This is a genomic window from Streptomyces sp. NPDC088910 (assembly GCF_044749865.1).
In the GTDB taxonomy this organism is placed as follows: Bacteria; Actinomycetota; Actinomycetes; order Streptomycetales; family Streptomycetaceae; genus Actinacidiphila.
Window position 1 is genome coordinate 1 of the sequence record NZ_JBIVIV010000003.1, and the last position, 57,671, is coordinate 57,671.

Annotated in this window: 43 protein-coding genes (1 of these 43 running past the window's edge); 14 read left to right on the plus strand and 29 right to left on the minus strand. The window is 73.4% G+C overall.

Features of this window, described 5'->3' with window-relative positions; translation table 11 throughout:
• Positions 1-245: 245 nt before the first annotated feature.
• The 3 genes from ACIP4Z_RS08415 to thyX form a co-directional block, all read right to left on the minus strand.
• The gene (locus ACIP4Z_RS08415) at positions 246-1,931 is read right to left on the minus strand and encodes a ribonuclease J (RefSeq protein ID WP_355349837.1); all 1,686 of its coding nucleotides are present in this window, start codon (positions 1,929-1,931) and stop codon (positions 246-248) included.
• A 183-nt stretch (positions 1,932-2,114) separates the two neighbouring features.
• Positions 2,115-3,014 carry a 4-hydroxy-tetrahydrodipicolinate synthase gene (gene dapA / locus ACIP4Z_RS08420; protein WP_401306045.1) on the minus strand — a complete coding sequence of 300 codons (900 nt, stop codon included), beginning with the start codon at positions 3,012-3,014 and terminating at the stop codon, positions 2,115-2,117.
• A gap of 188 nt (positions 3,015-3,202) precedes the next feature.
• Positions 3,203-3,949, minus strand: a complete 747-nt coding sequence (gene thyX, locus ACIP4Z_RS08425) for an FAD-dependent thymidylate synthase (protein WP_355349831.1) — start codon at positions 3,947-3,949, stop codon at positions 3,203-3,205.
• Positions 3,950-4,190: 241 nt separating this feature from the next.
• On the opposite strand from thyX, the gene ACIP4Z_RS08430 reads away from it, so the two are divergent.
• Positions 4,191-4,736, plus strand: a complete 546-nt coding sequence (locus tag ACIP4Z_RS08430) for a hypothetical protein (protein WP_355349828.1) — start codon at positions 4,191-4,193, stop codon at positions 4,734-4,736.
• Positions 4,737-4,826: 90 nt separating this feature from the next.
• Here ACIP4Z_RS08430 and ACIP4Z_RS08435 read toward each other — a convergent pair whose 3' ends face one another.
• The 5 genes from ACIP4Z_RS08435 to rpsO all read right to left on the minus strand — a co-directional run bounded on the left by ACIP4Z_RS08435 (position 4,827) and on the right by rpsO (position 10,400).
• On the minus strand, positions 4,827-5,285 hold the full coding sequence (locus ACIP4Z_RS08435) for a hypothetical protein (RefSeq protein ID WP_355349825.1): 459 nt from the start codon (positions 5,283-5,285) through the stop codon (positions 4,827-4,829).
• 33 nt (positions 5,286-5,318) lie between these two features.
• On the minus strand, positions 5,319-6,098 hold the full coding sequence (gene dapB, locus ACIP4Z_RS08440) for a 4-hydroxy-tetrahydrodipicolinate reductase (RefSeq protein ID WP_355349822.1): 780 nt from the start codon (positions 6,096-6,098) through the stop codon (positions 5,319-5,321).
• 75 nt (positions 6,099-6,173) lie between these two features.
• Positions 6,174-7,550, minus strand: a complete 1,377-nt coding sequence (locus ACIP4Z_RS08445) for an insulinase family protein (RefSeq protein ID WP_391161402.1) — start codon at positions 7,548-7,550, stop codon at positions 6,174-6,176.
• Positions 7,547-9,766 carry a polyribonucleotide nucleotidyltransferase gene (locus ACIP4Z_RS08450; protein ID WP_355349816.1) on the minus strand — a complete coding sequence of 740 codons (2,220 nt, stop codon included), beginning with the start codon at positions 9,764-9,766 and terminating at the stop codon, positions 7,547-7,549. The genes ACIP4Z_RS08445 and ACIP4Z_RS08450 overlap by 4 nt, the downstream gene beginning before the upstream one ends.
• 346 nt (positions 9,767-10,112) lie before the next feature.
• Positions 10,113-10,400: a 30S ribosomal protein S15 gene (gene rpsO, locus ACIP4Z_RS08455; RefSeq protein WP_033173003.1), complete on the minus strand. Its 288-nt coding sequence runs from the start codon at positions 10,398-10,400 to the stop codon at positions 10,113-10,115.
• Between the two features lie 411 nt (positions 10,401-10,811).
• Here rpsO and ACIP4Z_RS08460 point away from each other — a divergent pair, with 411 nt between their 5' ends.
• From ACIP4Z_RS08460 to ACIP4Z_RS08480, 5 genes are all read left to right on the plus strand, one after another.
• The gene (locus ACIP4Z_RS08460) at positions 10,812-14,579 is read left to right on the plus strand and encodes an SCO5717 family growth-regulating ATPase (protein WP_401306050.1); all 3,768 of its coding nucleotides are present in this window, start codon (positions 10,812-10,814) and stop codon (positions 14,577-14,579) included.
• 257 nt (positions 14,580-14,836) lie between these two features.
• Entirely contained in the window at positions 14,837-15,772 is a 936-nt protein-coding gene (locus ACIP4Z_RS08465) for an ATP-binding cassette domain-containing protein (protein WP_355349808.1), read from the plus strand.
• Positions 15,769-16,611: an ABC transporter permease subunit gene (locus ACIP4Z_RS08470; protein WP_391161407.1), complete on the plus strand. Its 843-nt coding sequence runs from the start codon at positions 15,769-15,771 to the stop codon at positions 16,609-16,611. Before ACIP4Z_RS08465 ends, ACIP4Z_RS08470 begins: the two co-directional genes overlap by 4 nt.
• A gap of 21 nt (positions 16,612-16,632) precedes the next feature.
• Complete coding sequence (locus ACIP4Z_RS08475) at positions 16,633-18,027, plus strand: sensor histidine kinase (protein WP_401306053.1); 1,395 nt, start codon at positions 16,633-16,635, stop codon at positions 18,025-18,027.
• Between the two features lie 134 nt (positions 18,028-18,161).
• On the plus strand, positions 18,162-18,782 hold the full coding sequence (locus ACIP4Z_RS08480) for a response regulator (RefSeq protein ID WP_401306562.1): 621 nt from the start codon (positions 18,162-18,164) through the stop codon (positions 18,780-18,782).
• Between the two features lie 49 nt (positions 18,783-18,831).
• Here the strand turns inward: ACIP4Z_RS08480 and ACIP4Z_RS08485 are convergent, their stop codons facing one another.
• The 13 genes from ACIP4Z_RS08485 to rimP all read right to left on the minus strand — a co-directional run bounded on the left by ACIP4Z_RS08485 (position 18,832) and on the right by rimP (position 37,234).
• Complete coding sequence (locus ACIP4Z_RS08485) at positions 18,832-19,392, minus strand: DinB family protein (RefSeq protein WP_401306055.1); 561 nt, start codon at positions 19,390-19,392, stop codon at positions 18,832-18,834.
• A 57-nt stretch (positions 19,393-19,449) separates the two neighbouring features.
• Positions 19,450-20,469: a bifunctional riboflavin kinase/FAD synthetase gene (locus ACIP4Z_RS08490; RefSeq protein WP_401306057.1), complete on the minus strand. Its 1,020-nt coding sequence runs from the start codon at positions 20,467-20,469 to the stop codon at positions 19,450-19,452.
• Between the two features lie 294 nt (positions 20,470-20,763).
• On the minus strand, positions 20,764-21,396 hold the full coding sequence (locus ACIP4Z_RS08495; protein WP_401306059.1) for a dual specificity protein phosphatase family protein: 633 nt from the start codon (positions 21,394-21,396) through the stop codon (positions 20,764-20,766).
• A 364-nt stretch (positions 21,397-21,760) separates the two neighbouring features.
• A complete protein-coding gene (locus ACIP4Z_RS08500; RefSeq protein WP_401306061.1) occupies positions 21,761-22,723 on the minus strand; it encodes a hypothetical protein in 963 nt (320 codons plus the stop codon).
• Positions 22,720-25,239 carry a PEP/pyruvate-binding domain-containing protein gene (locus ACIP4Z_RS08505; protein ID WP_401306063.1) on the minus strand — a complete coding sequence of 840 codons (2,520 nt, stop codon included), beginning with the start codon at positions 25,237-25,239 and terminating at the stop codon, positions 22,720-22,722. Before ACIP4Z_RS08505 ends, ACIP4Z_RS08500 begins: the two co-directional genes overlap by 4 nt.
• A 317-nt stretch (positions 25,240-25,556) precedes the next feature.
• Entirely contained in the window at positions 25,557-29,735 is a 4,179-nt protein-coding gene (locus ACIP4Z_RS08510; protein WP_401306065.1) for a serine protease, read from the minus strand.
• Positions 29,736-30,026: 291 nt separating this feature from the next.
• On the minus strand, positions 30,027-30,965 hold the full coding sequence (gene truB, locus ACIP4Z_RS08515; protein WP_355349784.1) for a tRNA pseudouridine(55) synthase TruB: 939 nt from the start codon (positions 30,963-30,965) through the stop codon (positions 30,027-30,029).
• Positions 30,962-31,471, minus strand: a complete 510-nt coding sequence (gene rbfA / locus ACIP4Z_RS08520; RefSeq protein WP_391050311.1) for a 30S ribosome-binding factor RbfA — start codon at positions 31,469-31,471, stop codon at positions 30,962-30,964. Before rbfA ends, truB begins: the two co-directional genes overlap by 4 nt.
• 34 nt (positions 31,472-31,505) lie before the next feature.
• Complete coding sequence (locus ACIP4Z_RS08525; protein WP_355349778.1) at positions 31,506-31,799, minus strand: DUF503 domain-containing protein; 294 nt, start codon at positions 31,797-31,799, stop codon at positions 31,506-31,508.
• 116 nt (positions 31,800-31,915) lie between these two features.
• Positions 31,916-35,062 (minus strand): translation initiation factor IF-2, encoded by a 3,147-nt coding sequence (gene infB / locus ACIP4Z_RS08530; protein ID WP_366823806.1) that lies wholly within the window; start codon positions 35,060-35,062, stop codon positions 31,916-31,918.
• 157 nt (positions 35,063-35,219) lie between these two features.
• Positions 35,220-35,498 (minus strand): YlxR family protein, encoded by a 279-nt coding sequence (locus tag ACIP4Z_RS08535; protein ID WP_355350310.1) that lies wholly within the window; start codon positions 35,496-35,498, stop codon positions 35,220-35,222.
• A 138-nt stretch (positions 35,499-35,636) separates the two neighbouring features.
• Positions 35,637-36,623, minus strand: coding sequence for a transcription termination factor NusA (gene nusA, locus ACIP4Z_RS08540; RefSeq protein ID WP_188279440.1), 987 nt, complete (start codon positions 36,621-36,623; stop codon positions 35,637-35,639).
• 2 nt (positions 36,624-36,625) lie between these two features.
• Positions 36,626-37,234, minus strand: coding sequence for a ribosome maturation factor RimP (rimP, locus tag ACIP4Z_RS08545; protein WP_401306069.1), 609 nt, complete (start codon positions 37,232-37,234; stop codon positions 36,626-36,628).
• Between the two features lie 147 nt (positions 37,235-37,381).
• On the opposite strand from rimP, the gene ACIP4Z_RS08550 reads away from it, so the two are divergent.
• Genes ACIP4Z_RS08550 through ACIP4Z_RS08560 form a run of 3 tightly spaced genes read left to right on the plus strand, consistent with a single transcriptional unit; the run spans position 37,382 to position 39,331 of the window.
• Positions 37,382-37,927, plus strand: coding sequence for a hypothetical protein (locus ACIP4Z_RS08550; protein WP_391050313.1), 546 nt, complete (start codon positions 37,382-37,384; stop codon positions 37,925-37,927).
• On the plus strand, positions 37,924-38,343 hold the full coding sequence (locus ACIP4Z_RS08555) for a ferritin-like domain-containing protein (RefSeq protein ID WP_355350320.1): 420 nt from the start codon (positions 37,924-37,926) through the stop codon (positions 38,341-38,343). Before ACIP4Z_RS08550 ends, ACIP4Z_RS08555 begins: the two co-directional genes overlap by 4 nt.
• Before the next feature lie 43 nt (positions 38,344-38,386).
• On the plus strand, positions 38,387-39,331 hold the full coding sequence (locus tag ACIP4Z_RS08560; RefSeq protein WP_401306072.1) for an aminoglycoside phosphotransferase family protein: 945 nt from the start codon (positions 38,387-38,389) through the stop codon (positions 39,329-39,331).
• Positions 39,332-39,626: 295 nt separating this feature from the next.
• On the opposite strand, the gene ACIP4Z_RS08565 is transcribed toward ACIP4Z_RS08560, so the two are convergent.
• The 8 genes from ACIP4Z_RS08565 to ACIP4Z_RS08600 all read right to left on the minus strand — a co-directional run bounded on the left by ACIP4Z_RS08565 (position 39,627) and on the right by ACIP4Z_RS08600 (position 50,498).
• Positions 39,627-41,324: a proline--tRNA ligase gene (locus tag ACIP4Z_RS08565; RefSeq protein ID WP_401306074.1), complete on the minus strand. Its 1,698-nt coding sequence runs from the start codon at positions 41,322-41,324 to the stop codon at positions 39,627-39,629.
• Between the two features lie 99 nt (positions 41,325-41,423).
• Positions 41,424-41,957: a GNAT family N-acetyltransferase gene (locus ACIP4Z_RS08570; protein ID WP_355350329.1), complete on the minus strand. Its 534-nt coding sequence runs from the start codon at positions 41,955-41,957 to the stop codon at positions 41,424-41,426.
• Between the two features lie 43 nt (positions 41,958-42,000).
• On the minus strand, positions 42,001-42,846 hold the full coding sequence (locus tag ACIP4Z_RS08575; RefSeq protein ID WP_401306076.1) for a GNAT family N-acetyltransferase: 846 nt from the start codon (positions 42,844-42,846) through the stop codon (positions 42,001-42,003).
• A gap of 172 nt (positions 42,847-43,018) precedes the next feature.
• A complete protein-coding gene (ispG, locus tag ACIP4Z_RS08580; protein ID WP_391161421.1) occupies positions 43,019-44,173 on the minus strand; it encodes a flavodoxin-dependent (E)-4-hydroxy-3-methylbut-2-enyl-diphosphate synthase in 1,155 nt (384 codons plus the stop codon).
• A 100-nt stretch (positions 44,174-44,273) separates the two neighbouring features.
• Positions 44,274-45,590 (minus strand): site-2 protease family protein, encoded by a 1,317-nt coding sequence (locus ACIP4Z_RS08585; RefSeq protein ID WP_391050317.1) that lies wholly within the window; start codon positions 45,588-45,590, stop codon positions 44,274-44,276.
• Positions 45,587-46,897, minus strand: a complete 1,311-nt coding sequence (gene dxr / locus ACIP4Z_RS08590; RefSeq protein ID WP_355346589.1) for a 1-deoxy-D-xylulose-5-phosphate reductoisomerase — start codon at positions 46,895-46,897, stop codon at positions 45,587-45,589. The genes ACIP4Z_RS08585 and dxr overlap by 4 nt, the downstream gene beginning before the upstream one ends.
• Positions 46,898-46,926: 29 nt before the next feature.
• Positions 46,927-48,867 carry an acyl-CoA dehydrogenase family protein gene (locus tag ACIP4Z_RS08595; RefSeq protein WP_401306079.1) on the minus strand — a complete coding sequence of 647 codons (1,941 nt, stop codon included), beginning with the start codon at positions 48,865-48,867 and terminating at the stop codon, positions 46,927-46,929.
• A gap of 170 nt (positions 48,868-49,037) precedes the next feature.
• Entirely contained in the window at positions 49,038-50,498 is a 1,461-nt protein-coding gene (locus ACIP4Z_RS08600; RefSeq protein WP_391050319.1) for an aldehyde dehydrogenase family protein, read from the minus strand.
• A gap of 592 nt (positions 50,499-51,090) precedes the next feature.
• On the opposite strand from ACIP4Z_RS08600, the gene ACIP4Z_RS08605 reads away from it, so the two are divergent.
• The 5 genes in view from ACIP4Z_RS08605 to ACIP4Z_RS08625 are tightly spaced (at most 45 nt apart) and all read left to right on the plus strand, a layout consistent with a single transcriptional unit that may run on beyond the window.
• Positions 51,091-51,615 carry a CU044_2847 family protein gene (locus ACIP4Z_RS08605; protein ID WP_401306081.1) on the plus strand — a complete coding sequence of 175 codons (525 nt, stop codon included), beginning with the start codon at positions 51,091-51,093 and terminating at the stop codon, positions 51,613-51,615.
• Positions 51,612-52,574 (plus strand): trypsin-like peptidase domain-containing protein, encoded by a 963-nt coding sequence (locus ACIP4Z_RS08610; protein WP_401306083.1) that lies wholly within the window; start codon positions 51,612-51,614, stop codon positions 52,572-52,574. The genes ACIP4Z_RS08605 and ACIP4Z_RS08610 overlap by 4 nt, the downstream gene beginning before the upstream one ends.
• 4 nt (positions 52,575-52,578) lie before the next feature.
• Positions 52,579-54,306, plus strand: a complete 1,728-nt coding sequence (locus tag ACIP4Z_RS08615; protein WP_401306085.1) for a hypothetical protein — start codon at positions 52,579-52,581, stop codon at positions 54,304-54,306.
• Between the two features lie 45 nt (positions 54,307-54,351).
• On the plus strand, positions 54,352-55,452 hold the full coding sequence (locus tag ACIP4Z_RS08620) for an AAA family ATPase (RefSeq protein ID WP_401306087.1): 1,101 nt from the start codon (positions 54,352-54,354) through the stop codon (positions 55,450-55,452).
• Between the two features lie 12 nt (positions 55,453-55,464).
• On the plus strand, positions 55,465-57,671 hold the 5' end (the start) of the coding sequence (locus tag ACIP4Z_RS08625) for an SAV_2336 N-terminal domain-related protein (protein WP_401306089.1). 2,944 nt of this gene lie beyond the right edge of the window; only the first 2,207 of its 5,151 coding nucleotides appear in the window; its start codon is at positions 55,465-55,467; its stop codon lies beyond the right edge, outside the window.

Below are 57,671 nucleotides of genomic sequence, written 5' to 3' on the forward strand. Positions count from 1 at the left end.
GACTTTTGGCACGCTGTTGAGTTCTCAAGGAACGGAAGCTTCCTTCAGACCGTTTCACCGGCCCTCCGGGCTTTCCCTTCGTCGTGTCTCCGACTTTAGCAGAAGCTATTCGGTCGGAATTACCAACCCCGTTCCGAGCACACACGTTTCCGCGGGTCTCGTCGAGGCGGTTGTGCCAACGTACTGGAGCGGGCCCCCGGATGCAAATCCGGGGGCCCGCTCCTGGTCCAGTGGTTGACGAGGCGTCAGACCTCAACCACCACAGGGAGGATCATCGGTCGCCGACGGTAGGTGTCGGAGACCCATTTGCCGACCGAGCGGCGGATGAGCTGCTGGATCTGGCGTGCTTCCATCACCCCGTCGGAGGCCGAACGGGACAGCCCCTCCTCGATCTTGGGGATGACGGCGGCGAATGCGTCGTCCTCGATACCCGAACCGCGGGCATGGATGTTCGGGCCGCCGACGATCTTGCCGGTGGTCGAGTCGACCACCACGAAGACCGAGACGATGCCTTCTTCCCCGAGGATGCGGCGGTCCTTCAGCGACGACTCCGTGATGTCGCCGACGGAGAGACCGTCGACGTACACGTAACCGGCCTGGACCTTGCCCGCGATTTTGGCGACGCCGTCGATGAGGTCGACGACCACGCCGTCCTCCGCGATGACGCAGCGGTTCTTGGGGATGCCGGTGAGCTGGCCGAGATCGGCGTTGGCGCGCAGGTGTCGCCATTCGCCGTGGATCGGCATCAGATTGCGCGGCTTGCAGATGTTGTAGAAGTACAGCAGTTCGCCGGCCGAGGCGTGGCCGGAGACGTGGACCTTGGCGTTGCCCTTGTGGACAACGTTGGCACCCCATCGGGTGAGGCCGTTGATCACGCGGTAGACCGCGTTCTCGTTGCCCGGGATGAGGGAGGACGCGAGGATGACGGTGTCGCCCTCGACGATCCGGATCTGGTGGTCGCGGTTCGCCATCCGGGACAGGGCGGCCATCGGCTCGCCCTGGGAGCCGGTGCAGACGAGGACGACCTTCTCGTCGGGCAGGTCGTCGAGGACCTTGACGTCCACGACGAGACCGCTGGGCACCTTGAGGTAGCCCAGGTCTCGGGCGATGCCCATGTTCCTGACCATCGAGCGGCCGACGAAGGCCACCTTGCGGCCGCGTTCGTGCGCGGCGTCCAGGACCTGCTGGATGCGGTGGACGTGGCTGGCGAAGCTCGCCACGATGATCCGCTTGTCCGCCTTGGCGAAGGTCTGCCTGAGCACCTGCGAGATGTCCCGCTCGGGTGCGACGAAGCCGGGGACCTCGGCGTTGGTGGAGTCCGCGAGGAGCAGGTCGATGCCTTCCTCGCCGAGCCGCGCGAAGGTCGGCAGGTCGGTCAGGCGGCCGTCCAGCGGGAGCTGGTCCATCTTGAAGTCGCCCGTGACGACGACCATGCCCGCCGGAGTGCGGATGGCGACGGCCAGCGCGTCCGGGATGGAGTGGTTGACGGCGACGAATTCGCAGTCGAAGGGGCCGATGCGCTCGCGCTCGCCCTCCTTGACCTCCAGCACGTACGGCCGGATGCGGTGCTCCTGGAGCTTGGCCTCGATCAGGGCGAGGGTCAGCTTGGAGCCGATCAGCGGGATGTCGTCCTTCTCCCGCAGGAGGAAGGGGACGGCGCCGATGTGGTCCTCGTGGCCGTGGGTCAGGATCACGCCGACGACGTCGTCGAGGCGGTCCCTGATGGAGGTGAAGTCCGGCAGGATCAGGTCGACGCCGGGCTGCTCTTCCTCGGGGAAGAGCACTCCGCAGTCGACGATCAGCAGCTTGCCGCCGAATTCGAAGACCGTCATATTGCGGCCGATTTCTCCGAGGCCGCCGAGCGGGGTGATCCGGAGGCCGCCGTCGGGCAGGGTCCGCGGGGGGCCGAGTTCGGGGTGCGGATGGCTCAAAAGTCTCTCCCTACCACGCGCGCCGCCGGACCCTCCTGGGTCGCGGCGCGCGTGACATCGTGTTTTCCGTGCGTATGCGGCAGTGCGCATCGTCGGCTGTGCGGTCTTTCGGCTGTGCGGTTGTGCAGTCGTTCGGTTGTGCGGTTGTGCGTGTTCGGACCTATTAAGTTGTGAAGTCTGTGGTCAGAGGTCTACCCCGCCTGCGGCGAGATCCCTCCTGAGCTGTTCGGTGGCGGCCTGGTCCAGCTCCACGAGGGGGAGCCGGAGAGGACCGGCGGGCAGTCCGCGCAGCGCGAGGGCGGTCTTGGTGGTGATGACGCCCTGGGCGCGGAACATGCCGGTGTAGACCGGCAGCAGTCGCTGGTGGATCTCGGCGGCCTTGGTGACGTCGCCGCTGGTGTACGCGTCGAGGAGCGCACGCAGTTCGGCGGAGACCAGGTGGCCGACGACGGAGACGAAGCCGGCGGCTCCGATGGAGAGCAGCGGCAGATTGAGCATGTCGTCGCCCGAGTACCAGGCCAGGCCGCTGCGGGACATCGCCCAGCTCGCGGCGCCGAGGTCGCCCTTGGCGTCCTTGTTGGCGACGATCCGGGGGTGTTCGGCCAGCCGGACGATGGTCTCGGTGTCGATGGGGACGCCGCTGCGGCCGGGGATGTCGTAGAGCATGACGGGCAGCCCGGTGGCGTCGGCGATGGCGGTGAAGTGCCGGTACAGGCCCTCCTGCGGGGGCTTGTTGTAGTACGGCGTCACCGCGAGCAGGGCGTGGGCGCCGGCGCTTTCCGCCTGGCGGGCCAGTTCCGCGCTGTGCCGGGTGTCGTTGGTGCCGGCTCCGGCGACGACGAAGGCGCGGTCTCCGACGGCTTCCACGACGGCCCGTACGAGCCGGGCTTTCTCCGTGTCGCTCGTGGTGGGCGACTCCCCGGTCGTGCCGTTGACGACGAGACCGTCGTTCCCGGCGTCCACGAGGTGGGCGGCGAGCCGTTGCGCGCCGTCGAGATCGAGGGCGCCGTCCGCGGTGAACGGCGTGACCATTGCGGTCAGGACCCGCCCGAAGGGGGCCGTGGGGGTGGAGGTCGGAGCCATGGGTCCACGCTACTCGGTGTGTGTACGGGCATGCAGCCTCGGGACCTGCGCAAAGGACTCCGGCGGTGCCTGCTCGGGGGTTCAAGCAACGCCGGAGTCCGTTTCAGCAGCCTAGATGAACTTCACGAATGCCTGCAATCTGAACACTTCGGACATTTGACTGCGGTCGCGCCGATCGGTTCCGGCCGTTACGGTGCCACCCGGCCGTTCGCGTTGAACGCCGCGTGTGTCAGCGGCATCAGACCCGCCCACGCGGCTTCCATCCGCTCCCCCACCATCTCGATCTCCCGCTGCGGGAACGACGGCGTGGCCGCCAGTTCGTGCTGCGTCCGCAGCCCCAGGAAGTGCATCAGCGAGCGCGCGTTGCACGTCGCGTACATCGACGAGAACAACCCGACCGGCAGCGTCGCCCGCGCCACTTCCCTGGCCACCCCGGCCGCCAGCATTTCCTGGTACGCCGCGTACGAATGCGCGTACGACTCCTCCATCGCCCCCCGCACCGCCTCGTGCTGCTCCGCGGTGCCGTGCACGAACTCGTACTTCCCCGGCCGCCCCTGCTGCACCAGCTTCCGCTCGGGCCCCGGCACGTAGAACACCGGCTGCAACTCGCGGTAACGCCCGGACTCCTCGTTGTACGACCAGCCGACGCGGTGGCGCATGAACTCGCGGAAGACGAAGATCGGGGCGCTGATGAAGAAGGTCATGGAGTTGTGCTCGAAGGGGCTGCCGTGGCGGTCGCGCATCAGGTAGTTGATCAGGCCCTTGGAGCGCTCGGGGTCCTTGGTCAGCTCTTCGAGGGACTGCTCTCCGGCGGTGGAGACCCGGGCCGCCCACAGGACGTCGCCGTCAGAGGCGCTGTGCTTGACGAGGTCGACGGTCACGTCGTCGCGGAACTGGACGGGGACGGTGGTCCCGGTGGTGGTCTCGGTCGGCACCCGAGGTCCTTCCTGCTTGGCGGCTGTGCGGTTGAGCTGGTGTGCGGTTGAGCCGGTGTGCGGTCGGGCGGCTGTTCTGCCGTGCGGCGCCAGCCTATTCGCTCCGTATGACAGCGTTCGTCGGGCGGGCCAGGGCCGATCGGACGACCCGAGGTAGCCGCGGCGCCGCACGGCGGCTAGCCTCACCCGTCATAGCCCGCTCGTGCCGGAAGCTGCCGGAGACCCGAAGAGGATTCCCCGCGTGTCCCTCCCCCACAATTCCACCACCGCCTTCGTCGATGAGTTCACGCCCGGACGTGCGCTGCCGCACGCCGACCAGGACCGCTGGATGCGGCCCTACCGTCCAGGACCGTGGCGGGTCGCGACCGCGGCGCTGCTGCTGGTCTTCGCCTCGTACCTGCTGTTCGCCGCGCTGATCATGGTCGCCGCGGGAAGCGGGCAGGGCGGCGTCACGTGCCTGCTCTCGGCGTTCGTGATCATCGCGGTCACCCTGCGGCTGCTGCGCGTGGGTGTGTGGGTGAGCGGGAAGGGCCTGCGCCAGGTGGAGTTCTTCTCCACCTCGACGGTGTCGTGGAGCCAGGTGGTCTCGGTGCGCACGGCCCAGCAGCCGGTGCGGGTGCTGGGGCTGCCGCGCAGTGTGCAGGGTCAGGCACTGGTGATCACCCGGCGCGGCGGCCGTCCGCTGCGGCCGATGCTGACCGACCACAACGCGGACTTCCTCGGCCGGGTCGAGGCGTTCGACCTCGCCGCCGACGCCATCGAGGGCTGGGCCGCCGAACTGCGCTGAGCCGCGCTCAGCTTCACCCTCCCGGGTGCACGGCCGGATGAAATCGACCGGGCACACCCGTATGAGGAGTCGCGCCCGGTCGCGGCCCGCCTAGACCCGCTCGCGCACCTCGCGCCCGTCGTGCAGCGCGATGGCCCGCTGCATCGCCTTGCGGGCCCGCGGGGTGTCGCGTGCGTCGAAGTACGCGACGGCGAGCCGGAACCAGTTGCGCCAGTCGTCCGGCGCGGCCTCCGTCTCGGCCTGCCGCTTGGCGAACACCGCGTCGGCCGAGTCGCGGTCGATCCGGCCGCTGGGCGTACGGACCAGTTCGTCCACGGGCAGGCCGCCCTCGGCCTCCAGTTCGCGGCCAAGCCGTCCGGCGTGGCGGGCGAACTGGGTGGTGTGCCAGAGGAACCAGGCGCCGATCAGCGGCAGGACGAGCACGGCGACGCCGAAGACGACGGTGACCGGGCGGCCGTCCGCGATGAGCAGCACCCCGCGGTCGCCAACCAGCACGAAGTAGAAGACCAGCACGACCGCGGACACGGCGTAGCTGAGTTTGGCGCGCATTTCGGTTTCCGTCCTCCGGTTCGGTCCTCCGCGTCAGCCCTCGTCCGGCTGAAGCGCGCGGTGGTCGTCCGAGAGGAAGTGTTCCAGGCCGAAGGTGAGGCCGGGGACACCGGGCACGGTACGGGCCGCGAGCAGGATGCCCGGCATGAAGCTGCTGTGGTGCAGCGAGTCGTGCCGGATGGTGAGGGTCTCGCCGGTGTCGCCGAAGAGCACTTCCTGGTGGGCGAGCAGGCCGCGCAGCCGTACCGAGTGCACCGGGACGCCGTCGACGTCCGCGCCGCGGGCGCCGTCCAGGGCGTGGGTGGTGGGGTCCTCCTGCGGGGCGCGGCCCGCCTCCGCGCGAGCGGCGGCGATGAGCTGCGCGGTACGGGTGGCGGTGCCGCTGGGGGCGTCCGCCTTCCGGTTGTGGTGCAGCTCGATGACCTCGACGCTCTCGAACCAGCGGGCGGCCTGCTGGGCGAAGCGCATGGTGAGGACGGCGCCGATGGAGAAGTTCGGCGCGATGAGCACTCCGGTGGCGGGCGAGGCGGCGAGCCGGCCGCGCAGGGTGTCGAGCCGTTGCGGGGTCCAGCCGGTGGTGCCGACCACGGCGTGGATGCCGTGGCCGACGCAGAACTCCAGATTGCCCATGACGGCGTCGGGGTGCGTCAGGTCCACGGCGACCTGCGTACCGGACTCGGTCAGTGTCTCCAGCCGGTCGTCGCGGTCGATCGCCGCGACGAGGTCGAGGTCGTCGGCCGCCTCGACCGCGCGTGCCGCCTCTGATCCGATCCGGCCCTTGGCGCCGATGACGGCCACACGGAGCTTGCTCATCGTTGTCCTGTCCTCGTCCTTCGCATCTCACATCGGTTGACGGCACGCGCGCCGCGGCTCCCGCGAGCCGGTCCGCTACGCGAGCGCCTCGCGCAGGCGCGCGCTCTGCTTCTCCTTGAGCGGCCCTATGACGGCCAGCGACGGCCGCTGGCCCAGTACATCGCGGGCCACCGCGCGTACGTCGTCCGGGGTCACCGCGGCGATCCGGCCGAGCAGGTCGTCGACGGACAACTGCTCGCCCCAGCACAGCTCGCTCTTGCCGAGCCGGTTCATCAGCGCGCCGGTGTCCTCGAGACCGAGCACCGTGGAGCCGGAGAGCTGGCCGATCGCGCGGCCGATCTCCTCGTCGGTCAGGCCGTGTTCCGCGACCTGGTGCAGCTCGTCCCGGCAGATCTTGAGCACTTCCGGCACCCGGCGCGGCTGGCAGCCCGCGTAGACGCCGAAGAGGCCGCAGTCCGCGAAGGACGAGGTGTAGGAGTACACCGAGTAGGCCAGGCCGCGCTTCTCGCGCACTTCCTGGAAGAGCCGGGAGCTCATGCCGCCGCCGAGCGCGGTGTTGAGCACGCTGAGCGCCCAGCGCCGGTCGTCGTTGCGCGACAGGCCGGGCATGCCGAGGACGACATGGGCCTGCTCGGTGCGCCGGTCGAGCAGTTCGAGGTGGCCCGCGGCGCGGAGCGTACGGCTGCCGGAGCGCGGCGCCATCGGGACGGCGTCCGGGTCGTGCAGGGCGCCCGCGTTCTCGAAGGCGCGGCGGACCTGGCGGACGACGGCCGCGTGGTCGACGTTGCCCGCGGCGGCGACGACGAGCCGCGTGGGGTCGTAGTGCCGCTTGTAGAAGCGGGCGACCTGGTCGCGGGTGAGCGCGTTGATGGTCTCGACGGTGCCGAGGACGGGGCGACCGAGCGGGGTGTCGCCGAGCATCGCGGTGGTGAACAGGTCGTGCACCTGGTCGCCGGGGTCGTCCTCGGTCATCGCGATCTCCTCCAGGATGACGCCGCGTTCGGCGTCGATGTCCTCCTGGCGGATCAGCGACCCGGTGAGCATGTCGCAGACCACGTCGATGGCCAGCGGCAGATCGGTGTCGAGCACCCGCGCGTAGTAGCAGGTGTACTCCTTGGACGTGAAGGCGTTCATCTCGCCGCCGACCGCGTCCACGGCCGCGGAGATGTCCAGTGCGCTGCGGCGCTCCGTGCCCTTGAAGAGCAGGTGCTCCAGGTAGTGGGTGGCGCCGTTGAGCACCGGGGTCTCGTCGCGGGAGCCGACGGCCGCCCAGATGCCGAAGGTGGCGGAACGGACGGTGGGCAGCGTCTCGGTGACGACGCGCAGCCCGCCGGGCAGGACGCTGCGCCGTACGGTGCCGATGCCGTCGGTGCCCGGGAGCAGGGTCCGCGTGCGGACGGCCCGCCCCTTGGTGGAGGGGCGGGCCGTCACTGCGGTGGAGCGGGTCGTCACTTCTCCGACTCGTCCTTCGCGTCCTCGGCGTCGTCTTCGCCCTCGATGACCGGGATCAGCGAGAGCTTGCCGCGCTGGTCGATCTCGGCGATCTCGACCTGCACCTTGGCGCCCACACCGAGAACGTCCTCGACGTTCTCGACGCGCTTGCCGCCGGCGAGCTTACGGATCTGCGAGATGTGCAGCAGGCCGTCCTTGCCGGGCATCAGCGAGACGAACGCGCCGAAGGTGGTCGTCTTCACGACCGTGCCCAGGTAGCGCTCGCCGACCTCGGGCATCGTCGGGTTGGCGATCTGGTTGATCACCGCGCGGGCCGCCTCGGCCTGCGAGCCCTCGGTGGCGCCGATCAGCACGGTGCCGTCGTCCTCGATGGAGATGTCGGCGCCGGTGTCCTCCTGGATCTGGTTGATCATCTTGCCCTTGGGGCCGATGACCTCGCCGATCTTGTCCACGGGGATCTTGATGCTGATGATCCGCGGGGCGTTGGGGGACATCTCGTCCGGGACGTCGATGGCCTCGTTCATCACATCGAGGATGTGGAGGCGGGCGTCACGGGCCTGCTTCAGCGCGGCGGCCAGCACGGAGGCGGGGATGCCGTCGAGCTTGGTGTCGAGCTGGAGCGCGGTCACGAAGTTCTTCGTGCCGGCGACCTTGAAGTCCATGTCGCCGAACGCGTCCTCGGCGCCGAGGATGTCGGTGAGCGCCACGTAGTGCGTCTCGCCGTCGATCTCCTGCGAGATCAGGCCCATGGCGATACCGGCGACGGGGGCCTTGAGCGGCACACCGGCGTTCAGCAGCGACATGGTGGAGGCGCAGACCGAGCCCATCGACGTGGAGCCGTTGGAGCCGAGCGCCTCGGAGACCTGACGGATCGCGTAGGGGAACTCCTCGCGGGTCGGCAGGACCGGGATCAGGGCGCGCTCGGCGAGCGCGCCGTGGCCGATCTCGCGGCGCTTGGGCGAGCCCACGCGGCCGGTCTCGCCGACCGAGTACGGCGGGAAGTTGTAGTTGTGCATGTAGCGCTTGCGGGTCTCGGGCGCCAGGGTGTCGAGCTGCTGCTCCATGCGGAGCATGTTGAGGGTGGTGACGCCCAGGATCTGGGTCTCGCCACGCTCGAACAGCGCGGAGCCGTGCACGCGCGGGATGGCCTCGACCTCGGCGGCCAGCGTACGGATGTCCGTCACGCCGCGGCCGTCGATGCGGACCTTGTCCTTGATGACGCGCTGGCGGACCAGCTTCTTGGTCAGCGAGCGGTACGCGGCGGAGATCTCCTTCTCGCGGCCCTCGAACTGCGGGAGGAGCTTCTCGGCGGCCAGACCCTTGACGCGGTCCAGCTCGGCCTCACGGGCCTGCTTGCCGGGGATGGTGAGCGCCTGGGCCAGCTCGCCGGTGACGGCGGACTCCAGGGCCTCGAACACGTCCTCCTGGTAGTCCAGGAAGATCGGGAACTCGCCGGTGGGCTTGGCGGCCTTGGCGGCCAGCTCGGACTGCGCCTTGCAGAGCGTCCGGATGAACGGCTTGGCGGCTTCGAGGCCCGCGGCCACGATCTCCTCGGTCGGCGCCTCGGCGCCGCCCGCCACGAGCTGGATCGTCTTGGCGGTGGCCTCGGCCTCCACCATCATGATCGCGACGTCGCCGTCCTCGAGGGTGCGGCCCGCGACGACCATGTCGAAGACGGCGTCCTCGAGCTCGCTGTGGGTCGGGAACGCGACCCACTGGCCCTTGATGAGGGCGACGCGGACGCCGCCGATCGGGCCGGAGAAGGGCAGGCCCGCGAGCTGCGTGGAGCAGGAGGCGGCGTTGATCGCGACCACGTCGTACAGGTGGTCGGGGTTGAGCGCCATGACCGTGCAGACGACCTGGATCTCGTTGCGCAGGCCCTTGACGAAGGACGGGCGCAGCGGGCGGTCGATCAGCCGGCAGGTGAGGATCGCGTCCTCGGAGGGGCGGCCCTCGCGGCGGAAGAAGGAACCGGGGATCCGGCCGGCCGCGTACATGCGCTCCTCGACGTCCACCGTGAGGGGGAAGAAGTCGAAGTGCTCCTTGGGCTGCTTCGAGGCGCTGGTGGCCGACAGCACCATGGTGTCGTCGTCCAGGTAGGCCACGGCGGAGCCGGCGGCCTGACGGGCCAGGCGGCCCGTCTCGAAGCGGATGGTGCGGGTGCCGAACGTGCCGTTGTCGATAACGGCTTCGGCGTAGTGGGTCTCGTTCTCCACTATGGGGATTCTCCTCGTCCATGCCCGCAGGGCGTTTCCCTGGCGGGCCATCGGTGGAGGGGCGTCCTGTTACCGGTGCCGGTCTTCGATCGAAGCCTCCGGGGCGTGTGTCTTCCGGAGGCCACTACCGAGGACCGGCTGTTCGGCGATCAGGAGGACGCTCCTCCTCATACTTGATAACCATTGCACCAGACGACGGAGACATCACGCACTTCATGTGCGCGCTTCGTCGCTCGGCGCGTATATGGCCACTACGGCGATGCTTCGCCGTACACGGCGCGTATCGCGTATACGGCAAAGGGGGAGCGGCCCCGACTCGCGGGTACCGCTCCCCCTCCACGGCGTCTTAGCGAACGCCCGCGGCGCCGGCACGGATGCCGAGGCGCTCGCGGAGCTCACGGAAGCGCGTGATGTCCTTCTTGGCCAGGTACTGCAGCAGACGGCGGCGCTGGCCGACCAGGATCAGCAGACCACGACGCGAGTGGTGGTCGTGCTTGTGGGTCTTGAGGTGCTCGGTCAGGTCCGAGATACGGCGCGAGAGCAGAGCGACCTGGACCTCGGGGGAGCCCGTGTCGCCCTCCTTGGTACCGAACTCGGCGATGATCTGCTTCTTCGTCTCGACGTCGAGCGACATACGGACTCCTCAGGTATCAGTGGCCTCCGAGCGCCCCCGGTATTCATCGCGGGGGATGCTTCGTTGACTCGCGAGGCGCGGGATCACGGGGTGTGTACACACACGTGACCGTCACCCAGAGTACCAGCCCGCGGCGGTCCGCTTACCCGCGGGTCATCTCCGGGCGCGGGCGGGGACGCCGCCCGGCGCGTGAGGGTGGTGTGCGAGGGGCACTCACCCATGAGGGCGGGCCTGACATCGGAAGGCTACCGACGATTAGTCTTGCCCCTGACGGGGAGGGGGATCGGACATGGGATGCGTGGGTATGCGCGCAGCGGTGCGGTCCCGCGACGGTGTCCCGCGCCGACGAGCGGCTTTTTACGGGCCGGACTCGTCGCGGGGACACGGTGAAGCAGCAGACCAGGAGGCATTGTGAGCAGCGATCGGGACGACAGCCGCGTGGGCGGGGCCGGCCCTGTCGAGGACCGGGGCGACGCCGACTACACGGGTGAGTTCAGCCTGGGCGACGCGGCGCCCGCCTGGTACATGGGGGACGCGGGCGGCTCCGCGGACGCCGACGACGCCGATGAGGCGGCGGACAGCGGCTCGGATTCCGGCGCTGGCGCCGATTCCGGTTCCGTTCCTGTCACGGATTCGGGGTCCTTCACGGGCTCGGGTCCGCAGACGGGCGCGCGGTCGGACCGGCGCCCGGATACGGGTGCCGCAGGTTCCTCCCCTGCTTCTGTTCCCGGCTCCGAGCCGGGGGCGGGGCTGACGGGTGACGCGGCGGGTTCGTCGGAGTCGTCGGAGTCGTCGTGGTCCGCCGCCGCCGTGCCGTCGCTGCCCCTGCCCACGCCCGGTCCTTCGGCGTCGGCGGCCGAACCGTCCTGGTCGGCCGCGGCCGTACCGTCGATCCCGGTTCCGCGCGCCGCGTCGGCCGAGTCGGCGGGCGAGCCCGCGCGCGCGTCGGCGGGCGCGGACCGTTCGGACGGCTCGGACCGCTCGGACCGCTCGGAAGGTGCGGCGAAGCGGGAGCCCGAGTCCGCGCCTGCGGCGGAGGCCGCGGCCACGTCGGAGCCGGAGCCGGTACGGGCTTCCGCGTCGGGGTCCGGTACGCCCGGCGGTTCGGGATTCCCCGCTTTCGGGGGCCGCGAGGACGGCGCGCCCGACGCCACGGTGCGCTTCTCCGCCGCCGCGTTGCGGCGGGAGGTCGAGGAGCGCGAGGCCGGCAAGCGGAAGCCGCCGGAGCCGGCCGTCTCCTCTCCTACGTCCTCTTCTACGTCTTCTACGTCCTCGTCCGCCGCCGATGACGAGCCTGCGGAGGCCAAGCCCGCCGCGCCCGCGCCCGCTGCCCCTGCCGCTACCGCTACCGCGAAGCCGTCGGCGCCGTCGGAGCCCGAGGCCGAGGAGGCCCCGGCCGCGCCTCGTGCCCCGGTCTGGGTGCCGCTGCCCGGCGCGGCGGACGCACTCCCGTGGGCGCCCGGCGCACCGCGCGGCCCCGTACCGCCGCTCCCCCCGGACTTCGAGCGCGCGGAGCCTTCGCACCCCGCCCCGGACAGCTCCCCGGCCGCCCCGCGACAGGGGTACGGTTTCCCGCCCGCCGCCGACGCACCCGCCGCGCCCCTGCACCCGGGCGGCCCCAACCCGCCCGCACCCCAACAGGGCTACGGCAATCCCCCGGCGGCCAACGCTCCGGCGGCACCTCCGGCCGCCCCCTTGCACCCCGGCGGCCCCAACCCCCCTGCCCCGCAACAGGGTTACGGCTTCCCCCCGCCGACCGGCGAGCCCGCCGCACCACCGGCAGCGCCGCTGCACCCCGGCGGGCCCAACCCGCCCGCACCCCAACAGGGCTACGGCTTCCCCCCGGCAGCCGACGCCCCCGCCGCACCACCGGCCGCACCCCTGCACCCCGGCGGCCCCAACCCGCCCGCACCCCAACAGGGTTACGGCTTCCCGCCCGCGGCGCCCGCCGGGCCCGCGCAGCAGGGGAATTCGGGTCCTGCGGCGGCGGCGCCGTTGCACAGCTTCCCGCCGCCGACCGGACAGCCGGTGAACCTCCCGGCCCGTCAGGAGCCCCCGGCCGCCGCGCAGCCGGGCCCGGTCCAGCAACCGGGCCAGCCCGTGCCGCCGACCGGCTACGCGCAGCCGCAGCCCCACCCGCAGTCGCAGCCTCAGCCTCAAACGCAGCCGCCCGCGCCGGTCGCGGGGACGCCGGACGCGCCGCAGGGCCAGGGGTACGGCTTCCCGCCGCCCGCGGCGCCGCACGCCCCGGTCCCGGCGCCCGCTCAGGTCCAGCCGCCGCAGGCACCGGAGCCGCAGGACGCGGTGCCCGAGCCGAACGACGCGGTGCCGCAGGACACCCCGGAGCGGAATCTGCCCGCGCCGACCGGCTTCGGAGCGCCGCCGCAGGGCGGGCCGCAGCCGTACACGGCGGGCCCCGTACCGTCGGGACTGCCGCACGAGCCGGTGGCGCCGCAGCAGGGCGCGGGTCCCGCGCAGGGCAGCGGTTACGGCTTCCCGCAGCACGCGCAGCCGGGCCAGGACCAGGCGGCGCCGCTTCAGCCGCTGCCGCAGCAGGGCGGTTACGGCTTCCCGCAGCCGGGGCAGCCGCAGCAGCCCGCGCGGCCCGACCCGCAGGGTCAGCAGCAGGCCCCGCAGCCTCCGCCTCCGCAGCCGCAGCCGCAGGCACCGGCCGACCCGCGGATGGGCGGCTGGCCCACCGTCAGGCCCGACCAGCGGCAGCCCACGACGCAGGGCGGCACGCCGCTCGGCTACACGGCGGCCGTGGAGCTGTCGTCGGACCGGCTGCTGCGCAATCCGCCGAAGGCGAAGCGCGCGGGCGCGAACGCGCAGCCGTCGCGGTTCAAGATCGGCGGCAAGAAGGAGGAGGCGGAGCGGCAGCGGAAGCTGGAGCTGATCCGTACGCCGGTGCTGTCGTGCTACCGGATCGCGGTGATCAGCCTCAAGGGCGGCGTGGGCAAGACGACCACGACGACCGCGCTGGGCTCGACGCTGGCCTCCGAGCGGCAGGACAAGATCCTGGCGATCGACGCCAACCCGGACGCGGGCACCCTCGGCCGCCGGGTGCGGCGCGAGACGGGGGCGACGATCCGCGACCTCGTGCAGGCGATCCCGTACCTCAACAGCTACATGGACATCCGCCGGTTCACCTCGCAGGCGACGTCGGGGCTCGAGATCATCGCGAACGACGTGGACCCGGCGGTCTCGACGGCGTTCAGCGACGAGGACTACCGGCGGGCGATAGACGTGCTGGGCCGCCAGTACCCGGTGATCCTCACGGACTCCGGCACCGGTCTGCTGTACAGCGCGATGCGCGGAGTCCTCGACCTGGCCGACCAGTTGATCATCGTGTCGACGCCGTCGGTGGACGGCGCGTCCAGCGCGAGCACCACGCTGGACTGGCTGTCGGCGCACGGGTACGCGGAGTTGGTGTCGCGGAGCATCACGGTCATCTCGGGGGTCAGGGAGACCGGCAAGATGATCAAGGTCGACGACATCGTGGCGCACTTCCAGACCCGCTGCCGCGGTGTCCAGGTGGTGCCCTTCGACGAACACCTCGCCGCGGGCGCGGAGGTCGACCTCGACATGATGCGGCCCAAGACCCGCGAGGCGTACTTCAACCTGTCGGCGATGGTCGCGGAGGACTTCACGCGGGCCCAGCAGGCGCAGGGGCTGTGGACGGCCGACGGGGTCAACCCGCCGCCGCACCAGGCGCCGCCGATGCCGGTCCAGGGCGGCGGCCAGGCCGGTCCCGGCTACGGCCCCTACGCCGCTCCGCAGGGCGGTTTCCCCGCGCCGCCACCGCCGCAGCAGGGCGGTTACCCTCCGCCGCCGCAGCCCCAGCAACCGCAGCAGGGCGGCTATCCGGCACCGCAGCACGGCGGTTACCCGGCGCCGGGTCAGGCGGGTCAGCCGGGACAGCCCGGCCAGCCCGGTGCGTACGGCGGTCCGCCGCAGGCTCCGCAGCCGTACCCGCCGGGCCAGCAGGCGACGCCCGCGCCCTTCCAGCCGCAGTCGCCGCAACCCCAGGCCCCGCAGCCGCAGCAGGGGTGGCCGCAGCAGCCCGCGCCGCCGCAGGGCGAGCAGCCGTACGGCGGGCCGCCGCAGGATCCGCAGAACCCGCAGGCGCCGCAGCTCCCGCCGGGGTACGGCTACCCGCCGCCGCCCGCCCCGCAGTAGCCGGGGGCAGGCGGGCCCGCACGGGCGCACAGCGCGGACACAGGGGCCGCCACCACGCGTTGTCGCTGGTGGCGGCCCTGGTCGTCCCCGGCCGCAGCGGCGGCCGGGCGGCGCGTACAACAGTTGGTGTACGGGGCGTCCCCCCGGAGGCGCACGCGGGCGGGGCGGGAATCCGCCCGTGGACCGTCGCCGCGGCGGGCGCGGGGAACAAGGATGGAATCATCCCTTCCCGCTGACGCACCGCCGAGGACGATCCGATGATCGAAGCCCACGCCCTGACCAAACGGTACGGCGAGCGCACCGCCGTGTCCGACCTCAGTTTCACCGTCCGGCCCGGCGTGGTGACCGGATTCCTCGGCCCCAACGGCGCGGGGAAATCGACCACGATGCGGATGATCCTGGGCCTGGACGCGCCGACGTCGGGCGGTGTCACCGTCAACGGCAAGCAGTACGCGGAGCACCGCGCGCCACTGCACGAGGTGGGCGCGATGCTGGAGGCGCGCGCCATCCACACCGGCAGGAGCGCGTACAACCACCTGTTGTCGCTGGCCGCCACCACGGGGATTCCGCGCCGCCGGGTGGACGAGGTGATCGACATCGTGGGTCTGGGCGAGGTGGCCCGCAAGCGGGTCGGCGGTTTCTCGCTCGGCATGGGGCAGCGCCTCGGCATCGCGAGCGCGCTGCTGGGCGACCCGGCGACGCTGGTGCTGGACGAGCCGGTCAACGGCCTGGACCCGGAGGGCATCCTCTGGATCCGCAATCTCCTCAAGGACCAGGCGGCGGAGGGCCGTACGGTCCTGCTCTCCTCCCACCTGATGTCCGAAATGGCGCTGACCGCCGAGCACTTGATCGTCATCGGGCGGGGGCGGCTGATCGCCGACACGTCGGTGGAGGAATTCGTGCGGGCCGCGGCGGGGACGTCGGTGCGGGTGCGGACCGACGAGGCGGAGCGGCTGCGGAAGCTGCTGGCGGGCCCCGATGTGTCGGTGGCGTCGGTGGAGCGCGGTGTGCTGGAGGTGACCGGGCTCAGCAGCGACCGGATCGGCCGGATCGCGGCCGACCAGGGCGTCGCGCTGGCCGAACTGACGCCGCAGCAGGCGTCGTTGGAAGAGGCGTTCATGGAACTGACCAGGGATGCCGTGGAGTACCAGGCACCGGCGCCCGTGCGCGAGCGGGAAGGACAGGCGGCATGAGCACTGCCACCATCGACAAGGCGCCGGAGACTCCCGAGGCGCGGCGGACCGCGCCGCGCGGCGAGGTCACCCTCGCCCGCGTGCTGCACTCCGAGTGGATCAAGCTGCGGACGCTGCGGTCCACCTTCTACACGCTGATCGCGGGCATGGTCGCGCTGATCGGTTTCGGCGCGCTGTTCTGCGCGGTCACCGCGAACCGCTGGCCGCACATGTCGCCGCACGAGCGGGCCGACTTCGAGCCCGCGCTGACCAGTCTGCGCGGCTTCTTCCTCGCGCAGCTCGCGGTCGGTGTGCTCGGTGTCCTGATGATCACCGGTGAGTACGCGACCGGCATGATCAGGGCGTCGCTGTCCGCGGTGCCGCGGCGGCTGCCGGTGCTGTGGGCGAAGGCCGGGCTGTACGCGGCGGTGACCTGGGTGGTGATGACGGCGGGCGCGCTGATCGCCTTCCTGGTCGGTCAGGCGCTGCTGTCCTCCCGGCACATCGGCACCTCGCTGAGCGACCCCGGCGTGACCCGGATGGTGCTGGGCGCGGGCCTGTACCTGACGGTCGTGGGGCTGCTGGGCGTCGCGATAGGCGCCCTGGTCCGCAACACGGCGGGCGGTATCGCCACCGTCTTCGGCCTGCTGCTCGTCCTGCCGGTGCTCGCCGAGGCGCTGCCCACCTCGTGGGCCGACCACATCAACAAGTACCTGCCGAGCAACGCGGGACAGTCGCTGATCTCGCTGCACCAGGACGCCACGAGCCTCGCGCCCTGGACGGGGTTCCTGGTGTTCTGTCTCTACGCGGCGGTGGCGCTCGCGGGCGCGGCGGTGCTGCTCAAGCGGCGCGACGCGTGACGACGGCGTGACGAGGACGCGATGACGTACCCGCTGCCGTCCACCGCGACGGCACAGGACCCGGCTGCCCAGGGGAACGCCCCGCGGCAGCCGGGACCGGCGTCCGCGGACACCGGCGCGACGGTCCCCTTGAGCACTGGTCCCATGGGCACCGGCACGTCGCCCATGCGATCGGCTGCTACCGGACCGGCCCCCGCGTGGCGGGCGCTGGCCGGGCGGGCCCGACGGCGGGTGGGACGGCGGCTGCCCCCGATGGTGGTGGACGGGCTGTTCGCCGCCACGCTCTACGTGGGTCTCAGCATGCTGGCGCGGGCGGCGCTGCGGGACGATCCGGTGCCGTTCCTGGCGCTGGGGGCGGGGCTCACGGCGCCGTTGGTGTGGCGGCGGCGGGCGCCGCTCGCGGTCTTCGCCTGCATCGCGGCGACGGCCTTCGTGCAGTGGCTGCTGGACTTCCAGGTCCCGGCCGACGTGGCGCTGCTGGTGGCGCTCTACACGGTGGCCGCGTACTGCGACCGGCGGCGGCTGATGATGGCCTTCGGCGTGCTGGAGGTCGGGGTCGTCCTGGCCACGGTGAGCTGGGCGATGCACGACCGGAGCGCGGGGACCTTCGTCTCGCTGTCGGCGATGGCCGTCGCGGCGGCGGTCTTCGGTGTGAACATGCGCAGCCGCCGTGACCGTCTGGCCTTTCTGGAGGACCGGGCGGTGCGGCTGGAGCGGGAGCGCGACCAGCGGGCGCAGTTGGCGGTGGCCGACGAACGGGCCAGGATCGCACGGGAGATGCACGACATCGTGACGCACAATCTGTCGGTGATGGTGGCGCTCGCGGACGGTGCGGTCTTCGCGCAGCAGCGCACCCCCGAGCGGGCGACGACCGCGATGCGGCAGGTGTCGGCGACCGGGCGGCAGGCGATCACGGACATGCGGCGCTTCCTGGGGGTGCTGCGGGCGGACGAGCCGGACGCGCTGCGGCATCCGATGCCGGGCATCGCGCAGCTCGAATCGCTGGTGGACCAGGTACGGGCGGCGGGGCTGCCGACGGTGCTGTCCGTGGCGGGCGATCCGGGCCCGGTGCCCGTGGCGGCGCAGCTCACCGTCTACCGGCTGGTCCAGGAGGCGTTGACGAACACGCTCAAGCACGCGCCCGCCGGGACCAGCGCGGAGGTGCGGATCGGCTGCGCCCCCGACGCGCTGACCGTGACCGTCACCGACGACGGCCCGGGCACGCACCCCGCGGCGGCCGACACCGCGCACGGCGGCGCGATCGCCGAGGGTGCGGCGGCCTCGGCGGGGCACGGCATACCCGGCATGCGGGAGCGGGCGGCGGCGTACGGCGGTTCGCTGGTCGCGGGGCCGCTGCCCGGTGGCGGCTGGCGGGTCGCGGCGGTGCTCGTCCTCGGCGCCCCGGAGCCGATATGACCGGCGGGGCGGCGGAGCCCGCGGCCGGCGGGAGCGGGAACGACGGGCGCGGGGCCGACGACAGCGGGGCCGACGAGGACGGGGGCGGGCGGGTGATCAGGGTGCTGCTGGTGGACGACGAGCCGTTGCTGCGGATGGCGTTCACGATGGTGCTGGACGCGCAGTCCGACATGCGGCCGGTCGGCGAGGCGGGCGACGGCGCGGAGGCGGTGCGGCTCACGGAGTCGCTGCGGCCCGACGTGGTGCTGATGGACGTCCGGATGCCCGGCACCGACGGCATCGAGGCCACCACGCGGATCGTACGGCGCTGCCCGGATTCCAAGGTGCTGATCCTGACCACCTTCGACCTGGACGAATACGCCTTCGCCGGGCTGAAGGCGGGCGCGTCCGGCTTCCTGCTGAAGAACGCGCTGCCCGAGGAACTGCTGGGCGCCATCCGCTCGGTGGCCGCGGGCGACGCGGTGGTGGCACCGCGCATCACGCGCCGCCTGCTGGAGAACTTCGCGCACCAGCTCCCCTCGGCGGCCGGCGGCTCCGAGGGCGACGGGCGGCTGAACCGGCTGACCGCCCGCGAGCGGGAGGTGCTGGTGGAGGTCGGCCGCGGCCTGTCGAACACGGAGATCGCGGGCACGCTGCACCTGGCGGAGGCGACGGTGAAAACCCATCTGAGCCGGATTCTGGTCAAGTTGGAGCTGCGCGACCGTGTGCAGGCCGTCGTCTTCGCCTACGAGACCCGGCTGATCCGCCCCACCTGAGGCCCGGCGCTCCCCCGCGCTCCCGCCCGCACGCTGTCAGGTGGCTGTCTCACAGGCCCGTCGCGCCGTCGATCCGCTCCCTGAGCAGGTCGGCGTGCCCGTTGTGCCGGGCGTATTCGGCGATGAGATTCACCAGGATGTAGCGCAGCGATATCTCCTTGCCGGTGACCAGCGAACGGCAGGTGGCGTCCAGCGAGGGCGCCTCGGCGACGATGGTCCTGGCCCGGTTGCGCTCGACCCGCCACGCCGCGAAGGCCGCCTCCACGTCCCCGTCGAGCCGGTCGAAGCCCTGGTCGGGGTCCTCGTCCGAGTAGTTGAGCATCGGCAGGTCCTCGCCCGCGAAGTGCTGGCGTATCCACCACCGCTCGATGCCCGCGAGGTGCCGTACGAGGCCGTGCAGGCTCAGCCCGGACGGGGGTATCGCCCGGTCCGACAGCCGGGCCGCGGCCACGCCCCGGCACTTCAGCTCGAAGGTCGCGCGGTGCCAGTCGAGGAAGGCGGTCAGGATCTCCCGCTCGCTGCCCGTGGTGGGCAGCGGCGGCCGGTCGTCACCCTCCGCCGTCGGGGAGAGCTGGACGTTCGCGAAGAACGGTACGTACTGCTCGGACATGCGCCAAGTCTGGCAGCGACCACTGACAGAGCGGCTGTGGAACGGCCTGGCCCGAGGCTATTCGGCGGCGGGCGACGGCTCGGTCGGCGCGGACGCGGGCTCGGGCGCGGACGCGGGCGGGGCGGCGGCCGAGTCGGCGGCGTCCACCAGGTCCCTGGCCCGCTTCACGTCGTCGGCCATCCGCTCCAGCAGCGCGTCGATGGTGTCGAACTTCTCCATCCCGCGCAGATAGGCGAGGAAGTCCACCGCCACGTGCAGCCCGTACAGGTCGAGGCCGACGCGGTCGATCGCGTACGCCTCGACCGTGCGCGCGGTGCCGTCGAAGGTCGGGTTGGTGCCGACCGAGATCGCGGCGGGCATGGCCTCGCCGTCGACGTGCAGCCAGCCCGCGTAAACGCCGTCGGCGGGGATGGCGGTGTGCGGCAGGGTCTCGACGTTGGCGGTGGGGTAGCCCAGTTCGCGTCCGCGCTGCGCGCCCCGGACGACGACGCCCTCGACGCGGTGCGGGCGGCCCAGGATCTCGGCGGCGCCCTCGACGTCGCCCTCGCCGACCAGCCGCCGGGTCAGGGTGGAGGAGAACGGCTCGCCGCCGCCCGCCTCACCGCGCACGAAGAGGTCGACGACCTCCAGCTCGTAGTCGTACTTCAGCCCGAGCGCGGAGAGGAATTCGACGTCGCCCGCCGCCTTGTGCCCGAAGCGGAAGTTGGGGCCCTCGACCACGTGCTTGGCGTGCAGCCCCTCGACCAGCACGGTCTTGACGAATTCGCTCGGCGTCAGCTTCGAGAACTCGCTGGTGAAGGGGATGATCAGCAGCGCGTCCACGCCGAGGTCCGCGACCAGTTCGGCGCGCCGGTGGTGGGCGGACAGCAGCGGCGGGTGGCTGCCGGGCCGTACGACTTCGCTGGGGTGCGGGTCGAAGGTCACGACGACCGAGGGCAGCCCCAGTTCACGGGCGCGCTCCACGGCGCGGCCCATGATGAGCTGGTGACCGCGGTGGACGCCGTCGTACGAGCCGATGGTGACGACGCTGCGTCCCCAGTCACCGGGAACGTCGTCCAAGCCCCGCCAGCGCTGCACCTTGACGCTCCGCTTCTTCGCCGAATCACTGACCGTGTTGTCTTGTCCTGCGGGTCCAAGCCTGCCATGCCGCCGCGATGCCGTGCCCATCGGCACGGTCCGCGCGTACGGCGTCGGCCCTTCCCACCTGCGGCGCCCGTTCGAATGTGATGTGGACCGCGACATCCCGCCCGCTCGCCGACCTCCGACACGGGCGTGACTTTATCGGTTCCGCGACGGCTCCGGCGGAGCGGGCGCGGGCCCGGTCCGCGGCGAGCGCGGCGCACGCCTGGCCCGGTCCGCGGCCGGCGCGGTCTACAGCGAGGCCATGATGCGGCGCGGCGCGTCCAGGAACCGGCTCACGCCCTGGACGAGCAGCGGCGGCTGGTCGGTGTCGTCGCGCGACACGTTGAGCACGTAATAGACCTGTTCGATGGAGGGCGGGCCGACCGCGAGGGTACGCAGCGCGGCCTGGCGGCTGTCGGCCTGTCCGGTGCGGACCAGATACGCGGCGGCCATCGAGCCCGTACGGCCGACGCCCGCGCCGCAGTGCACGAAGACCGGTCCCGGCGAGGTCCTCACGATCCGCAGGAACGTGTCGACCTGCCGCTCCGTGGGGGTCTGGCCGTCGCGGATCGGCAGCCGGACGGCGTGCAGGCCCGCGGCGGAAGGCAGGGCCAGTTCCGCGGGCGACAGATCCTCCGCCCTGAGGTCGACGACGGTACGGATGCCCCGGTCGGCCAACGCCCGGTAGCCCGCGGCGGTCGGCGCGGACCCGCGCCACACGTGCGGGTCGACAGCCAGGAAGTGGTTGATGCCCGCCGTCCGCTCGCCGGAACCGGCCGAGGCGCCGTGCCGCGCCCACGCGGAGACCGCGAGCATGCCGCCCGCGGAGGCGGCCCACAGCACGCCGTAGCCGAGCAGACAGCCGAGCAGCACTTTCGTCACCCGCCGCGCCCAGATCCGGGCGCCGGGGGCGGCGGGCGGTAGGGAGCCGGGCCCGAAGTCGCCCGCGAGATCGGGTTCGTGGTCGGTTCCGGGACCGCGCGCCGGGCCGCGGACGGAATCACGTACGGAATCGCGTACGGGATCGCGTACGGGCCACCGTAACGACGTCGGGGCAGGGACCGGGATCGGGAGAGCGGCCGATTCGGACAAGCGGGGTTCACCACCTGGGGAGCGGAAACCTGGGGACAGGTGCCGCCGTCCCTCCCCGAGGGCAGCGGCCGTCCCGTCAGGCTAGCCGCTGCTTCCGGGGCCAGTGCCCGATTCCGGTACGCGGGCCCCCCGCCGGGGGCGCGCCGAGGGCGGGTCAGTGCGGGACTCCCGCCTGTCCCGTGCCCAGGACCTTGGCGTGGGCCCGGTTCACGCTCGCGTCCGAGAGACAGCCGCGCAGCCGCATCATGTCGTGCGGACTGAGCGCGGGCCGGATGACGCCCGCGAAGACGCCGTCGGCGAGCCGCCCGAGGCTGGCGTCGGGGTTGAGCGAGGAGGTGGAGCGGCGGCAGCCCTCCCACAGGTCGCGGGCGGCCAGTTCGCGCGCCCTGGCGTCGTCGGTGCCGTGCACGTCGATCCGGAACACCACGGTACTGGCCGCCGCGTCGGGCCTGGACTCCTCGCGGGTCTCGGTGGCCTCCGACAGCACATAGACGAGGTAGACCAGCAGCACGACCCCGGCGGCCGCGCCGAATCCGGTCAGCAGCGGGCGCAGTCGGCGCGCGGGCGGCACCGCCGGGTTGTCCTCCAGTTGGGTGATGACGCCGTGCACGCCGCCCGAGGGGGCGGCGAGCGGCGCGAGGCGGCCCGCGAGCCGCCGTTCCGCGCCCGGCCGCGCGGTGACCGCCGCGATCCGCTGGATCACCCAGGCGACACCGGACAGCGCCGCGCCGGTGACCATGAGGATCGGTACGAAGACGAACGTACGGTTGCCGCCGTCCACGCCGTCGCGGCTGTCCCCGTAACCGCCGCCGCTCGCACCGCCGTTGCCGTTGCCGTTGCCGTTGCCGAGCCAGCGGAAGGGGTGCGCGGAGGTCTCCCTGGCGTGTTCGAGGCGCTGCCGTACTTCCTCCATCCGGGCGTCCGCGTCGCTCAGCCGCCGTTCCAGACGGCCCATCCGGCCGAGCAGGATCACGCAGACGAGGAAGCCCTCGACGGCGAGGAGCAGCACCCCGCAGATGACGGCGCGCTGCCACTCCCAGCGGTAGAGGTAGATCACCAGGTAGATGCCCGCGGCGAGGGTCGACAGGCCGCCGAAGAGGTAGCTGACGTACTTCACGCGACGGCCCCCTTGCGCGGTTCGTCCCGCGCTTCGAGCGCGGCGCGCCCGTCCCTGGGGGCGGGGGCGTCGCCGGACCCGCCCGGCTCCGCGCCCGGTGCGTCGGACGCGCCGCCCGTGGGCTCCACCGTCCCCGTACCGCCGCCCGTCGGCTCCACCGCCCCCGTACCGCCACCTGTCCGCTCCACCGCCCCCGTACCGCCGTCCACGGCGAGCCCGGAGCCGGGGGCGAACCGGCCGACGGCGTCGGTGACGCCCACGACGGTCGGCACGTGGTACTCGCGGGCCAGCACCGCCAGGTGCGACAGGACGCTGCCGGTCTCGGCGACCAGGCCCGACAGGCCCGGCAGCAGCGGCGCGAGCGCCGGGTCGAGCGAGCGGACGACGAGCACGGCGTCCGGCGGCCGTACGCCCGCGCCGTCCCAGGCGGTCCCCGCGCCCTGGCCGCCGCCCGCGCCCTGGCCCTCGCCTTGTCCCCGACCGGTACGGCCGCGGGCCAGGCTCACCGCCTGCGGTGCGCCGTCGGCGAGCCGGAAGGCGGCGGGCAGCGGCGGGGTCTCGGGGCGCGGGGTGCGCTCGGCCAGGTCGGCCGGACGGCCGCGGCCCGCGCCGACGCCCAGCAGTTCGTCCCAGCGCAGCAGCGCGATCTTGCGCCGCTCGCCGACCAGGCAGTACGCGTCCATCCGGGTGCCGATCTCGCGGACCATCGCGGCCTGCATCTCCTGCACCCAGCGGATGCGCAGCCGCAGCCCCTCACGGACGCTCAGGAAGCCGACACCGCGCGGGACTCCGTTCCAGCCGACGTGCTCGGGCAGCGGGCCGCGCTCGCCGAGGGTGGGCGGCAGCAGGGTGAGCAGGACGGGGTGGTGGGCGATCAGCTCCGCGTCGGTGGCGCCCCGGCCGCGGCCCTCGGCCAGTACGGCCAGCGCCTCGCCCGCCGCCGTCGTCCCGCCGCCCGCGCCGGCGCTCGCGGCGCCGCCCGTACCGCCGCCCGTACCGGTGCCGGTGTCCAGCAGCGCGCCCGCCAGGGACTCCTGGGCGTGCAGGGCGGACAGGGCGTTGCGTCCCCAGGAGACGGCGTTCAGCAGCTCGCCGCTGAGCATCTTCCGGGGCGCCCTGAAGTCGTGCAGCTGCCGGTCGACGTCGGCCATCAGGTCCTGCGCGAGCAGCGGCAGCGCGCCGCGCAGCCGTCCGACCCGCCAGGCCGCGGCGGCGCGGCGGGCGCCGGGGGCCGGGTTGATGAAGTGCAGCACCGGGTGCGCGGGCGGTGTCACGCCGAGCAGCCGCAGGTCAGCGGCGGCGCGGCCCTCGACGGTACGGGCCACCGGCAGCTTGCGCAGCCGCCGCCGGGACGCGGCGCCCGCGATGTCCAGGGCCAGCGTCAGCCCGTGCGCCATCGGCGCCAGCCACAGGTCCTCCTCCAGCGGCTGGAGCACACCGGGCAGCGTCTCGCTCACCGGTCCCGGCCCCAACAGCCGTGCCCCGCGCGGCGGTCGGGCCGCCATCGCGGTGATCGGCCGCGCCTGGAACAGCCACAGCCGCCCGTCGTCCGCGAAGCCGAACTCGATGTCCTGCGGCCCGCCGTACACGCGCTCGGCGCGCCGGGCCAGCCGCACGAGCCGGACCAGCTGCCGCCGGGTGAGCGGCTGCCGCTCCCGCGCGGTGAGGGTCCCCGGCTCCGGCCGCCGCTCCCGACGGCCGGGCAGCGGCCGTGCGAGCAGCCGGGTCACCCGGCCGTGCCCCGAGGGCGCGGGTTCGGTGCGCAACAGCCGTCCACGGCGGGTCAGTTGGTAGCGGACGCCCTGCGTGCTGCCGTCCACGAGGCGGTCGGGGCCGCCGGGGACCGCGCTGATCAGGACGCGGTCGTAGCGGCCCTCGACGGGGTCCGCGCCGAACATGACGCCGCCCGCGGCGGCCCGCAGCATGGGCTGGACCAGGACGGTCATGTCTCCGGGGTGGACTGCGGGTTCGGCCGCGTCGTCGGCGTCCGGTCCTGGCCCAGGACCGGGCCCCTGTCCTGGCGCGCTTCCTAATCCGGCTCCAGTTCCGGTTCCGGTTCCGGGTCCGGCTCCGGGTCCGGGTCCAGTTCCGGCTCCGGGTCCAGTTCCGGAGATGTCCTCCGCGGACGGCCAGGGCGGCGACGGCACGCGCGCGGCGGAGTCCAGCACCGCCCGCACCGCGTCGGTGAAGGCGTCCCAGCCGCGTACGTCGAGGACGGACTCGAAGCGGCCCGCCATGGACGACTCGGCGGTGTCCTCGTGCGCGGAGGAGGAACGGACCACCAGCGCGGCACCGTCCGGTCCGCCCAGCTCCTGCCAGGCGCGGCGCAGAGCCGCCGTCCCGGCCGGGGCATCGGGCGCGCGGGCGGCCGGGACGAGGGCGAAGCCGGGGAGCACCGGCAGCCCCCGCGCCGCCGCCCGGGCCAGATTCGCCGCCTTGGCCCCGGCCAGCGCGGCCTCGTGGGCCAAGGGTGATTCCAAGGGCACCACTGCCAGCTCTTCAGCGTCGACGCGCATCTGCGCTCCTTCCGCGGCTGCCGCCCGGGTAGGCGTGCACCGCCGGGCTCGTGGCCCGCGGCGGACGCGCCTCCTCGACTACAACGTCCCTTCACCCTGGAGACCTTCCCCATCCACCAACGTGACGTGAGGAACGCCTCATAGGTGACCGCCTACCCTCGAAACGGCGGTTTCCGGCCGCCCTGACAGCGGCCGGTCACCGGGCAGTTGACGCGCTGACGGGCTGACGGGCTGTCCCCCACCAACGCCAGAGGGTCACGGGCGGTCATGGGCCGACGATCCGAGGTGGCCGCTACGGAGATCCCCGGCCAGTCCCGTCAGGCCGCCGCCTCCAGGCGGCGTCTCGCGCTCGGGCCGATCACCGCGTCCCATGTGCCGCCCGTCTTGAGCCATTCGCGCACCAGGCGGCCGAAGTCGGGCCAGGAAGCGGCCAGTTCGACGACCCGGCGGTCGAACTGCGCGGCGCCCTCCGGCGTACGGCCGAGAAGCAGGCCGACGCGGTGGACCAGGTCGCGGGTGAGGACGGTCGGCCTGCGGTGGCAGCCGTCCGCCGCGGCGGCGAGCAGGGCGTCCAGGACGCCGGGGTCGCGTTCCGCCGCGAGCACCATGTCGAGGAGTTCCTGGCGCAGCGGCCGGGACAGGTGGGTGCCGGGGGCGGCGAAAACCGGGAGCAGTGCGCGGCGGACGTCCGGCGGGTGGTCGGTCATGAGCGCGGCGGCCAGCGGCAGCAGGACGGCCCGGACGCCGGGGCCCTGTTCCAGCCGCCGGTCCAGGAAGCGGGCGACGTCGGCCGCGCCGTCCGGGTGGTGCAGCAGATGGTCCTGGGCCAGGGCGGCGGCGCGCCGGGCGAGGGCGGGCGAGGTGACCCCGGCCAGTTCGTCCAGCACCTCGGCGGTTCCCCCGTCGGGGTAGGGGGCGCGCAGCCGGGTCTGGAAGGCGGCGAGTACGGGTTCGGGGTGCGTGCCGAGGGCTGCCGCCAGTGCGCCCGCGGGCAGATGGGGATCGCCCGCCGCGAAGTGCCGCAGCGCCGCGTCGAGATGGCGGGAACGTGTCACCGAATCCCGTACCAGCAGGCCGAGCGCGGCGCCGTGCAGGGTGCAGTCGCCGGGGCGGGCCAGGATCGCGAGGGCCGCGTACCGCAGCAGTTCCCGGTCGGCCTCCGAGCGTACGAACGCGGCGGCGCGGCGGCCGTACGAGGCTGCCGCGACATGGCGGTCGGGGCGCGGGTCGTGCGCCCACCGGTCGACGGCCCTGCATACGGCGGACGGCTCGTCCTCGGCGAGCGCGGCGAGCACTTCGTCGGCGCCGGGGTGCCCTGCGGCCACCAGCGCCTCGGTCAACTCGTCCACGGCGAGCCGCCGGTGGGTGTGCAGCAGCGCCTGCGCGGCGGACGCGACGGTCAGCCGGGGGCCGTCCGCGCCCGGCGCCGTCTGGAGCGGCCGGTCGTCGTCGAACCACCCGCACACCGCCGCCAGGGCCTCGGCCGGCGCCTCCCGCAGCAGCTCCGCGACGGCGGGCAGGAAGCGGGTCTCGGGGTCGGCCGGTTCACCGGGTACGGGCGGCCGATCGGCGGGCAGCAGCAGCCGCAGCAGTTCGAGCCGTTCCCCCAGCGGCAACGGCACCCGCCGCCAGAACGCCGGGCCGAACTCGCCCAGCCCGCCGAGCCCTTCGGGCGTGAACCCTCCGCGCTCCACCGACCGCACCGCGACCCGTTCGGCCAACAGCCGCAGCACGCCCCGGTAGTTCCGCGCGTCCCCGAGCCGCGTCAGCACCTCTCCCACCAGATGCGCGGCCCACCACACGGCATCCCCCCGCCGCGCCGACACCCCGTCACCGCGCCGGGCCCGCGGCCCGCTCGCGTACGACGGTCCTCCGCCTTCGCACGAGGAGTGCCCCCACGCCGCGCCCCCGCCCTCGTCCGGCCCCCCGCACGGCCCCCGACCCGGCGCGCTGTCTCCGCCGTCCAGCCGCTGCCCCGAACCGACCGTCGCGGGACCGCCGCCGGAGGCCCGCTGCCCGCCGGCACCAGCCCCGGCCCCGCCCGTACCGCCGCCGCCACTCGGCCACCCGCCGCACGCCACCGACCACCCCGCAGGACCGCCGCCGGGCACCCCCGCACCGCCTCCCGCACCGCCAGCGGGCACCACGCCCACTCCCCCGCCCGGCGCTCCCGCGCTCCCGGCGAGCAACCCCACCGGCCCGCCGCCAACGCCCGTACCCCCGTCCGGCACCCCCTCGCCTCCGCCGCCCCCGCCTCCCTGGCACGGACCCGCGGGCGTCGGGCGGGGGCGCCGACGGGAGCGGGGGTTCGGGACCGTCTCGGTGTCGAGATAGGCGTCCGTGCAGGCGTCCCACGCGGGGCGGCGCACGGGGGCCGGGCGGCGCGGCGGCGCGGCCGGGTCCGGGTCCGGGGCGCTGACATGGCGGGTGGGGGCGATGGCCTGGTGGTCGAGGCGGTGGATGAGGTGGCGCAGATGGCGGGTGAGGGTGTCGGGGTCGGTGGCGAGCATGGCCTGGAGGACCGGGCCGAGGCGGTGGCGCGGGACGGGGAGGGAGCGCGGCCCCGAGGGCGGGGCGACGGCCGGGGCGGGCGGGACGGGCGGCTCGCCCGCGTGGACGGCGGCGGGCCGCTGCGGCAGCCGTACCGGCGCCTCCGTGCCGCCCGCCGGTGCCGCGAACCAGCGGTGGACCAGGGCGTGCAGGGCCGCGTCCAGGTCGAGGTGGAGGCCCTGGAGCCAGTCGGCGACCTCCTCGTGCGCGAAGCGGTATCCGGCGCCCGCGGGCACCAGCAGCCCTTCGGTGAGGACGGCGGACGCCCACCCCGTACGCCACGGGAAGAGGTCTTCGAAGGACTCGCGGTCCAACTCGCCCTGCCCCGGCCCCAGACAGCGCCGCGCCGCCTCGTGCACCTGCCCGGCCACCCGCGTGGCCAGCCGCCGTACGCCGTTGCCGCGTACCGGCCGCTCGGCGCTCGCGGCCAGCCGGACCGCGATCCGCAGGCACACCAGGTCCAGGTGGGCGGCGAAGATCTCGGCGCGGGTCGGCGCGGCGCCGTCCGTGGCGGTGCCGCCGGGCAGCGACGCCTGGATCTCGGAGAGCAGGCGCAGCGCCAGCGGGTGCGCGGCGTCGGCGGGCCGCAGGGCGTCCGGTGCCAGGCCGTGGCGGGTCCGCGCGCGGACCGCCTGGACGTCGGTCAGGTCGCCGAGCCGCAGGCAGGGCGGCAGCGCGCGGACGGCGACGTACGGGGCGGGCGGCGGCGCGTACGCCATTCCCGCGGGCAGCAGCGACCCGGCCTGTTCCCAGAACTCCGGGCGGCAGCCGACGATCAGCCGCACCCCGCCCGCGCGCAGCCAACTCGCCGTGCCCGCCGTCCAGTCGGCGAGCGCGTGCGCGAGGACCGGGGGCATCTCCTCGGGCGCGTCGAGCAGGACGAGCAGCGGCCGTCCCGCGGCCCGCGCGAGCGCCGCGACGGCGTCGGGCGAGGCGAACGGCGGGTCGCCGCCCACAGCGCCGCCGCGCCCGGCGGCGGCGCACACGATCCGGGCGGCGGTCCGCAGCGAGCGTTCGACGGCGTCCTTGATCCCGCCGTCGCCCGGCCGCAGTTCGGCGCCGCGCAGCCAGATGGTCGGCGCGGGTTCCGCGCCGCGCGCCCGGCGGGCCGCCAGCGCGGCCAGTTCGGTGCTGCGCCCGCTGCCGGGGTCGCCGACCAGGCCGAGCACCAGCGGCGCGGTCTCGCCCCGCGGCGCGAGGAAGTCCCGTAGCGCGTCGGCGACTTCGGGCCTGGCGACCGGCTCCCGCCACTGGCCGGGCCCGGCCGCGGAGCCGACCGACGTACCCGTGAGCTGGAGCGCGCCCGCGAGGTTGAGGTGCGGACCGTAGGCGGGCACCGTCGCCGCGTTCCTGGCCAGCAGCGCGGCCAGCGGTTCCGGCGTGCCGGGTCCGGCCCGCAGCGGTACGGCGAAACCGGCCGCCCGGTGTCCCGCGTGCAGCGCGGTGACCGCGACCGCGAGTACCGCGCCGGTCGCCGCGTCGATCAGCGGCGCGCCGGAGGACTGGGGCGCGACCCGGCTCATGTCGGTGGCGCCGAGGCCCAGTTCGTAGACCTCCTCCAGCAGGTGGAAGCGGTCGGTGGCGGTGTACGTGACGGACGCGGTGCCGAGGACGACGCCGTCGGTCCACTGCGGGACCTTCAGCCGTACCCGTCGCTCGGGGTGGGCCGGGCCGCGGGGCGCGATCGGCAGCGGCGGCAGATTCAGCCCCTCGGTGGCGACCAGCGCGAGCCCGGCTTCGGGCAGTACGGTGATCGCTTCCGCCTCGACCAGGCACACCTGGTCCCCCGGCGCGTGCAGCACCAGCCGGGCGAGCCCGTCGACCGCCTCGTGACTGGTCACCATCGTGCCGTCGGCGTCCGCGAGGAAACCCGTCCCGCGTGGCCGTCCCGCCAGGTCACAGACCCGCACCAACGCGTCGTCCACGTCGGCCCCGCGTACCGCCATCGGGCACCTCCCCCACCGCCGCGCCCCGTTTCGTCCCGCTTCGACGGTAGGTGCCCGATGATCTCCCGCCTAGATCGCGGAAGAAAAGCGCCCCCCTGTGCTCCCTCGCTTCACTCCGAGCGCCCGCCCATTGGGGTGATTTCCGGGTTCCGGATGGATAGGGAGACGTGAGGGGGGACCGAGGGGGATCGTGGAGCGGGGCCGCTCAGGGGACAGACGGCCGCGCTCCACGGTGTCCAGAGCCCGGCCCGGTCACACCGGGCCGGGCACGGGCGCAGGGGGGACGGACGGCTATTCCGGGAAGACCGCCACGATCTTCACCTGGCCGTCCTTCTCCTCCACCAGGGCCAGGAAGCGGCCGTCGGGGCCGAAGACGGCGGTCGGCCCGTCGGGCAGCGCCGGGGCCTTGATGCGGACGCCGTTGGCCAGCAGCCGGGCCTGGTCGGCGTCCACGTCCCAGCGCGGGAAGGCCGCGTCGGCCGCCTGCTCGATCGGCATGACCGTGCAGGACTCCTCCAACTGCTCCAGCGTGCGCGCGGTGTCCAGCCCGTACGGGCCGACGCGGGTGCGGCGCAGCGCGGTCAGGTGGCCGCCGACGCCGAGCCCGGCGCCCAGGTCGCGGGCGAGGGCCCGGATGTAGGTGCCGGAGGAGCAGACGACGGTCACGTCGAGGTCGACGGCGCCGACGGCGTCCTCGGGCTCGTCGACCCGCCGCATGTCCTGGACGGTGAAGGAGTGGACCGTCACCGGCCGGGCGGCCAGCTCGAACTCCTCGCCCTCCCTGACCCGGGTGTACGACCGCACGCCGTTCACCTTGATCGCGCTGACCTTGGAGGGGACCTGCTGGATCGGGCCGGTCAGCGCGGCGATCCCGGCGTCCACGCTCTCCCTGGTGACCCCGGTGGCGTCGGCGACGGCGGTGATCTCGCCCTCGGCGTCGTCCGTCACCGTCGTCCGGCCGAGCCGGATCGTGGCGACGTACTCCTTCTCGGTGAGCGCGAGGTGGCCGAGCAGCCGGGTGGCCTTCTCGACGCCGAGGATCAGCACCCCGGTCGCCATCGGGTCCAGCGTGCCCGCGTGCCCGACCCGCCTGGTCCCGGCCAGCCGCCGCATCCGCGACACCACCCCGTGCGAGGTGAGCCCGCCGGGCTTGTCGACGACGACAAGCCCGGACGGGGCCCCCTTCCGCGCTCGGCTCGCCTCCGGTCGCTCAGAGCCGGTATGTGTCATGCGCTTGCCGGACCGCCCTCGGAGTCGGGCCGGGTGTCCGGGTCGGCGGCGGCCGGGACGTCGAGGTCGTCGTCGTCCAGTTCGTCGTCGGACGGCTTGCGGTACGGGTCCGCCTCGCCCGCGTACTGCGCGTCGGTGGCGGACTTGCGGACCTCCTCGTCGGCCGCGCGGGCCTTGGCGAGCAGGTCGTCGATGGTCTTGGCGTTGTCGGGCAGGGCGTCGGCGACGAAGGCCAGGCTCGGGGTGAACCGCACCCCGGTCTGCCGTCCGACCTCGGAGCGCAGCACACCCTTGGCGCTCTCCAGGGCCGCGGCGGAGGCCGCCCGCTCCTCGTCGTCTCCGTAGACCGTGTAGAAGACGGTCGCCTCCCGCAGGTCGCCGGTGACCCGGGTGTCGGTGATCGTCACGTACCCCAGCCGCGGATCCTTGATCCGCCGTTGCAGGGTCTCCGCGACCACGACCCGGATGCGGTCGGCCAGCTTTCGCGCCCGCGCGGTGTCGGTCATCGTCTTCTTCTCTCTGTGTCCTTGGGCGTTCTGCTCACTCGTCGTCGCCGTGGATACGCTGCCGTGCCGACAGCAGTTCCACTTCGGGACGGGCGATCATCCAGCGTTCGCACCGGTCGAGTACGTCCTTGAGGTGTCCGAGGTCTCCCGACACCACCGCGATTCCTATTTCGGCCCTGCGATAGAGGTCCTGGTCGCCGGTCTCCGCCACGCTCACCGCGAATTTGCGGTGCAGCTCGGCGACGATCGGACGGACGAGGGACCGCTTCTCCTTCAGGGACCGTACGTCACCCAGGAGCAGGTCGAAGCACAGCGTGCCTGCGTACATGGGTACGACGTTACAGCCGACGGCCGGGGCCGATCGACGGGATTTCTCCCGCCGACCGGCCCCGGCCCCGGACCGTCGCCCGGCCGTACGGCGTACCGCACGGCCGGGCAGCCGCGTCAGCCGCGCGGCTTCTCGCGCATCTCGTACGTCGCGATGACGTCGTCGATCTTGATGTCGTTGTAGTTGCCGAGGTTGATACCGCCCTCGTAACCCTCACGAATCTCGGTGACGTCGTCCTTGAAGCGGCGCAGGCCGTCGATGTTGAGGTTCTCCGCGATGACCTTGCCGTCGCGGAGCAGACGGGCCTTGGTGTTGCGCTTGACCTCGCCGGAGCGGACCAGCACACCGGCGATGTTGCCGAGCTTGGAGGAGCGGAAGACCTCGCGGATCTCCGCGGTGCCCAGCTCGACCTCCTCGTACTCCGGCTTGAGCATGCCCTTGAGGGCCGCCTCGATCTCCTCGATGGCCTGGTAGATCACCGAGTAGTAGCGGACGTCGACACCCTCGCGCTCCGCCATCTGCGCGGCACGGCCGGCCGCGCGGACGTTGAAGCCGATGACGATGGCGTCGGAGCCGGTCGCCAGGTCGATGTCCGACTCGGTGACCGCACCCACACCGCGGTGCAGGACCCGGATGTCGACCTCGTCGCCGACGTCGAGCTGGAGCAGCGAGGACTCGAGAGCCTCCACCGAACCGGACGCGTCGCCCTTGATGATGAGGTTGAGCTCCTGGACCAGACCGGCCTTGAGCGCCTCGTCCAGGTTCTCCAGGGAGAACCGGACACCCTTGCGGGCGAAGCGGACGTTGCGCTCGCGCGCGGCCCGCTTCTCGGCGATCTGGCGGGCGGTGCGGTCCTCGTCCACGACGAGGAAGTTGTCGCCCGCGCCGGGCACGTTGGTGAGACCGAGCACGAGGACGGGGGTCGACGGGGTCGCCTCCTCCACGTTCTCGCCCTTGTCGTCGAGCATCGCGCGGACTCGGCCGTACGCGTCGCCGACCACCATGGTGTCGCCGACCCGCAGCGTGCCGCGCTGGACCAGGACGGTCGCCACGGCGCCGCGGCCGCGGTCGAGGTGCGCCTCGATCGCGATGCCCTGCGCGTCCTGCTCCGGGTTGGCCCGCAGGTCGAGCGAGGCGTCCGCGGTCAGGACCACGGCCTCCAGCAGGGAGTCGATGTTGAGACCCTGCTTCGCGGAGATGTCGACGAACATCGTGTCGCCGCCGTACTCCTCGGCCACCAGACCGAACTCGGTGAGCTGTCCGCGCACCTTGGTCGGGTCGGCACCCTCGACGTCGATCTTGTTGACCGCGACCACGATCGGCACGTCGGCCGCCTTGGCGTGGTTCAGCGCCTCGATCGTCTGCGGCATCACACCGTCGTTGGCCGCGACCACCAGGATCGCGATGTCGGTGGACTTGGCGCCGCGGGCACGCATGGCGGTGAACGCCTCGTGGCCCGGGGTGTCGATGAAGGTGATGGCGCGCTCTTCGCCGTTGACCTCGGTGGCGACCTGGTAGGCACCGATGTGCTGGGTGATGCCACCGGCCTCGCCCGCGACCACGTTGGTCTTGCGGATCGCGTCGAGAAGCCTGGTCTTACCGTGGTCGACGTGACCCATGACGGTCACGACCGGCGGGCGGGAGACGAGCATCTCCTCGCCGCCCTCGTCCTCACCGAACTCGATGGAGAACGACTCGAGCAGCTCGCGGTCCTCCTCCTCCGGGCTGACGATCTCCAGCACGTAGTTCATCTCGCCGGCGAGCAGCTCCAGCGTGGAGTCGGAGACCGACTGGGTCGCCGTGACCATCTCACCGAGGTTGAGCATCACCTGAACGAGCGACGCCGGGTTGGCGTTGATCTTCTCGGCGAAGTCGGTGAGCGAGGCACCGCGCGACAGGCGCACGGTCTGGCCGTTGCCGCGGGGCAGCAGCACGCCGCCCACGGACGGGGCCTGCATGGCCTCGTACTCCTGGCGCCGCTGACGCTTGCTCTTACGGCCGCGCGCCGGACGGCCGCCGGGGCCGCGACCGAACGCGCCCTGCGTGCCACCACGGCCGCCCGGACCGCCGGGACGCCCGCCGAAGCCGCCGGGACGGGGGCCGAAGCCGCCGCCACCGCCGGGAGCACCGCCGCCGGGGCGCGGGCCGCCGAAGCCGCCACCGCCGCCACCGGGACGACCGCCGCCGCCGGGACCCGCCGGACGGCCGGCGAAACCGCCGCCGCCGCCGGGACGCGCGCCGGGACCGCCGCCGCCGGGACGGCCGCCGGGACCACCGCTACGGCCGCCGGGGCCACCGCCGGGACGCCCGCCCGGGGAGGGCGCGGGCCGCTGCGGCATCATGCCGGGGTTCGGGCGGGGGCCCGAGGACTGCGGGCGGGGCATGCCGCCGGGGGACGGACGCTGTCCGCCGGGACCGCCGGCCTGACCACCGGGGCGCGGGGCGCCGCCGGGACGCGGCATGCCGCCCGGGGCTCCCTGGCCGCCGGGGCGGGCGGGACGGTCGTCACGCCGGTCGCCGCCGGGACGCGGGGCGCCGCCGGGGCGCTGCATTCCGGTGGAGCCGCCGGACGTGAAGGGGTTGTTGCCGGGACGCGGGCCCGCGGGACGGGCGCCGCCGGGGCGGGCACCGCCCTGGCCGGGACCGGCGGGACGCGCGGGGCGGGCCCCGCCGTCACGGGTGTCGCGCTGGCCGGTGCCGCCGCTCTGGGCGGGGGCCGGGCGCGCCGGGCGCGGGCCGGGGGTGGCGCCACCGCTGCGCGGCGCGGCCGGGGCCGCGGGCGCCGACGGGGGTGCCTGGAACTCCGCCGCGGGCACCGGAGCCGCCGGAGCGGGCTTCGGGGCGGGCGCGGCGGGGGCCGGCTTCGGACCCGGGCGGGGGCCGGAGCCCGCGGGGGTCGGTGCGGTACCGGCACCGGCGGCCGGGCCGGCGCTCGGGGCGACCGGGGCCGCGGGCGCGGCCGGGGTCACGGGGCCGCCGGCGGCCGGCTTCGGCGCCGGGGCAGCGGGACGGGCCGGCGCACCCGGGGTGGGCGCGGCCGGCTTGGCGGCGGGCGCGCTCTTGCGCGGCGCCGCGGGCTTCGCAGCGGACTTGGTGTTGCCACCGGGCCCCTGGAAAGCGTCAGTCAACTTGCGGACTACCGGCGCCTCGATCGTCGAGGACGCCGAACGGACGAATTCGCCGAGTTCTTGGAGCTTGGCCATGACGACCTTGCTCTCGACTCCCATCTCCTTGGCGAGTTCGTATACCCGGACCTTAGCCACTTCGCTCCTTTTAGGTCCGGGGTGATCGTCCGCCGGACCGTCGCTACTTCATGGGCGTACTCATCGCGTACTCATCGAGTGCTCATCGCAATCTCGACCTACTTCCATCTCGCGAGGTACCTGACCGCACGGTGACCCGTGCCGTTCTTCCTACTTCTTACGGGGCTGCCTGCTCGACGAACCGGCGCAACTCCGCGGTGTCGGGCGTCACCGGGCCTTTGAAGGCCCGGTTGAACGCCCGGCGGCGGACCGCCAGGTCCAGACAGGCAAGGGCGGGGTGCAGATACGCACCCCGACCGGGCAGCGTACCGCGATGATCGGGAACACAGGTGTCACCGTCCACCGCCACACGCAGCAGCTCGCTCTTGGCCGCACGCTCCCGGCAGCCGATGCAACTTCGCTCCGGGCATGCTGGGGTTCGCGTCCGACCAGACACTCTTTAGTCTACCTCCCCGCACCGACCTCACTCCTTCGAGTGTGCCGACGCACGGTTGTTCGTTTCCTGCCCGCCGTCGGCGGAGGGCATGCATCGCCCGCCGCCGACCGCTTTCCGTCCGTGTTCCGGGCCCGGCCCTCAGCTCTGCGGCTGCTCGGTGTCCGGGCGGATGTCGATCCGCCAGCCGGTCAGCCGGGCGGCCAGGCGGGCGTTCTGCCCCTCCTTGCCGATGGCGAGCGAGAGCTGGTAGTCGGGCACGGTCACCCGCGCCGACCTGGCACCGGCGTCGACCACCTCGACCTTGGAGACGCGGGCCGGGGACAGCGCGTTCGCCACCATCTCGGCCGGGTCGTCCGACCAGTCGACGATGTCGATCTTCTCGCTGTTCAGCTCGGCCATCACGGCCCGTACCCGCGCGCCCATCGGGCCGATGCAGGCGCCCTTGGCGTTCAGCCCCGAGCGGGTCGAGCGGACCGCGATCTTCGTACGGTGTCCGGCCTCGCGGGCGATGGCCTCGATCAGCACCGAGCCGTCCGCGATCTCCGGGACCTCCATCGCGAAGAGCTTCTTCACCAGGTTGGGGTGGGTCCGCGACAGGGTCACCGACGGGCCGCGTACGCCCTTGGCGACCCGGACCACGTACGCCCGCAGCCGGGTGCCGTGCCGGTAGTCCTCGCCGGGCACCTGCTCCTGGACCGGCAGGATCGCCTCCAGCTTGCCGATGTCGACCAGCACGTTCTTCGGGTCCTTGCCCTGCTGGACCAGGCCGGAGACGATGTCGCCCTCGCGGCCCGCGTACTCCCCGAAGGTGATGTCGTCCTCGGCGTCGCGCAGCCGCTGGAGGATCACCTGTTTGGCGGTCGACGCGGCGATCCGGCCGAAGCCGGTCGGGGTGTCGTCGAACTCGCGCGGCTCGGCGTCCTCGGCGACCTCCTCCGGGTCCTCCTTCGCCCATACGGTCACGTGTCCGCTGGTGCGGTCCAGCTCCACGCGGGCCTTGCGGTGGCTGCCGGGCTCGCGGTGGTACGCGATGAGGAGCGCCGACTCGATCGCCTCGACCAGCAGGTCGAACGAGATCTGCCTCTCCTGCACCAGACCCCGCAGGGCCTTCATGTCGATGTCCACGGCTACGCCTCCTCGTCGTTCTCGTCGTTCTCGTCGTCTTCGTGTACGTCGTGTACGTCTACGTCTTCGTCGTGCACGTCGTCGTCCGCGTCGTCCTGTACGCCGTCGCCCTCGTGGACGTCGTCACCGGCCGCGTTCTTGCGGTTGAACTCGACCTCCACGCGGGCCTTCTCGATCTCGGCGAAGTCCGCGCGGGCGGGCTTGGGCTTGCGGCCCTTGACGCCGGGGACCTCCAGGTCGAGACCCGCGTCGTCCACCGTCATGATCCGCGCGATCAGCTCGCCGCGCTCCTTGAGCTGGAGCTTCACCAGCCGGCCGCTGTTGCGCCGGAAGTGCCGGGGCTCGGTCAGCGGCCGGTCGGTGCCCGGCGAGGTGACCTCCAGGACGTACTCCGCGTCGCCCATCGCGTCCGAGGCGTCCAGCGCCTGCGAGATCTCCCGGCTCAGCGCCGCGACCGCGTCGAGCTGCACGCCCTCGTCCGAGTCCACGACGACCAGCAACTGCCGCCGCTTGCCCGCGGCCGTCACCGTGACCTCTTCCAGATCCAGTCCCGTCCTCACGACGAGCGGCTCAAGCAGCCCGCGCAGCCTCTCGCTCTGGGTGGTGCTCATCCGGGTGACTCCTCGGCCGCGTGTGCTGTTGTGGTGGAAGGTCGCGTGTAAAGGAGAGATTACCCGAGTTTCCACACGTCGCCGCGCCATCGCGGGCCGCCGGGAGGCGGCGCCGAGCGCCCTCCCGCGCACCCTTACACTCGCCCAATGATCCCGGACGTGCCTCGGCTCAGCAGGCGGAGTGTGGTGGCGGTGGCGGCCGTTGTCGTCAGTGCCGGGTGTTCGGGAGGTGGTGGAACAGCGGGCTCGGACGGGGCCGGACACAAGGCCACGCTGCCCGAACCGGGCGAGCTGGCGCTGCGCCAGGCGGTCCGCGACAGCGCGGCGTTGCTGGCGCGGTACGACGCGGTGGCCGCCGCGTATCCGGCGCTCGCCGGTCGGCTGGCGCCGCTGCGGGCCGAAGTGGCCCTGCACGTGGGCGCGTTCGGCGGCCGGGCGGCGCCCGTACCGACCGGCTCACCGTCCCCCGGCGCGACGTCCGCCGCGACCCCCGCCTCCTCGCCGTCCGCTCCCCCGGCCTCCTCGCCGTCCGCGGCCCTGAAGTCCCTGGCGGACGAGGAGCGGCGGCTCGCCGACAGCCGGGCGACGGCGCTGCTCAATGTGCCGGGCGAGACGGCCCGGCTGTTCGCGTCGGTGGCGGCGGCGGGCGCCGGGCACGTGGCGCTGCTCGGGACGAAGGGGGCGGTGCGATGAGCGCGGTGCTGGACGCGGCGCAGGCGGCGCTGGCCGCCGAGCACGCGGCGGTGTACGGCTACGGGGTCGTGGGCGGCCTGGTCGGCGGGAGCCGCCGGCCCGAGGCGCGGCAGGCGTACGACGCGCACCGCGCGCGGCGGGACGTGCTGGGCCGTACCGTCCGCGATCTGGGCGGAGTGCCGGTGACGGCGGCGGCGGGTTACCAGCTGCCGTTCCCGGTGGCGGACGCGGCGGCGGCGCTGCGGCTGGCGGCGTATCTGGAGGAGCGGGTGGCGGGCGCCTACGGCGACGTGGTGCGGTCCGCGATCGGGGACATCAGGCGGGACGCGGCGGGCGCCATGCGCGAGGCGGCGGTGCGTGCCGTGCGGTGGCGCGGCGGCAGCGTAGCCTTCCCGGGGTTGGCGGAACGGAGCTGATCACCGTTCCCCGCCGCACACGACACGGAGGGAACGCACAGGGATGGCTTCAGCAGCGCACCACGGGGGGCCGGAAGGCGTACGGCTGGAGCCGCCGGAGCGGCTGGTCCGCACCGTCGGGGCCTGGGAGGGCGAGGCGGGCCGGGTGTGGCTGGCCGAACTCCCCGACCGGGTGGCGCGGTACCTGGAGCGGTGGGGGCTGACCGTCGAGCGGGTCTTCGCGGCCGGGGGCCAGATCAGCATGATCGTGCTGGTCCGCACCGCGGACGGGGTGCCGGCGGTGCTGAAGGTCGGCATGGTCACGCGGGAGACCGAGCACGAGCACGCGGCGCTCGCGCACTGGGACGGGCGGGGCGCCGTACGCCTCCTCGACGCCGATCCCGGCGAGGGGGCGATGCTGCTGGAGCGGCTTCAGGCGGATGTGTCGCTGCGGTCGCTCGCCGAGCCCAAGGCGATGCTGGAGGCCGCCGGGGTTCTTCAGCGGCTCTGGGTGCCGCCGGCCGAGGGGCATCCCTTCACGTCGGTCGCCGACTACACCGGCGCGTTGGTGGCGCTGCTGCGCGAGCGGCGGGAGCGGCCTTGGGCGGCCGAGGCGGTCGGGCTCGTCGACGAGGCGCTGTCGGTGCACGCGGAGCTGGTCGCCTCGGGCGCCGAGGAGGTGCTGCTGCACGGGGATTATCACCACGGCAATGTGCTGGCCGGGGAGCGGATGGCGTGGCTGGCCATCGACCCGAAGCCGCTGGTCGGTGAGCGGGCCTACGATCTCGCGTGGCTGGTCCGTGACCGGCTTCCGACCCTGGCCGCCCAGCCCGGTTCCCGGGCCGCGGCCCGGCGGCGGCTCGCCAAGCTCGCCGCCGCTCTTGAGGTCGAGCCCGAGCGCCTTCGCGGCTGGGCCCTCTTCCGTGCCGTCGAGGCCGGCGTCTGGTACCTCTCCGTCGGCGACCGCGAAGCCGCCGAGCTCCTCCTCGAATTCGCCTCCTGGCTCTAGCCCCCACCCCGCCCCTCCCCGCAAGTCCTCAATCGCCGGACGGGCTGAGTCGGGGGGTGGGTCTGATCCCGCAAGGAGCCGCCTTCCCAGGGACGCGGGGACCCGCGCGACCGCCGACCGCACGACGGGTTCGAGCCCCGAAGGGGCGCGGGGAACTGCGCGACCAGCCACGGCGGCGGCGCGCCGTCCGCACGGCGGGGTCGTGCCCCAGCTGCGCGACCAGCCACGACGGCGGCGCGCCGACCGCACGGCGGGTTCGAGCCGTCACCGCGCGGTCAGCCACGGCGGCGAGCCGTCAGTGGGGGGTGGTGAGGAGGGCGAGGGCTTCGGGGAGGGGGAGCTCTCGGCGGGTGCCGGTGCGGCGGTCCTTGAGCTCGACGACGGCGTCGCGGGCGCGGCGGCCGGCGATGAGGAGGGTGGGGACGCCGATGAGCTCGGCGTCGGTGAATTTGACGCCGGGCGAGAGGGAGGGCCGGTCGTCGAGGAGGACCCGCAGTCCCGCGGCGTGCAGCGCGGCGGCGGCCTCCTCCGCGAGAGCGGTCTGTTCGGCCTTGCCAGCGGCGATGACGTGGACGTCGGCGGGGGCGACCTCGGCGGGCCAGCACAGCCCCGCGTCGTCGGCGGTCTGTTCGGCGAGGGCGGCGACGGCGCGCGAGACGCCGATGCCGTAGCAGCCCATGGTGACGCGCACGGGCTTGCCGTCGCGCCCGAGGACGTCGAGCTGGAAGACGTCGGAGTATTTGCGGCCGAGCTGGAAGATGTGGCCGATCTCGATGGCCCGGTCGAGGCGGAGCCCGGTGCCGCACCGGGGGCAGGGGTCACCGGCGCGGACGGTGACCACGTCGAGGTAGCGGTCGACGGTGAAGTCCCGGCCGCAGACGACGTTGGCGGCGTGCCTGCCGGGCTTGTTGGCGCCGGTGACCCACGCGGTGCCGGGGGCGATCCGGGGATCGGCGAGGTAGCGGACGCCCAGGCCCTGGGGGCCGACGTAGCCGCGTACGAGATCGGGCCGGTCGGCGAAGTCCTCGGCGGTGACGAGTGCGACGGCTGCGGGCGCGAGGTGTTCCGCGAGCTTGCCGAGGTCCACCTCGCGGTCGCCGGGGACGCCGACCGCGGTGATCTCGCCGTCCACCGTGACCAGCAGGTTCTTGAGTGTGGCGGAGGCGGGCACGCCGAGGCGGGCGGCGAGCGATTCGATGGTGGGGGTGTCGGGGGTGTCCAGCTCCTCGACGGGGCCGTGCTCAGCGGCAGCCGCGTCACCGGGCGCGGCCGTGAAGGTGACCGCCTCCGTATTGGCGGCGTAGTCGCAGGCGGGGCAGTCCGCGAAGGTGTCCTCGCCCGCGGCGGCGGGCGCCAGGAACTCCTCGGAGGCGGAGCCGCCCATGGCGCCGGAGACGGCGGAGACGACGCGGAAGTCGAAGCCGAGGCGTTCGAAGATCCGGATGTACGCCTGCCGGTGCAACCGGTACGACGCGGCGAGCCCTTCGTCGTCGGTGTCGAAGGAGTACGCGTCCTTCATCTGGAACTCGCGGCCGCGCAGCACGCCCGAGCGGGGCCTGGCCTCGTCGCGGTACTTGGTCTGGATCTGGAAGAGGGTCAGGGGCAGGTCCTTGTAGGACGTGCACTGGTCCTTCACGATCTGCGTGAAGACCTCCTCGTGGGTGGGGCCGAGCACATAGTCGGCGCCCTTGCGGTCGGTGAGCCGGAAGAGCAGGTCGCCGTACTCGTCGGCGCGTCCGGTGGCCGCGTACTGCTCGCGGGGCAGGAGCGCGGGCAGCAGCACTTCCTGGCCGCCGATCGCCTCCATCTCCTCGCGTACGACGCGGGCGACGTTGTCCAGGACGCGTTTGCCGAGCGGCAGCCAGGTCCACATCCCGGCGGACGAGCGGCGCACGTATCCGGCGCGGACCAGCAGCTTGTGGCTGGCGGTCTCCGCGTCGGCCGGGGCGTCGCGCAGCGTCTTGAGCATCAGCCGGGACATGCGCAGGACCATGGCGTTCTCCGTGAAGGTCGGGGGTGCGGCGAGGGTAGCCGGGCCGCCGGGCGCCCGCACAACCCTTTTCCCCCACGCGCGCCCGCCCCGCGCCGCGCTCTACCGCAGCAGCGGCAGCGGCGCGCCCATCACGGCGTAGGGGCGGGCGGCGCTCGGGAAGTGCACCGGGCGGGCCAGGTCCTGGTACCCGAGGGCGTGGTAGAGGCGGCGGGCGGGGCTGTCGCCGTCGATCGCGGAGAGGATGCTGCGCGGCTCGGTGGCGGTGTCGGTGATCTCGGTGATCAGGCGGCGGCCGACCCGGTGGCCCTGGAAGTCGGGCAGCACGTGCAGTTCGGTGATGACGAAGGAGTCGTCGAGCCAGCCGTCGGTGCCGCGCTGCCGCAGGTACGGCTGGACGACGCTCGACCACCAGTGGCCGCGGTCGTTGGGCAGCCCGTAGACGAAGCCGACCAGCCGTCCGTCGTCGGTCTGCGCGCCGAGGGCCCGCGCACCGGGGTAGTTGAGGTGCCGGAGCACGATCTGCCGCCGGATGGCGACCTCGCCGGGGCCGAGCCCGAAGGCGAGCGCCTGTACGGCGAGGGCTTCGTCGACCCGCGCGCCGAGGTCGACAGGTCCGACCACCACGTTCTCCATGGGCCGGGACACTACCCCCAGCGCCCGCGGCCTTCGAGCGCGGTCAGAACAACACACTCATGAACGCGCCGACTTCGGAGAATCCGACCCGCTGGTAGGCGGCCCGCGCGGGGGCGTTGAAGTCGTTGACGTAGAGGCTGGCGACCGGGGCGACATCGCGCAGGGCGTAGTGCAGGACGGCGGCCATGCCCGTCTCCGACAGGCCCTTGCCGCGGTGTTCGGGGGCGACCCAGACGCCCTGGATCTGGCAGGTGTGCCGGGTGACGGCGCCGATCTCGGCCTTGAAGACGACCCGGCCGTCCTCGATGCGGGCGAAAGCCCGTCCGGTGGAGACCAGTTCGGCGACGCGGGCCTGGTAGAGCAGGCCGCCGTCGCCCGCGAGCGGGGAGACGCCGACCTCCTCGGTGAACATGGCCACGCACGCGGGCATGATCACGTCCATCTCGTCGCGCCGGACACGGCGGACCAGCGGGTCGGGCGTGATGTCGGCGGGCAGCGCGCGGGTGGTCATCAGCGGCTGGTGGGAGCGGACCTCGCGGGCCGGGCCCCAGTGGGGTTCGAGGAGCGCCCACAGGTCGGCGGTGGGTTCCGCGGGGCCGACGATCGAGGAGCAGCGGCGGCCGGCCCGGCGGGCGCGCTCGGCGAAGGCGCGGATGGCCTCGGGGGTGGCGCACAGCGGTACGAGGTTGGCGCCCGCGTAACAGAGCGAGGTGAGTCTGCCGCCGCTGTACCAGCCCCACATCTCGCCGCCGAGCCGCCAGGGGTCGAGCCCGGCGACATTGACCCGGGAGGTGACGAAGGCGTTGGCCACCGGGTCGCGGTTGAGTACGGCGAGGGCGGCGTCGAGATCGCCCGGTTCGAGGACCTTGGCAGTCGATGTGGTCAACACGTGGGTGCCTCACCGTACGGGCCGCAGCAGGCTTGGCTTGAGCAGCAGGCTTGGGATGATCTGCGCACTTTACCGCGCGGGGCCGTGCCGCGCCCCGCGTCCGGCCACCGGTGGGCGGCGGGCGCGGGGTTCGGGCGTGGCCCGGCGGCCGGTCGCGCGGGCTGCTCGGCAGTCAGGAGACGCTCACCTGCGGTTCGCCTGACATGGTGCCGTCGGCCTCCATCTGCTCGGCGAGTTTCATCGCCTCTTCGATCAGCGTCTCGACGATCTTCGACTCCGGCACGGTCTTGATGACCTCACCCTTGACGAAGATCTGACCCTTGCCATTGCCCGACGCGACACCCAGGTCAGCCTCACGGGCCTCACCCGGACCGTTGACGACACAGCCCATCACCGCGACCCGCAGCGGGACCTCCATACCGTCAAGACCCGCCGACACCTGATCAGCGAGCTTGTACACATCCACCTGCGCACGCCCGCACGACGGACACGACACGATCTCCAGCCGCCGCTGCCGCAGATTCAACGACTCCAGAATCTGGATACCGACCTTGACCTCCTCCGCCGGAGGAGCCGACAACGACACCCGGATCGTGTCCCCGATACCCTCCGACAGCAGAGCGCCGAACGCCACAGCGGACTTGATCGTCCCCTGGAACGCCGGACCCGCCTCCGTCACACCCAGATGCAGCGGATAGTCCGACTGCGCGGCCAGCAGCCGGTAGGCGTTGACCATCACCACCGGGTCGTTGTGCTTCACCGAGATCTTGATGTCCCGGAAACCGTGCTCCTCGAACAGCGACGCCTCCCACAGCGCGGACTCCACCAGCGCCTCAGGCGTCGCCTTCCCGTACTTCCTCAGCAGCCGCGCGTCCAGCGACCCCGCGTTCACACCGATCCGGATCGGCGTCCCCGCGTCCGAAGCCGCCCGCGCGATCTCCTTGACCTTGTCGTCGAACTGCTTGATGTTCCCCGGATTCACCCGAACCGCCGCACACCCGGCATCGATCGCCGCGAACACGTACTTCGGCTGAAAATGAATGTCCGCGATCACCGGAATCTGCGACTTCTTCGCGATCGTCGCGAGCGCGTCGGCGTCATCCTGCGTCGGACACGCCACCCGCACGATCTGACAGCCCGAAGCCGTCAGCTCAGCGATCTGCTGAAGAGTGGCACCGATGTCAGAGGTACGGGTCGTCGTCATCGACTGGACGGAAACAGGCGCGTCCCCGCCCACCGGGACCGACCCGACCTGGATCTGACGGCTCTTGCGGCGTTCGGCGAGCTTGATCGGAACATCTGGCATCCCGAGCGAAATCGCGGTCATTGCGTGGCATCCCCAAGGTGTGGATCGAGGTCCCGCGTGGGCGGGCTCCGATAACCGAGGTTACGGCACCCCGCCCACGACCCACACGCCCCTCATCCCATTACGAACTCAGTTTGACGGGGTTGACCACGTCGGCGATCAGGACAAGCAAGGTGAAGGACACAAAGATTCCGGCCACGACATAGGCGATCGGCATGAGCTTGGCGACGTCGAAGGGGCCGGGGTCCGGCTTGCGGAAGACCTTGGCGGCCTTGCGCCGGACGGACTCCCACAGCGCGCCCGCGATGTGGCCGCCGTCCAACGGCAGCAGCGGGAGCATGTTGAACAGGAACAGCGAGAGGTTGAAGCCGCCGACGAGCATGACCATGGTCATGACGCGGTTGATGGCGGGCTCCTGGAGCGCGAAGACCTCGCCGCCGACGCGGGCGGCGCCGACGACGCCCATCGGGGAGTCCGGCTTGCGCTGCGCGCCGTTGAAGGCCGCGTTCCACAGGTCGGGAATCCGCTTGGGCAGGCTGATCAGAGAATTCACGCCCTGTTTGGCCATGTCGCCCATGTGGTTCACGGAATCGGTGAAGCCCAGCGGCTGGATGTGGCTGGCCGGGCTGAAGCCGAGGAAGCCCGCCTTGACCGTGCCGTCCACGTAGTTGCCGTCGCTGTCGGTCTTGGCGACGGTGTTGGTGGTGATGGTGGGGTGCAGGGTGAGCCGCTGTCCGTCGCGGACCACGACGACGCTGGCCGGGCCGATGCCGTCACGGATGTCCTTGGACAGGGCGTTCCAGTCGCCGACCGGGTGGCCGTTGAACTCCACGATCTTGTCGCCGGCCTTGAAGCCCGCGGTCTTGGCGGGCGCGACCGGGTCGGAGGGCAGGCACGGGTTGTTCACGTCGCGCTTGGCGGTGTCCGCCTGCGAGATCACACAGTCGCTGACCTGGCTGACCACGGTGGTGCGCATGCTGATGCCGAAGCCCATGAACACGCCGAGGAACAGCGCGACGGCCAGGATCAGGTTCATGAACGGTCCGGCGAACATCACGATGACGCGCTTCCACGGCTTGCGCGTGTAGAACATCCGCGTCTCGTCGCCGGGCTGGAGCTCCTCGTACGCCGCCGAGCGGGCGTCCTCGATCATGCTGCGCCACGGCGAGGTCGACCGGGCGGAGACCTTGCCGTCCGCCCCCGGCGGGAACATCCCGATCATGCGGATGTAGCCGCCGAGCGGCACGGCCTTGAAGCCGTACTCGGTCTCGCCCTTGTGCCGGGACCAGATCGTCGGGCCGAAGCCGACCATGTACTGCGGCACGCGGATCTTGAAGAGCTTGGCCGTGGAGAGGTGGCCCAGCTCGTGCCAGGCGATGGAGACCATCAGGCCCACGGCGAAGACCACTATGCCGAGGACCGTCATGAGAGCGGTCATACGCCTGCTGCCTCCGATGTCGACGCGCTCGTGTTCACGTTCCCGTTCACGTCCGCACTCCCGTTGTTCCCGTTCACGTTCGCGAGTTCCCTGGCACGGGCACGGGCCCACGCCTCCGCTTCGAGGACGTCCTCGACGGTCAGTCGAGTTCCCGTCCCGGGCACGCCGTGTTCCTCGACGACCTTCGCGACGGTGTCCACGATCCCGGTGAACGGCAGCCGGCCGGCGAGGAAGGCGTCGACGCACTCCTCGTTGGCCGCGTTGAACACCGCGGGCGCGGTGCCTCCGAGGCTACCCACATGTCGCGCCAATGCGACGGACGGGAACGCGTCGTCGTCGAGCGGGAAGAATTCCCATGTCGAGGCTTTCGACCAGTCGAAGGCGGGCGCGGCGTCCGGGACCCGGTCCGGCCAGCCGAGACCCAGCGCGATCGGCATCCGCATGTCGGGCGGGCTGGCCTGGGCGAGCGTCGATCCGTCCACGAATTCCACCATCGAGTGAATGTAGGACTGGGGGTGGACGACGACCTCGATCCGCTCGAACGGGATGTCGTAGAGCAGGTGCGCCTCGATGACCTCAAGGCCCTTGTTGACCAGGGTCGCGGAGTTGATGGTGATCACCGGGCCCATGTCCCAGGTGGGGTGCGCGAGGGCGTCGGCGGGCTTGACGTCGGCCAGCTCCTCGCGGGTGCGGCCGCGGAAGGGGCCGCCGGAGGCGGTGACGACGAGCTTGCGGACCTCGGCGCGGCTGCCGCCGAGCATCGCCTGGAAGAGCGCGGAGTGCTCGGAGTCGACGGGCACGATCTGGCCGGGCTTCGCGACGGCCTTCACCAGGGGGCCGCCGACGATCAGCGACTCCTTGTTGGCGAGGATCAGCACCCGGTCGGCCTCCAGCGCCGCCAGCGTGGGCCGCAGGCCGATCGAGCCGGTGATGCCGTTGAGCACCGCGTGGCACTCCAGGGTCGCGGCCTGGGTGGCGGCTTCCGGGCCGACCAGCAGCTCCGGCCCGTTGCCGGGGCCGAAGTGCCTGGTCAGAGCCTGTCGCAGCGGCTCCACGGCGGCCTCGTCCGCGACCGCGACCGTATGCACCTGAAGCTGGTGCGCCTGTTCGGCGAGCAGTTCCGCGCGGCTGCCCGCGGCGGAGATGGCCACGACGCGGAAGCGGTCCGGGTTGCGGAGCACCACGTCGATGGCCTGGGTGCCGACAGAGCCGGTCGAGCCGAGGATCACGATGTCCCGTCGGCCGCCGGCCGCCGCCTCTCCGGTCGTGTACGGGCGGTAGTGCGGGTCTGCGAGAGCGTCCGTCATGGGGCCATTCTGTCCTGCCGTGGCGGCTGTCAGTGCACCGGTCGGCGGACGTTGTCCGCCCGCGACGGGCCGGGCTCGGCCTCCGCGATCCACGGGCCCTCGCGGCTGGCGTCGACGATTCCGGCTTCCAGCCAGGTGAGGTCGCCGTTGAGCACGGAGCGGGTGAGGCGGCGGTCGGTGCTGTCGGTGTTGGTCCACAGCCGGGCGAACAGCTCCTCGGTGCGGATGCGCGACTGGTGGCAGAAGGCGTCGGCCAGACGGCGGGCCTCCCGGCCGTGGTCGCCGGTCGCGGCCAGGTGCTGGGCGCGGACGCAGGCGGCGCTCATCGCGAAGAGTTCCGCGCCGATGTCGACGATCCGGGCGAGGAAGTTCTGCTTGGTCTCCATCCGGCCCTGCCAGCGCGACATCGCGTAGAAGGTGCAGCGGGCCAGCTTGCGCGCGCTGCGCTCCACGTACCGCAGGTGTCCGGCGAGCGGCCCGAATTCGGCGTACGCGTGGGGGAGCTGGCCCGGGCCCGCGACCAGTTTGGGCAGCCAGCGGGCGTAGAAGCCGCCTGCCTTGGCGCCCGCCTTGGCCTTGTCGCCCAGGGTGGTGTCGGGGTCGATCAGGTCGCCCGCCACGGACAGGTGGGCGTCGACGGCCTCGCGGGCGATCAGCAGGTGCATGATCTCGGTGGAGCCCTCGAAGATCCGGTTGATCCGCAGGTCACGGAGCATCTGCTCGGCCGGGACGGCGCGCTCGCCGCGGGCGGCCAGCGAGTCGGCGGTCTCGAAGCCGCGCCCGCCGCGGATCTGCACCAGTTCGTCGGCCATCAGCCAGGCGGCCTCAGAGCCGAAGAGCTTGGCCAGCGCGGCCTCGATCCGGATGTCGTTGCGGTCCTCGTCCGCCATCTGGGACGACAGGTCCAGTACGGCTTCGAGCGCGAAGGTGGTGGCGGCGATGTACGCGATCTTCGCGCCGACGGCCTCGTGCTCGGCGATCGGCTTGCCCCACTGCTCACGGGCGGCCGACCACTCGCGGGCGATCTTCAGGCACCACTTGCCCGCGCCCGCGCACATGGCGGGCAGCGACAGGCGGCCGGTGTTCAGGGTGGTCAGCGCGATCTTCAGGCCCGCGCCCTCGGCGCCGATCCGGTTCGCTGCCGGGACCCGGACCTGGTGGAAGCGGGTGACGCCGTTCTCCAGACCGCGCAGGCCCATGAAGGCGTTGCGGTTCTCCACGGTGATGCCCGCGGAGTCGGCCTCCACGACGAAGGCGGTGATGCCGCCCCTGTGGTCCTCGTAGGTGTCGGCGCCGCCGTCCGGCTTCGGCACCCGGGCCATGACGACGAGCAGATCGGCGATGACGCCGTTGGTGGTCCACAGCTTCACGCCGTCGAGTAGGTAGTCGTCGCCGTCGCGGACCGCGCTGGTGGCCAGCCGCGCCGGGTCGGAGCCGACGTCGGGCTCGGTGAGCAGGAAGGCGCTGATGTCGGTACGGGCGCAGCGCGGCAGGAACTTCTCCTTCTGCTCCCGCGTGCCGAACATCTTCAGCGGCTGCGGTACGCCGATCGACTGATGGGCCGACAGCAGCGCGCCGATCGCGGGGCTCGCGGAACCGGCGAGGGCCAGCGCCTTGTTGTAGTACACCTGGGTGAGGCCGAGGCCGCCGTACGCGGTGTCGATCTTCATCCCGAAGGCGCCGATTTCCTTCAGGCCCGCGATCGTCTCGTCGGGAATCCGCGCCTCGCGCTCGATCCTGGCGCCGTCGACCTTCGTCTCGCAGAAACCCTTGAGCAGGTCGAGGAACGCCTCGCCCTTCTCCACCGCCTCGGCCGCGGGCAGCGGGTGGGGGTGGATCAGGTCGAGGCGGAAGCGGCCGAGGAACAGTTCCTTGGCGAAGCTGGGCTTGCGCCAGTCCTGTTCTCTGGCGGCCTCCGCCACCTGACGTGCTTCGCGCTCCGAGACCTTGCGTGCGGTGGGTGCGGACACGGTTGCGTCACCTCCGGGTAGCCGGTTACCAACCGGTGCTACTTGTCCGTACTACCCGAATCCGGCCGACCCGACCATCCGCGGCGCGAGGTCGGCCGAATCCCTCGGGCCCCGGAGGCCGGTGCCTGGAGGTCCCGTGTCTGGAGGTCCCGTGCCTGAAGGTCCTGTGTTTAAAGGTCCAGGCCGGTGAGGACGAGCACGCGCTCGTACGTGTAGTCGTCCATCGCGTACTTGACGCCTTCGCGCCCGGTGCCGGAGTCCTTCACACCGCCGTACGGCATCTGGTCGGCGCGGTAGGAAGGCGCGTCGCCGATGATGACGCCGCCGACCTCCAGTTCGCGGTGGGCGCGGAAGGCGGCCTGGAGGTCGTGGGTGAACACGCCGCTCTGGAGGCCGAAGCGGGAGTCGTTGACGGCGGCGAAAGCCTCGTCGGTGCCGTTCACCCGGTGCAGCGACAGGACGGGGCCGAATGCCTCGGCCGAGGCGAGGACGGCGTCGGCGGGCAGGTCGGCCAGGACGGTCGGGGCGTAGCTCGCGCCGTCCCGCACCCCGCCGGTCAGCAGCTTGGCGCCCTTGCCGACGGCGTCGTCGACCCAGGAGGCGACGCGCTCGGCGGCGGCCTCGCTGACCAGCGGACCGACGTCGGTCGCGTCGTCGCCGGGGTCGCCGACCGCCTGCGCGCGCACCTTGGCGACGATCTTCTCGGCGAGCGCGTCGTAGACGGCGGTGTCGGCGATGACGCGCTGCACCGAGATGCAGGACTGGCCCGCCTGGTAGTTGGCGAAGGTGGCGATCCGGCTCGCCGCCCAGTCCAGGTCGGCCTCGGACGACCAGTCGGCGAGGACGACGGCGGCGGCGTTGCCGCCGAGTTCGAGGGTGACGTGCTTGCGCGGCACGGAGTCCATGATCTGGTAGCCGACGGTGTCGGAGCCGGTGAAGGAGATCACCGGCAGCCGCGGGTCCTGGACCAGCGAGGACATCCGGTCGTTCGCCACCGGCAGCACGCTCCAGGCGCCCTCGGGCAGGCCGGTGGTCTCGGCGAGGAGTTCGCCGAGCAGCAGCGCGGACAGCGGGGTCGCGGGGGCGGGCTTGAGGATGATCGGCGTGCCGACCGCGATGGCCGGGGCGATCTTGTGGGCCACCAGGTTGAGCGGGAAGTTGAACGGCGCGATGCCCAGCACCGGGCCGCGGCTGAAGCGGCGGGTCAGCGCGAGCCGCCCGACGCCGCCGGCGTCGGTGTCCAGCCGCTGCGCCTCGCCGCTGTTGAAGCGGCGGGCCTCCTCCGCGGCCCAGCGGAAGACGGACACGGCGCGGCCGACCTCGCCGCGCGACCATTTCATCGGCTTGCCGTTCTCCGCCGTGATCAGCCGGGCGACCTCCTCCGACCGCTCCGCGAGCCGCTTCGACACGTGGTCGAGCGCCGCCGCGCGCACATGGGCGGGCGTCGCCGAGAACGCGTCCTGCGCCGCCGCTGCCGCCGCCACCGCCTCCTCGACCTGGGCGTCCGTCGGCACGCTCACCCGGCCGACCGCCGCGCCGTCCCACGGGCTGGTCACATCGAAGGTGTCCGTACCGGTGGCCTCACGGCCCGCCAGCCAGAACGCGTACGCGGCTGCGCCTGTCGTTGTCACGGTGGGTCCCGCCCTTCAGAAGTTCGATTGTGCTGCCGTCCCGTCTCTCACGGTAGGCGCGCCCGCGGACACCGCACGTTGTCCACGACGTAGTACGTGCCCACTGACGCGCGCCGTAATGGCCGGAATGGCCCGGCGCTGCGAGGGGGCCCTTCTTCCGGGGGACCGCCGGGGCCCCGGCGGCGGCCGGTCGGGGCGTACCGGACGGGGTGTACCGGACGGCGTCCGGTGGGGCGTCGGTGCCGGGGGAAGGCGGGGCCGGACTTACGTGGACCGCCAGGGGCCCGGCGGCGGCCGGTGGACCGCCGGTGCCGGGGACGGCAGGGGCCGGGCTTACGGGGACCGGCCGCGTTCGGCAGCGGCCCGGCGGGGCGACCGGAAGCCTTCCGACGGCGGCTGGCGAGCCTCCGGCCGGGGGCCGCGCGGGCGGACGGCGTCGGGTACGGCCCCAGGAGGGCCGGGGTACGGCCGGGGTACGGCCGGGGTACGGCCGGTCGGCGGCAGCGGCTTCAGCCGGGGGGGCAGGTGGGGAAAGCCGCACGGCGTGCCCTCGAGCGCCTCTATCCTGCTGGCGGGACGGGGAGGGAACGCCATGACGGAGACCGTGACGATCGACCTGGGCGACGGCTCGACGGTGGAGGCCGAGGTCATCGGCGACCTCACCTTCCGGCAGCCCGGTGAGGCCGCCTCCGGCGCGGGCGGCGCCGACGCGTACGGCGACGTCGGTGTCGACGTCGGCCGCCGCGCCGCCGCGCTGGGCTCGGCCGTCGCCCTGAGCCTCGGCCAGGTGCGCGACACCGTCCGCAGTGTCGGCCGCTGGGCGGCCGAAACGGTGACGGAGGGCGGCGCCGCCGGTTCCCCCGACGCCTTCGAGGTCGAATTCGGCCTCAATCTGGCCGTGAAGTCCGGCCAGCTCTTCGGGATCATCGCGGAGGCGGGCAGCGAGGCCAGCCTGACCGTACGGCTCTCCTGGGACCTGGCGGCGCGCAGAGCCCGCGCGGAAGCGGCCGAGGCGGCCGAGGCGGCTGAGGCGGCCGTCACGGCGGTGGTCGGAGCCGCCGCGGACGGGACCGGCCCGGCCGGGGACACGGGCTCCGGGTCCGGCGGACAGCCGTGAGCGCTGGGGCCGTCGCCTGGTGGGGCGCCGGGCCGCTGGGCGGCGAGGCGCACTTACGCGCGGTGTGGCTGGAGATCGGCGGGACCTTCCGGGGCAGCGGCTTCCTCGTACGGGACGGGCTCGTCGTCACCGCCGCGCACGTGGTGGCCGGAGCGGCCGGAATCGTCGTACGTCACCCGTCCGGCGGTGGTCCCGTGGCGGCGGACGGCGTACGGGCGGTGCCTCCGCACAGCGACGGCGGGCGCTTCCACCCGTATCCGGACCTGGCGCTGCTGACCGTGGCCGGGTGGTCCGGGCACCCCGTCGCGTCGCTCGCGGCCAGCGACCCCGAGCCGGGCACCGAGGTGACGGCGCTCGGCTACTCGGAGTCCACCCCCTCCCCCGGCGTCCAGCCGGACTCGCTCGCGCTGCGCACAGGAGCCAGGTCAGGCGACTTCTTCCGGGTGCTGGGCGACGGCGTCCGCGAGGGCTTCAGCGGCAGCATGCTGCTCGACCGGGCCGGTCTCGTGGTCGGTGTGGTGAAGGGCAGCCGCTCGTACCGGGACGACCGGGGCGGCTGGTGCACCCCGGTCTCAGCCCTGCGCGGCCTCCTCGGTATCGCCGACGCCCCGGCCGGCTCCGCCGCGACGGCCGCCGCGCCCGGCCCGCCGCCCACCGACATGGAACTGGTCGACGCCCTGCTGGCGTTCCCCTCTCTGGGACGCGCGGACAACCGCTACGACCTGCTCGACCGGATGGGCGACCACCTCGGCCTGCCGTACTCCTTCGAGGTGGAGGAGCGGCCGGGCCGCCGGGACCACCTCTTCCGGCTGGTGCTGAGCTGCCGCCGGTTCCGGGACGAGGGGGCCGCGTGGCGCGCCCTGTTCACGGCGATGGAGGAGATCGTGCCGGACGACCGGGCCCTGGAGCGGCTGCGCGACCTGGTCGGGCGGGCGATCGGCGGCTGGGGGGACGCGTAGCGCGATGGGTTCCGTGGAGGGGAAGTGGACGGCGAAGCGCCTGCTGGCCAAGGTGGGCAGGGCCGGGGACGGTCCCGGTCCGGCGGCCGACGGGGGTCCGTGGCCGGTCGGCGCGGCCGAGCTGCTGGGTGAACTGCTGGAGGACTTCCCGCAGTTGTCCCGGCACGGCGACCGGCTCGACCTGCTCCAGCGGATGGACGAGGCGGCGGAGCGCCACGAGCCGCGGCCGTACGGTCCGGGCGGCGCGCGGGGCGCGCGCCGGGCCCGCTTCCGGCTCGACGTCCGCGAGGAGTTCGTCGCCCGCGCCCACCTGCGCAATCTCGTCGGCGCGATCGAGACCCGCCCCGACCCCGACGCGGCACTGGACGCGCTGCGGGCGGCGCTGCGCGGTCAGGCGCCGTACGACAAGGCCCTGCCGTGGCTGGAGTTGGCCGTCCTGGGCCTGACCGGCGCGGCGCCCCTGCCGCCCGACGCCTCGCTCGCCGTCCTCACCGCGCTGCGCGCGGACCTCCCGCATCTCCCCTCCCCCGCCCAGCTCGCGCGCCATGTCCCGCACGGCGCGCCCGGCACCGCGCTGCTCACCGGCCGCGAGACCCTGCCGGAGATCCTGGTGCGCCTGTCCGACCTGCGGGGCGGCGGCCCCGGCGGCGACGCGGGCCGGGCGGTACCGCTGCTGCGCTTCCTCGGCTCCGTCACGGCCGACACCGACCTTGCCGCGTACGCCCGTTGGGCGGCGCTGCGCGAGCTGCTCGGCGCGCTGGGCGGCGGCCGGGCCGGGGACACCGGGACGGCCGGCGGCGGAGCGGAGAGCCCGGAGGCCGCCGACCGGCTGATCGTGCAGATCCGCGTCGAGGCCGCGGGCCCCGAGCATGTCGAGGACGGCAGCTACGAACTGCGCGGCGCCTACTACCGGCAGGCCGTGCACGGCGGCCCGCTGCGCCGGGTGGCGGCGCTGCCGCCCAGCGAGCCCTTCCGCCGCAGCGAGCTGACCGGCGCGGGCAGCGCGCGGATGTCGGCGTGGACGGAGCTGGCCCGCGAGGTGCGCGGCGCGGGCGGCGGTGTACGGGTCGAATTCCTGCTGCCCGAGGCCCTGTTGGGCTACAGCGCCGAGCTGTGGTCGGCCGGGCCGACCCGTACCCCGCTCGGCCAGCACCACCCCGTCGTCGTACGGTCCCTGGAGCGGTACACCGACTCCTGGGTCATCGGCGCGTGGCGGCAGCGCTGGCAGCACCTGCGCCGGGACCCGCAGCGAGCGGCGGCGGCCCCGCTCGGCGGCGGGAACGGCGACACGGCCGGAACCGGGGCTCGGGAGCCGGACCCGGCGGACGACGCGCTCGGCAGGATCTCCTGGCCCCCGCTGCACGGGCGGTCCGCCGCGGCTGAGCTGACCGAATCCCTCGTACGGCAGCCGGAGTTGGCCTGCCTCGGCCTGACCGTGCCGTACGACCGGCTCTCGGCGCACCTGCTCGCGGCCGTGAAGGACGCGCTGTACACCGAGGGCGTGCCCGTCATGCTGTGGCGGCGCGACCCCGGCGACCCGCGCGAGCTGGTGACGGCGCTGCGCGCCCACCCCCCGGCCCGGCTGCTCGACCTGCCGGAGACCGTGCACCGCTGCCGCAAGTACGGCAGGACGGCGGGCGCCGACGACGTGCGGAACAACATCACGCTGCTCTGGGACGACCCGGACAGCGTGGACGCCGACCAGGACACGCCGTACGCGGGGATGGCCTGACATGCGGACGACGCGCACAGGACGCAGAGGACAAGGAGCGGTGCGGTGACGGCGAACGGCGACGACTGGTGGGTGTACCGGGGTACCGGCACCCCGCACGACGGCATCGACGGCCTGCCGGAGGCCCCCGCCTGGCGGGCCTTCGGCACCGAGTACGGCGACCCCGGCGAACTGCCCCCGCCGCCCACCGACGGCACGGGACCGGGCGCGGACGGCGCGACCGCCAGGCGGCTCGGCCGCGACCGCCAGGCCGTCGCCTATCAGGCCGACCGGCGCGAGGTGCAGCTCGTCAACCTGGCCCTGCACCTGCGCCGCCCCCTGCTCATCACGGGCAAGCCGGGAGTCGGCAAGTCGACACTCGCCTACGCGGTCGCCCACGAACTGCGCCTCGGTCCCGTGCTGCGCTGGCCGATCACCAGCCGCGCCACCTTGCGCGACGGCCTGTACGCGTACGACGCGATCGGCCGTCTGCACGACGCGGGCATGGGACGCGGTCCGGCGGGGAGCACGGGCGGCGCGGGGAGGGACGGCACCGGGGGCGGCACCGGCAGGGAGGAGCCGCCGCCCGTCGGCCGCTATCTGCGGCTCGGTCCCCTCGGTACGGCGCTGCTGCCCTGGCGGCACCCGCGGGTGCTGCTCATCGACGAGATCGACAAGAGTGATCTCGATCTGCCCAATGACCTGCTGAACGTCTTCGAGGAAGGAGAATTCGGGATTCCGGAACTCGCCCGGCTGGGGCCGGGTGATCAGGAAGTCATGACCGCGGACGGTGCGCGGACGGCCACCGTCACTGGCGGGACGGTGCGCTGTGCTCAGTTCCCCTTCACCGTCTTGACGAGCAACGCCGAGCGGGAGTTCCCGGCCGCGTTCCTGCGTCGCTGCGTCCGGCTGGAGATCCAGCCGCCGGACGCGGACCGGCTCGCCGCGATGGTCACCGCGCACCTGGGACCCGGCGCCCCCGGCGCGGCGGCCGAACGCGCCGCGGTCATCGCCGAGTTCCTGCGCCGCCAGCGCGAGGAGGGCGCGGAGCTTGCCAACGACCAGCTCCTGAACGCCCTGTTGATGGCCGACCGCGGCCTGTGGTCGGGCCGGCAGGACCGCGAGTTCATCGAGAGCGTCCTCCTCCGCCCCCTCAACGAGTCCTGACCCGCGCCCGCCATGCCCCCACCGCCACCGCCACCGCCGCGGCCACCCGAGCACCCCGACGGGCTCAGGGCCGTACTGGCCGGGCTCCTCGGCGGCCACGAGGACGGCCCCACGGCTGTCGAAATGGCCGATGTGGTGTGGCTGGCACGGCTGGCCGGACTGACGGCGGAAGACGGGGCCGACGAGGTGGACGGCGGCGGCCCGGAGGAACCGCCGCGGGCGGTCGCACCGGAACCGGACCCCGTACGGCCGGGCCCCGAACCGGCGGAGCGGGAGCGCGCACCGGACCCCGGACCCGGACCGCGCCGCCCACCGGCCGCGCCCGCCGCCCCCGCCCCGCGCGTCGGCCTGCACTCGCTCACCAAGGCCGCGCCCGCGCCCGGCGGCCCCGCCGCGCATGTCGTGCGGGTCACCCAGCCGCCCGCGCTCAGCGGTTCCCTGGACCTCGCCCGCGCCCTGCGCCCGCTGCGCCAGTCCGTGCCCGCGCCGGGACCCGCGGTCCTCGACGAGGAGGCCACCGCCCAGGCGACCGGCGAGGCGGAGTATCTGCTGCCGGTCTGGCGGCCGGCGAGCGAACGCCGGTTCTCCGTCGACCTGTTGATCGACACCGGCGCCACGATGGCGGTCTGGCACCGCCTGGCCACCGAGCTGTGCACGGTGCTGGAGCGGCACGGCGCCTTCGGCGACGTACGGTGCTGGTCGCTGTCGACCGACGGCCCCGCGCCGCGCCTGTCCCCCTTCCGCCGCCGCAAGTCCGCCCGCCCGGCGGCCCCGGCGGGTCCCGCGGGCCCGCGCTGGAGCCGCGCCCTGGAGGACCCCGCCGGCCGGGCGCTGCTGCTCGTGCTGACCGACGGCGTCGGCCCCGCCTGGTACGGCGACGAGCTGCCCGAATTCCTGGCCCGCGCGGGCCGGGAACGCCCGGTGGCCGCGCTCCAGGTCCTGCCGCGCAGGCTGTGGCACCGCACCGCGCTGCGTACGGCGCCCGTCGAATTGCGGGTGCCCGACGCGGCGCGGCCGGTCGCCGAGGTACGGACGGCCGCCGCCGTGCCCGGCCTGCCGCGCGGCGCCCGCCCGCACGGCGTGCGCTGGCTGCCGGTGATGGAGGTGGACGGCTCCTGGCTGGCACCCTGGGCCGGTCTGGTCGCGGGCCGCGTGCCCGGCTGGTCCCCGATGCTGGCGGCGCCCGTACACGGCGCGCCCCGGCCCGCGCGCGCCGCCGCCCCCTCGGAGCCGCCGGGCCCCGCGGAGCGCGTCGCCCGCTTCCGTTCCGGCTGCTCCCCCGACGCCTTCCGCCTCGCCTGCCACCTCGCGGCGGCCCCGCTGAGCCTGCCCGTCATGCGGCTCGTCCAGCAGGCCACCGTCCCCGGCTCGGGCCAGACCGACCTCGCCGAACTCTTCCTCTCCGGCCTGATCGAGCGCCGCGGCCCGGCCCCCGATGACGCTGCCGCGCCCGCACCGCCCACCGACCCCGACGAGGTCGTCTACGACTTCGCCCCCGGCGTCCGCGACGCGCTGCTCGCCGAGCTGACCCGTACCGAATCCCTGCACGTCCTGGACGACGTCCTCGCGCGCGTCTCCGGCCGCGTCGCCGCGACCTTCGGCGGCACCCTGGACTTCCGGGCGCTGGCCTCCCTGGCCGTCGACGCCGCCTCGGCCCCGGCGGCGGCCCCCGAGAACGGCGCCTCCAGCCGGCTCCTGCCCGAACGCAGCCTCCCCTTCGCCGAGGTCGCCGCCGCCGTCCTCAGCGGCGCGGGCGGCCAGCACCGGGCGCTGGCACGGCAGTTGACGGCAGCGGCCGAGGGACGCGCCCTGGACGTGCTCGACGCCGGGCCGCAGGAGGGGGCGGCAGCGACGCCGCACGCCTCCACCGTCCCGCACCCCGAACGCCTCCTCCCCGTCCCGCCGGTCACCACCCCGCCCGATCCCGAGCGGATGATCGGCCGCGCCCCCGAACTGGACACCCTGAAAAGGACGTTGCGACCCTCCCCCGCCGACCGCACGGCGGACCGCGGCTGGAGCATGCCCTCGGTGGCCGTTGTCGTCGGCGCGAACGGGTCGGGCCGCACCCGCCTGGTGCAGGAGTACGTCCGCACGTACGGGCCACGGCACAGCTTCGTCCACCGGATCGACGCACGGACCCGGCAGAGCCTGCGCGAAGGGCTGACCGCTCTGGAGTCCGCGCTCGCCCCGGACCGGGAGCAGCGCTCCGCGCCCCCCAC

What these genes read in the sequence shown, in the direction of transcription:
- dapA (WP_401306045.1), bottom strand. Translation starts at nt 3,014, where the DNA reads ATGGCTCCGACCTCCACCCCCACGGCCCCCTTCGGGCGGGTCCTGACC.
- ACIP4Z_RS08435 (WP_355349825.1), bottom strand. Translation starts at nt 5,285, where the DNA reads ATGCGCGCCAAACTCAGCTACGCCGTGTCCGCGGTCGTGCTGGTCTTC.
- dapB (WP_355349822.1), bottom strand. Translation starts at nt 6,098, where the DNA reads ATGAGCAAGCTCCGTGTGGCCGTCATCGGCGCCAAGGGCCGGATCGGA.
- rpsO (WP_033173003.1), bottom strand. Translation starts at nt 10,400, where the DNA reads ATGTCGCTCGACGTCGAGACGAAGAAGCAGATCATCGCCGAGTTCGGT.
- ACIP4Z_RS08465 (WP_355349808.1), top strand. Translation starts at nt 14,837, where the DNA reads ATGATCGAAGCCCACGCCCTGACCAAACGGTACGGCGAGCGCACCGCC.
- ACIP4Z_RS08470 (WP_391161407.1), top strand. Translation starts at nt 15,769, where the DNA reads ATGAGCACTGCCACCATCGACAAGGCGCCGGAGACTCCCGAGGCGCGG.
- ACIP4Z_RS08475 (WP_401306053.1), top strand. Translation starts at nt 16,633, where the DNA reads ATGACGTACCCGCTGCCGTCCACCGCGACGGCACAGGACCCGGCTGCC.
- ACIP4Z_RS08480 (WP_401306562.1), top strand. Translation starts at nt 18,162, where the DNA reads ATGGCGTTCACGATGGTGCTGGACGCGCAGTCCGACATGCGGCCGGTC.
- ACIP4Z_RS08485 (WP_401306055.1), bottom strand. Translation starts at nt 19,392, where the DNA reads ATGTCCGAGCAGTACGTACCGTTCTTCGCGAACGTCCAGCTCTCCCCG.
- ACIP4Z_RS08505 (WP_401306063.1), bottom strand. Translation starts at nt 25,239, where the DNA reads ATGCGCGTCGACGCTGAAGAGCTGGCAGTGGTGCCCTTGGAATCACCC.
- ACIP4Z_RS08510 (WP_401306065.1), bottom strand. Translation starts at nt 29,735, where the DNA reads ATGGCGGTACGCGGGGCCGACGTGGACGACGCGTTGGTGCGGGTCTGT.
- truB (WP_355349784.1), bottom strand. Translation starts at nt 30,965, where the DNA reads ATGACACATACCGGCTCTGAGCGACCGGAGGCGAGCCGAGCGCGGAAG.
- rbfA (WP_391050311.1), bottom strand. Translation starts at nt 31,471, where the DNA reads ATGACCGACACCGCGCGGGCGCGAAAGCTGGCCGACCGCATCCGGGTC.
- ACIP4Z_RS08525 (WP_355349778.1), bottom strand. Translation starts at nt 31,799, where the DNA reads ATGTACGCAGGCACGCTGTGCTTCGACCTGCTCCTGGGTGACGTACGG.
- rimP (WP_401306069.1), bottom strand. Translation starts at nt 37,234, where the DNA reads ATGAGCACCACCCAGAGCGAGAGGCTGCGCGGGCTGCTTGAGCCGCTC.
- ACIP4Z_RS08550 (WP_391050313.1), top strand. Translation starts at nt 37,382, where the DNA reads ATGATCCCGGACGTGCCTCGGCTCAGCAGGCGGAGTGTGGTGGCGGTG.
- ACIP4Z_RS08555 (WP_355350320.1), top strand. Translation starts at nt 37,924, where the DNA reads ATGAGCGCGGTGCTGGACGCGGCGCAGGCGGCGCTGGCCGCCGAGCAC.
- ACIP4Z_RS08560 (WP_401306072.1), top strand. Translation starts at nt 38,387, where the DNA reads ATGGCTTCAGCAGCGCACCACGGGGGGCCGGAAGGCGTACGGCTGGAG.
- ACIP4Z_RS08565 (WP_401306074.1), bottom strand. Translation starts at nt 41,324, where the DNA reads ATGGTCCTGCGCATGTCCCGGCTGATGCTCAAGACGCTGCGCGACGCC.
- ACIP4Z_RS08570 (WP_355350329.1), bottom strand. Translation starts at nt 41,957, where the DNA reads ATGGAGAACGTGGTGGTCGGACCTGTCGACCTCGGCGCGCGGGTCGAC.
- ispG (WP_391161421.1), bottom strand. Translation starts at nt 44,173, where the DNA reads ATGACCGCGATTTCGCTCGGGATGCCAGATGTTCCGATCAAGCTCGCC.
- ACIP4Z_RS08585 (WP_391050317.1), bottom strand. Translation starts at nt 45,590, where the DNA reads ATGACCGCTCTCATGACGGTCCTCGGCATAGTGGTCTTCGCCGTGGGC.
- dxr (WP_355346589.1), bottom strand. Translation starts at nt 46,897, where the DNA reads ATGACGGACGCTCTCGCAGACCCGCACTACCGCCCGTACACGACCGGA.
- ACIP4Z_RS08605 (WP_401306081.1), top strand. Translation starts at nt 51,091, where the DNA reads ATGACGGAGACCGTGACGATCGACCTGGGCGACGGCTCGACGGTGGAG.
- ACIP4Z_RS08615 (WP_401306085.1), top strand. Translation starts at nt 52,579, where the DNA reads ATGGGTTCCGTGGAGGGGAAGTGGACGGCGAAGCGCCTGCTGGCCAAG.